We start from the raw sequence: 54,469 nt of genomic DNA, 5'->3' as shown, positions 1-54,469 counted from the left end.
GCTGACCATCTCATTACGGCCCCGGGCGATTGCACGGGGCCGTTGTTCAGGCCGCGAGGCCTGTCAGGGGAGTCGGGATCAGACCTCGATCACGTCCGCCACGTCCTTGTAGTCGGCGATCTTGTCGAAGTTCAGGTACTGGTAGATCTGGTCGCCGCTCTTATTGATAACGCCCATGTCGGCCATGTATTCGTCCTTGGTCGGGATGCGGCCAAGCTTCGAGCAGATGGCGGCCAGTTCGGCCGAACCCAGGTACACGTTCGTGTTCTTGCCCAGGCGGTTCGGGAAGTTGCGGGTGCTGGTCGACATGACCGTCGCGCCTTCGCGGACCTGCGCCTGGTTGCCCATGCACAGCGAGCAGCCCGGCATTTCGGTGCGTGCGCCGGCGGTGCCGAACACGCCGTAGTGGCCTTCCTCGGTCAGTTGCGTGGCGTCCATCTTGGTCGGGGGAGCGACCCACAGCTTGACCGGGATGTCGCGCTTGCCTTCGAGCAGCTTGGACGCAGCGCGGAAGTGGCCGATGTTGGTCATGCAGCTGCCGATGAACACTTCGTCGATCTTGGCGCCGGCGACTTCCGACAGCGTCTTGACGTCGTCGGGGTCGTTCGGGCAGGCAACGATGGGCTCATGCACGTCGGCCAGGTCGATCTCGATGACCGCGGCGTACTCGGCGTCGGCGTCCGGCTCCAGCAGCTTGGGGTCGGCCAGCCAGGCTTCCATCGCCTTGATGCGGCGGCCCAGCGTGCGCTCGTCTTCGTAGCCGTTGGCGATCATCCACTTGAGCATCACGATGTTGCTGTTGATGTACTCGATGATCGGTTCCTTGTTCAGGAACACCGAGCAACCGGCGGCCGAGCGTTCGGCCGAGGCGTCCGACAGTTCAAAGGCTTGTTCGACCTTCAGGTCGGGCAGGCCTTCGATTTCCAGGATGCGGCCAGAGAAGATGTTCTTCTTGCCTTGCTTGGCAACCGTCAGCAGGCCTTGCTTGATGGCGTACAGCGGGATGGCGTTGACCAGATCGCGGAGCGTGACGCCAGGTTGCAGCTTGCCCTTGAAACGGACCAGCACCGATTCCGGCATGTCCAGCGGCATGACGCCGGTGGCGGCGGCAAAGGCCACCAGGCCCGAGCCGGCGGGGAACGAGATGCCGATGGGGAAGCGGGTGTGCGAGTCGCCGCCGGTGCCGACGGTGTCGGGCAGCAGCATGCGGTTCAGCCACGAGTGGATCACGCCGTCGCCGGGACGCAGCGACACGCCGCCACGCGTGCTGATGAACTCAGGCAGCGTGTGGTGCGTCTTGACGTCGACGGGCTTGGGGTAGGCGGCGGTGTGGCAGAACGACTGCATCACCAGGTCGGACGAGAAGCCCAGGCAGGCCAGGTCCTTCAGTTCGTCGCGGGTCATCGGGCCGGTGGTGTCCTGGCTGCCGACCGAGGTCATCTTCGGTTCGCAGTAGGTGCCCGGGCGGATACCCTTGCCTTCCGGCAGGCCGCAGGCACGGCCGACCATCTTCTGGGCCAGCGTGTAGCCGCGGCCGGAGTCGACCGGATCCTTGGGCAGGCGGAACAGCGTCGAGGGCGCCAGACCCAGCGCTTCGCGGGCCTTGGCGGTCAGGCCGCGGCCGATGATCAGCGGAATGCGGCCGCCGGCGCGCACTTCGTCGAACAGCACGTCGGACTTGACCTCGAATTCGGCGATGACTTCACCGTTCTTGATGGCCTTGCCGTCGTAGGGGCGCAGTTCGACCACGTCGCCCATTTCCATCTTGGAAACGTCGAGTTCGATCGGCAGGGCGCCGGCGTCTTCCATCGTGTTGTAGAAGATCGGGGCGATCTTGTTGCCCAGGCACACGCCGCCAAAGCGCTTGTTCGGCACGAAGGGGATGTCTTCGCCCGTGAACCACAGCACCGAGTTGGTGGCCGACTTGCGCGACGAACCCGTGCCGACCACGTCGCCCACGTACGCGACCAGGTGGCCCTTTTCCTTCAGGGATTCGATGAACTTGACCGGGCCGCGCTTGCCGTCTTCTTCCGGTTCGAACGCAGCGCCGTCGCGCTTGTTCTTGAGCATCGCCAGGGCGTGCATCGGGATGTCGGGACGCGTGGTGGCGTCGGGGGCGGGCGACAGGTCGTCGGTGTTGGTTTCGCCAGGAACCTTGAAGACCGTGATGGTCAAGCTTTCCGGCAGTTCCGGACGGCTGGTGAACCATTCGGCGTCGGCCCAGCTTTGCAGCACGGACTTGGCGTTGGCGTTGCCCTTGTCGGCCTTTTCCTTCACGTCGTGGAAGGCGTCAAACATCAACAGGGTCTTCTTGAGCGCATCGGCGGCGATGGTGCCGATTTCCGCATCGTCCAGCAGGTCGACCAGCGGGCCAATGTTGTAGCCGCCGAGCATCGTGCCCAGCAGTTGCGTCGCCTTGGCACGGCTGATCAGCGCACAAGCTTCCTTGCCCAGCGCCACGGCGGCCAGGTAGGAGGCCTTGACCTTGGCGGCATCGTCCACGCCGGCCGGCACGCGATGCGTCAGCAGCTCGACCAGGTTCTGCTCCTCGCCAGCGGGCGGGTTCTTCAGCAGTTCGATCAGTTCAGCGGTTTGTTTGGCCGTAAGGGGCAGCGGGGGAATCCCCAGAGCCGCGCGTTCGGCGACGTGTTGGCGGTAAGTATCCAGCATGTGAGGCCTGCTCAAAGTCGGGTTGGAAGAAGGGTTGTCGGCCGGAATTGTAGAAGCAAGTGGGGGCCGGTAGCAAATGTCTTATATCTTATATAAGACTTGAGCCGATAGCTGTTGTTCGGTGGCGACGCCTTGGCGGGGCGACGGGCGACGGGCGTCCGGCGTCGGGCGTCCGGCGTTCGTCGCCGGCTGCGAGCCTCGGGCGGCAGGAGTCGGGCGGCACGCGGCAGCGGGGGCGCCTGGACGACAAGGGCCCAGGCGCCCCGCAAAGAAAAAGCGGCCCCGAGGGCCGCTTCGGTATAAAAGCCCACCGCCAGCCGGTCAGGGCGCCGTGGCGTCGTACACCACGCCGACGCGGGCGAAGTTGCCGCCGTATTGTTTGACGTCCACCTGGAACGGCGCACTGTCGCCCGGCGGCAGACGCGGCACCCGCAGTTCCTGGAACGTAGCGCCCGTGAGCTGATCCTGCGCGTCATACAGGCTGACCCACACGCGCACCTTTTCGACCTCGCTGCTGCTGTCGTTGCGCACCCGGCCGTGCACCGTCACGTACTTGTAACGGAAGCGGTAGGTAAAGTTCAGCGTGCCGGTGCCGATGGCGGCTTCGGTGTTTTCCACCGTCACGGCCAACTGGGGACGCGGGCCGGGCAGGGCAGCGCGTTTGGCGGGCAGCCAGTTGGTTTTCACTTCCGTAAAGCGTTCGACGCGCCCGGTCAGCGCCACGGGCACGCGCTCGCCAGGGTACAGATGCGTCGGCAGGCTCCAGGCCTGGCGCAGCTCGAGCGGACGCGACCCGTCGAACACCGCGATTTCCGCCCGGGGCGACAGCGCTACGAACTGGTCGCTGGTGTTGACCAGTTCGGCATACAGCACCGGGCGTTCGATTTCGTCCAGCAGCCGGCGAGGTGCGGACAGCTTTAACGCCCCGCCATCAAACAGGGCGAAATCCGGGTCCAGCAATTCCTCGGTGGTCAGACGGACATGGTCGATGACCCGCGTGTTGGCCGGGGTGACGCGCACGATGCGGCTGACGGGCGGCTTGGCCTCGGGCGCGGCGGGTTTGGCCACGGCCTGCGCCGGAGGAGGGCTGGCGGATCCCAGCGCGGTGTATTTCCACGCGGCATACCCGCCCGCGCCAAACAGGATCAGCGCCAGCCCTGCCAGGGCCGGCCGCGACAGGCGCCGGGAGGAGGAGGGGTCAGCTTTCACTTTGCACCATGTAATCGTAGGAGGCGACCTCGCCATCGCGCAGCATTTCGCAGCGCACGTCGAAGGACGTCAGCGCGTCGGGGGCCAGCGGGCTGGCGGTGGCGTAGCCGTTGCCCGTTCCGATCAGGCCGCCGTCCGCGCCGTACAGCATGACGGTGATCTGCGTGCTGCTGGCAGGGTTGGTGCCCTGGTTGCGGATCAGACCGACCAGACGGTAATTGCCGTCATTGCGCACAAGCTGAACGCGGCTGGCAGCTACGTCGTTGTTCTTGCCGCGCGCGGGCGACGGCGTGCCGACCTGCAAGTCGTAGCGGCTATACGCCTTGGACGGCAACGATATCTTCAGCGGGGTGTACTCCCCCGGTTCCAGCGAGCGCGCGGGCGCCGAGCCCGACACGGTGGACAGCGACAGATCCCCCTGGAAGAACGATGCCGTCACGCGCGGCACGTCGATCTTCCGGCCGGTCTCGTTGCGCACGATCATGACCAGCTCGTTGCGCCCGCGCGTCTTGACCTCCTGCACGTCCGTCAACTTGACCAGCGAGGCGTCGATGGGCGGTTCGACAATGCGGGCGGGCAGGGGCGACGGGCGCGAACCCAGCGATGAGACGACCAGCGGGATGATGACGGCGGCAAGGATCGCCGCCGAGATCGCCACGATGGCGGCGGGCTTGATGGGCGCAGTTTTGGGCTGCTGGATATTGCGGAGGATCTTTTCCAGCCGCTGCGCGACGTTGTCTTCGACCAGCGTCACCGCATGGCAGTGGCTGCACTGGTATTCGTTGGTGTCCAGCTTGGTGAAACTGGCGCTGCCGCACGTGGAGCAGGTCAGCGTCACGGTGTTGATAGTGGTCTGTTTGGGCGTCATTCTCGCTGGGCGTCTTTTGCGCTACGCAGGCGGTCCGGCCGCGCGCCGCGATCCGGGACGGCGCGGCGGGATCGGCGTGAAGGGCTTACCGGGCGGCAAGGATAGCGGCCGTCGGCCGCACCCGGGGTGCATGAGCGCATCAGTTTGTGACCATATGTGTGGAATCGGCGATATCGGGGCCGGAATGCGTGCCGCACCCGGTGCTATCATCCCCGGCGAAAAATCGTTGTCACATCAACTATTACGCTGCCGTTTCCCGTCGATCCGCTCTCCTGCCGCCCCAATTGGCGCGCAGCCGGGCAGAGCCGAGGTCTGGCTCTCCTGTATGAGCATCTATCAACATCTGCTTTTTCTGGCCTGCGTGGCGCTTGCCACCTATGCCCAGACGATGACGGGCTTTGCGTTCGGCCTGGTGCTGCTGGGCCTGTCGGGCGTGTTCCAGCTTGCCTCGGTGTCCGAGGTGGCCAACGTGGTCAGCGTGCTGTCCCTGGTCAATGCGGGCGTCACCTTGCTGCGCGCCAAGCCGCAGGTGAACTGGTCGCTGCTGACCCCTGCCGCGGTCAGCAGCCTGGCCGGCGTCGGGGTGGGCGTGGCCGCGCTGACGTGGATCAGCGGATCCATGGCGGTGTTGCTGCAATTGCTGCTGGGCGTCACCATCCTGGCGTGCGCCATTTTGCTCGTGACGCGGACCCAGCCGCTGGCGCAGTTGTCGTCCCGCACTTCCAGCGTATTTTTCGGTGGCGTTTCGGGCGTGCTGGGCGGCCTGTTTTCCAGCGCCGGTCCGCCCATGGTCTATCACCTGTACCGCCAGCCGCTGCCGTTGGCCACCATCCGCAACAGCCTGCTGATCCTGTTTTCGCTGAACGCCACGGTGCGCCTGGCGCTCGTGACCGGGCAGGGCGCGTTCATGGTGTCGTCGTTCTGGTTGAGCGTGCAAGCGCTGCCGGTCGTGATCGGCGTGACGTGGTTTGCGCGCCGCTACAGCACCGAGAATTCGATGAAGAAGGTCAAGCGGATGGTGTTCTTGCTGCTGCTGGCCGCCGGCCTGGGGCTCATCGTCCCGGCGACGAGGATATTGGCGGCCGGCTAGGTACGGCCGGTTAGGCGCGGCCGGCTAGGCGCGGCCGGTTAGGCGCGGTGGGCTAGGTACGGCCGGTTAGGCGCGGCCGGCTACGCGCGGCCGGCTACGCGCTGCCGACCAAGCGAGGCCCATCGGGCGCAGCCGGCGAGATACCGCCGGCCTCACTCTCCCGTCAACCACGCTCCCCCGTGATGTAGCGCTCGAGTTCATGAATGATGAATTTCTGCTCGCTCATCACGTCCTTGACCAGGTCGCCGATGGACAGCAATCCGATCAGCTTGTCGTTGTCGATGACCGGCAGGTGGCGGAAATGCCGTTCGGTCATCATGGCCATACAGTGTTCCCGCGTGTCGGTGGGGCCGACGTAATACACCGAGTCCGTCATGATGTCGCGCACCTTGGTCGTGCGCGACGACCGGTCCTGCAGCACGATCTTGCGCGCGTAGTCGCGTTCGGTCAGCATGCCCAGCACCACGTCGCCTTCCACCACCACCACCGCCCCGATGCTGCGGTCGGCCATCGTCTTGATCGCGTCGAAGACCGACGAATCCGGCGAAACCGTTACGACGGCGTGATTGGCCTTTTCCCTGAGAAGCTCAGCAACTGTCTTCACGATGTGCTCCCGAATCGGTGGTGAGGATCGAAGCACCATCCTAAGCCTGCCTGCGGCATTGCCGCAAGCAGGGCGCGTTACATCGTGTTTTTGACGCGAATCGCTGTCGCGGATCGGCGCTCATGCCGTTTCCTTGCCGTACAACGCCGTACGCAGATAGGTCAGCGCGTCGCTGCGACTGCTGAGGGCGTCAGCCCCGATGCGGTCATGCCAATACGATTCCGATCCCGCCGCGAGCCGCCATTCGCGCAGCCTGCGCGTATACAACTGCAGGTCGTACTCCTCGGTGACGCCGATGGCGCCGTGCACCGCGTGCGCGATGTCGGCCACGCGCGGCACGGCCAGGCTGGCGCGGGCCTTGCCCAGCGCGGCGAGCAGCGGACGGGGCAGCCCGTCATTGCCCTGAAAAGCCAGTTGTGCGGCCATGCGGGCGGCCCACACCTGTTCGGCCATCTCGCTGATCTGCTGCTGCACGGCTTGAAAGCGCCCGATGGGCTTGCCGAACTGCGCGCGCTGGTTCGCATAGTCCAGCGTCATCGCCAGCACGCGATCCATGGCGCCGGCTATCAACCCCGCGTAGGCGGTGGCCGCCATCGTATCCAGCGGCGCCGAACTGTCGAGGCGTTCGGCGTCGGACAGCGCGCAGGAAACGCCGCCGTCCAGGCTGCCGTGCACCCCGTTGGATTCGACGCGCACCGCCTGCATGGGCAGCAGCCAGGTCTGGCCATCGATGCCGGCCAGCACGTAGTCAGCGCTGCGCGCCCACGCTACGCTGACGCCCGCGATGCGCCCGCCGTCGATGGCAAGGCCGTGTGGTGCCAGCGCGATGGCCCCCGCCGCCTGCGGCCGCTGCACGCGGCTCAGCCACGCGCGCGCCAGCAGCGTGTGGGCAATGGGATAGGGGCACAGATGGCGCCCCGCCGCCAGCACGACGGGCAGCGCATCGGCCAGGCCCAGGCCCGCGCCGCCATGTTCTTCCCGCACCAGCGCATCCGCCAATCCCGCATCCTCGCAGGCCTGCCACGCGTCACCGGACGGCTGGCCCCGCTCCACGCGCCGGATGACATCCGGGGTGCAGGTCTGGGCAAAAAGGCGTTCGGCGGCGTCGCCAAAAATGTTGTCCATGACGGTCGTCCTTATCGAAGGCCAAGGCCGCGGGCAATGATGCCGCGCAGGATTTCGCGGGTGCCGCCGCGCAGCGAAAACGTCGGCGCGACCTGTTCCAGATAGGCCAGCGTGCGCAGCAGTGGCAGCGGCACGGGGCGGTCGGGGTGCCTGCCCAGCGTATCGCCAATCAGGCGCGGAATCGCCTGTTCAAGCTCGGTGCCCAGATCCTTGACCAGCGATGCCTCCGTGGCGGGGCTCAGGCCCGCCGCCAGCTTGCCGGCCACGGCCAGCGACATCGCGCGCAGCACCGCCATCTGCGACAGGATGCTGCCCAGCGCTGTCCGGCTGGCGGCATCGGCATCGCCACCGCCATCGCGGCAATGCGCCAGCCAGCACTCCAGCAGAGCGATGCTGGAGTACAGGCGCTCGGGGCCGCTGCGCTCGAAGGCCAGTTCCGCATTCACTTGCGCCCAGCCGCCGCCTTCCTCGCCGATCAGCGCCTCGTCGGGCAATTCGACGTTGTCGAAGAAGACTTCCGAAAAGTGCGCATCGCCCGCCAGGTCTTCGATCGGGCGCACCGACACGCCGGGCAACGACAGGTCCACGATCACCTGCGACAGCCCCTGATGCCGGTCGTCCGTGGTGCCGGACGTGCGAACCAGCGCAATCATGTAGTGCGAACGGTGCGCGTTCGTCGTCCAGATCTTGCTGCCGTTCAAGCGCCAGCCGCCAGCCACGGCTTCCGCTCGGGTGCGGATGCTGGCCAGGTCCGAGCCGGAACCCGGCTCGCTCATGCCGATGCAAAAGAATGCCTGCGCGGCGCAGATGCGCGGCAGATAAAAATCCTTTTGCGCTGGCGTGCCGTATTTCAGGATGAGCGGCGCGCTCTGGCGGTCGGCAATCCAGTGCGCCGACACCGGCGCGCCCGCGCCCAGCAATTCTTCGGACAACACGAATCGCGCAAAGTGGCCGCGCGCCGCGCCGCCGTATTCGCGCGGCAGCGTCAGGCCCAGCCAGCCGCGTTCGGCAAGCTGGCGGCTGAAGCCCGCGTCAAAACCCATCCATGAACGGGCGCGCTCATCCGGCTCCAGGCCGTCCAGCGCATCGGCCAGGAAGGCGCGCACCTCGGTGCGCAAGGCTTCATCCTCGGGAGGGATGGCAGTGAGTTCCAGCGTGTCGATCATCAGTCGCTCCGGGTAAGGCAAGGGCGCCGCGACAGGCGCCGACGGCCACTATCCGGGAATGCGCTGATAGCTGTCCAATATTATTTTGCGGGTTTGCGATATGGGTTTTGTATCGAGTGGCGGGCAGTATGATGGAACGCACTTCATGGACCGCATCGCGCGACCCACAACGCACGAACCACAACGCACCACAAGGAGGAAACACCATGAATGAAGTCATCGTCGCTTCGGCCGTCCGCACCGCCATTGGAGATTTCGGCGGCGCACTCAAGGATGTGCCCCCCTGCGATCTGGGCGCCACCGTCATCCGGGCCGCGCTGGAACGCGCAGGCGTCTCGGGCGACGAAGTCGGCCATGTCGCCGTTGGACACGTGATCAACACCGAGCCGCGCGACATGTACCTGTCGCGCGTGGCCGCCATGAATGCCGGCATCTCCAAGGAAACGCCCGCGTTCAACGTCAACCGCCTGTGCGGTTCGGGCCTGCAGGCCATCGTGTCCGCTGCGCAAACCATCATGCTGGGCGATGCCGACATTGCCGTGGGCGCCGGCGCCGAAAGCATGAGCCGCGCGCCGTACATCGCCCCGGCCCAGCGCTGGGGCGCGCGCATGGGCGACAGCGTCATGCTGGACATGATGACCGGCGCGCTGTCCGACCCCTTCGGCAAGATGCACATGGGCGTCACGGCGGAAAACGTGGCCGCCAAGTTCGGCATCAACCGGCAGGACCAGGACGCCACGGCGGCGGAATCGCACCGCCGCGCGGCCGCCGCGATCGATGCGGGCTACTTCCGCGACCAGATCGTGCCCGTGAAGATCAAGTCGCGCAAAGGCGAGATTGTGTTCGACACCGATGAGCACGTGCGCCGCGACGTCACGGCCGACAGCCTGGCGACGCTCAAGCCGGTGTTCCAGAAGGAAAACGGCACCGTCACGGCGGGCAATGCGTCCGGGCTGAACGACGGCGCGGGCGCGCTGGTGCTGATGAACGCGTCTGTCGCGGCCAAGCGCGGCGTCAAGCCGCTGGCGCGTCTGGTGGCCTACGCGCATGCGGGCGTGGACCCCGACATCATGGGCATCGGTCCGGTGCCGGCCACGCAGGCGGCGCTCAAGCGCGCGGGCCTGACGGTCGACCAGCTGGACGTCATCGAGGCCAACGAGGCGTTTGCCGCGCAGGCATGCGCGGTGTCGCGCGAACTGAAGCTGGACGCCGCCAAGGTGAACCCCAACGGCAGCGGGATCGGCCTGGGCCACCCGATCGGCGCGACCGGCGCCATCATCACCACCAAGGCCCTGCATGAACTGCAGCGCGTGGGCGGCCGCTATGCGCTCGTCACCATGTGCATCGGCGGCGGGCAGGGCATCGCCGCGATCTTCGAACGGATCTGATTCGTTCGGCTCGGCAAGCCCGCGAGGTTCCGGCTACGCCGGATCCTCGCGGGTTTTTTCATGGGGCCTCCTGGCCCAGATAATCCTTTGCCCACGCCTGGCATTCGGCATGCAGCATTGCGCCCATCTGCGCCCGCCGCGGCGCGTCGAGCCGGCTGCTGATCGCCCCAAAACTGAAGGCCACCCAGGTCAGCTCCGACACCGGAAACGCCACGCCCACACCCGACACGCCGGGCGTGATGGTGTCCACGATCTCGGAATATCCCGCATTGCGCGTCTGCCTGACCGCCTTCATCAGCGCCGTGCTGGAAACGCGGATCTGCGCGTAGCTGGCCGCATGCCTTGCGTACAGCGCGGCGATCTCGTCGTCCGGCAGCGCCGCCATCAGCGCCAGGCCGCCCGCGCCCACGCCCAAGAGCCGCCGTTCCCCCTGGTCGATAGTGAACACCTTGACCGGAAATGAGCCGGCCTCGCGCAGCAAACATAGCGCGTAGTCGCCCTGGCGGATCACCAGGAACACGGTGTCGCCAGACAGGCGTGCCAGCTTCTGCGCGAACGGGCGCAGGGCGTCCAGCAAAGGCGTGCGCCGCAACGCGGCAAACCCCAGTTGCATCGAATCCACCCCCAGCCGATAACGGCGGGTGGCGCGGTCGCGTTCGGCGAACTGTTCTTCCAGCAGGCAACTGAGGAGGCGGTGCGCCGTGGAACGCTCCAGGCCGGTGGCGGCCATGACGCCCTGCAGGTCGATGCCGTCTTCCTGGTGCTGCGCCAGCACGCGCAACAGGCCGAGCGCGCGACGCATGCTCTGCGTGCCGCCGGTGGATCCTGGGTTGTTCATATTGTGGGAAAAATGGTCCGAATATTTTGTATTTTAGGATTTGCAGTGCGTTAATTCAAGGCATGGAGATCGCGCTGCATCCGACGGCGCGGCATGACAAGGACGAGGAGACCATGGAATACGCCACCCTGGCCGTCGAACGGCACGACGCGGTATGCCGAATCAGTCTGGCCCGCGAATCCGCGCGCAATGCCCAGAGCCAGCAGATGCTGGACGAACTGGATGACGCCCTCTCGCGCGCGGAGCAGGACGATGCGGTGCGGGTGGTCATCCTGGCCGGCCGCGGCGCGCATTTCTCGGCCGGGCATGACCTGAAGGAAGCCCAGGCCAAGCGCGCCGACTTCACGGTCGAGGAACGCTGGGATTACGAGTCCCGCCGCTACTACGGGTATTGCCTGCGCATCTGGGACTTTCCCAAGCCCACCGTGGCGCAGGTGCAGGGCGCGTGCGTGGCGGGCGGATTCATGATCGCCAACATGTGCGACCTGGTGGTGTGTTCGGACACGGCGTACTTCTCGGACCCGGTCGGGCACACCCTGGCCGCGGCCGCCACCGAGGTGCTGATTCATCCCTGGGTCATGGGGCTGCGCAAGGCCAAGGAAATGCTCTACACCGGCGAGAAGGTCGATGCGCAGGAGGCATTGCGCATCGGCATGGTGAACCGGGTGGTGCCCGAAGCCGAACTGGATGCCGCCACGCTGGCGCTGGCCCAGCGCATCGCGCAGGCGCCGCCGTTCGGACTGCGCCTGATCAAGCGGTCGCTGAACCGCACGGCGGACGCGCAGGGCTTTCGCACGGCGCTGTCGGCGCACTTCGACACGCATCAGTTGTCGCACCTGAGCGAGGAATTCCAGGCGGTGCGCGAGCGCGGCCTGGCGCAGGCCATCCAGCGCAACAAGAAAGGCGAAGCCGCATGACCTCACGCCTTGAACCTCTGCTGAATCCGCGCTCGATTGCCATGATCGGCGCCAGCGCAAACCCGGGCCGCATTGGCGGCATGCCGCTGGAACTGCTGACGCGCTTTGGCTTTTCGGGCGGCATCTATCCCGTCAACCCGAAATACCAGGAGGTCTTCGGCCTGCGGTGCTGGCCCGACATCGAAGCCGTGCCCGAGCCGGTGGACCTGGCGGTGCTGGCCATCGCCGCGGCCGACGTCACGCCCATGCTGCGGCGCTGCCATGCCAGGGGCATCCCCGCGGCCATCGTGTATGCGGCGGGCTTTGCCGAGGCGGGCGGCGAGGGCGCGCGTTTGCAGGACGAACTGGAGGCCTTCGTGTCGGAAAGCGGCATGGCGGTCGCGGGCCCGAATTGCATGGGCTTCGCAAACCTGAACACGCAGGCGCATACCGCCTTCGCGTCGGTCTTCAAGACCGCGCCGGCGCAGGAGGGACCGGGCTCGGTCAGCCTGCTGACCCAAAGCGGCAACGTGTGCGCGGCGGTCTACGCGATCGCGCGCCGGCTGGGGCTGCCGTTCTCGCACTTCATCAACACCGGCAACGAGGCCTGCCTGGATTTTTCGCAGTACCTGGAATATCTGGCGGCGGACCCGCAGACGGAAATCGTGCTCGGCTACATCGAACAGTTGCGCGATGGCGGCCGCTTCGTGCGCGCGTGCCGCGAGCTGGAACGCCAGGGCAAGCTGCTGATCGCCCTGAAGGCAGGCGCCACCGACAAGGGCGCGCAGGCCGTGCAGTCGCACACGTCGGCGCTGGCCGGCGATCGCCGCGTGTATGCGGCTGCCTTTCGCCAGTTGAACGTCATCGAGGCCACGGACTTCGCGCAGATGGCGCATCTGGCCAGTCTGGCGACGCTGCGCCACCGCACGGCCGGCAAGCGCGTGGCGGTGCTGACGATGTCGGGTGCGCTGGGGGCCATCCTGGCCGACAAGTTCATCGGTGCGGGGCTGGAGCTGCCAGACCTGCCGCCGGATCTGCAGGAGGTGCTGCGAGGCGGCATTCCGGATTACGGCATGGTGGGCAATCCGGTGGACGTGACCGGCAACGTGGTCAACGATCCCGCCTTTGTGCGCACCGTGCTGCAAGCGCTGGGCACGTCGGACGCCATTGATGCCGTGGTCGTGTATGCGCCCGGCTACATGCTGGACCGCATGGCCGACGCGTTGGCCGAAGCGTCCCGGGAGCACCCGCGGTTGTTCGTCGCCATCGATACGGGCCTCGCGCAAAGCCGTGCCGCGCTGCGCGAGGTGGAAGTCGCGGTGTTCGAGGATCTGGGTCTGGCCGTCGCGGCGCTGGCGCCATATTTGCTGTGGTGTGACGCGCGCACGGCCCGGCGGCAGGCGGCGGCGCCCACATTGGATATGGCCAGCGCGCCGGCTCTGCCATGCAACGAAGCGGATGCTCGCGCCTTCGTGGCCGCGTTCGGTCTGCCCCAGGCTGCCACCGCGGTGGCGCGCAATGCGGACGAGGCCGTGCGCGATGCGCGCATTGCAGGCTATCCCGTCGCCCTGAAGATCCTGAGCCCCGACATCGCGCACAAGACCGAAACGGGTGGCGTCGCGCTGAACCTTGCGGACGACGAGGCGGTGCGCGTGGCCCATGCCACCGTGACGCAAGCGGTGACGCGCGCGCAGCCCAATGCGCGTATCGACGGCGTCATGGTCCAGAAGATGGAGCGCGGTGTGGCGGAGATCATCGTTGGCGCCACGCGCGATCCGGTCTTCGGCCCCGTGCTGACGGTGGGCCTGGGCGGGGTGCTGACCGAGATCTACCAGGACACCAGCCACCGGCTCCTGCCGGTGGACGAGGACATCGCCTTGCAGATGTTGCAGGAGCTCAAGGCGTTTGCGCTGCTGGACGGTTTCCGGGGCAAGCCCCGGGGCGATCTGGCGGCGGCGTGCAGGAGCATCGTGGCCGTGGGCAACGCCTTGCTTGCCGCTCCCGCGCATGTGGCGCAAATAGAAGTGAATCCCTTGCTGATCAAAGAGGCGGGACAGGGCGTTGCGGTGCTGGACGCGCTGATCCTGCCCGCAACCCCGTAGCGCGTCTGCGCATTCCTCAGGAGGAGACAAGCATGATCAAGACAATATTGGCCGGCGTCGCACTGGCCTGCATCGGCGCCACGAGCGTCGCGCAAGCCCAGGACAACTACCCCGCGCGCCCCGTGCGTATCGTGGTGCCGTTCTCACCCGGCGGCGCGACCGACATCATGAGCCGTCTGCTGGCCGAGAAGTTGAGCGGAAAACTAGGCCAGCCGGTGATCGTGGAAAACAAGCCGGGCGGCGGCACCATGATCGCGTCCGATTACGTGTCCCGCGCCGAGCCCGACGGCTACACGCTGCTGATGGCCGCGTCGTCGCTGGGCATCGCGCCCAGCATCTACACCAAGGTCAACTACGACCCGGTCAAGGACTTCGCCCCGATCACGCAAGTCGCGTCGGTGGTTCACGTGCTGGGTGTCCACCCGTCGGTGCCGGCCAAGAATGTCGGCGAGCTGATTGCCTACCTGAAGGCCAATCCGGGCAAGGTGAGCTACGGTTCCGTCGGCACGGGCAGTTCAACCCACCTGGAGGCCGAACTCTTCAACAGCATGGCCGGCGTGCAGATGGCGCACATTCCCTACAAGGGCAGCGCGCCCGCGCTCAACGACCTGGTTGCGGGGCGTCTGCAGGTGATGTTCGATGCGTGGGCCTCGTCGGGCCCCTTCGTCAAGGACGGCAAGCTGCGCGCGCTGGCGGTCACGACGGCCAAGCCTTCGGCGTCATTGCCCGAGTTGCCCACGGTGGATGCGTCCGGCCTGCCGGGCTATTCGGCCATGCCGTGGCTGGGGCTGGTCGCGCCCGCGCGCACGCCGCAGCCCGTGATCGACAAGCTCTACCAGAACCTGGCGCAGATCCTGCAGCAGCCCGACGTGAAGAAGCAGTTCGAGGGGCTGGGGCTGGACATCATCGGCAGTGATCCCAAAGCCTTCGGCGCGTTCATCCAGAAAGACGTGGCGACCTGGGCCAAGGTGGCGCGCGACTCGAACATCCGGCTGGAGTGAGGCATGACGATGCAGCAAACCGCCGTGCCCGACAGCGCGGCGCTGGACGACGAGGCGTTCCGGCAGACGCTTCGGGGCTGGCTCGACACGGCCTACGCAGCGTTTGCACGGTCCTGGCCCGGCGGGGCCGACCCGCGCAATCTGGACTACCGGCGCGCCTGGGAAGACACGCTGTGCGCAAACGGCTGGTCCGGGCTGGGCTGGCCGGCGACATACGGCGGCAAGGCGCTGCCGCTGTCGCGCCAGGCGGTCTTCCATGAAGAGCACGCGCGTTGCGGCGCGCCGCTGGGCGTGAACCTGATCGGCCACGGCATCCTGGCGCCCACCCTGCTGCATTTCGGGTCCGAGGCGCAAAAGCAGCGCTTCCTGCCCGGCATCCTGTCGAACCGCGAGGTGTGGTGCCAGGGGTATTCCGAACCGGGCGCCGGTTCAGACCTGGCCTCGGTGCGCACGCGGGCGGAACCGGCGCCGGGCGGCTTCCGCGTGAACGGCCACAAGATCTGGACATCGTTTGCGGACCGGGCGCAGTGGTGCTTCGTGCTGGCGCGCACCGATCCGGACGCGTCCAGGCACAAAGGCCTGAGCTTTCTGCTCGTGGATATGCGCAGTCCCGGCGTGCGGGTCGAACCCATCCGCCAGCTCACGGGCGAAGCTGAGTTCTGCGAGGTCTTTTTCGAGGACGTGTTCGTGCCGCAGGGCGCGCTGCTAGGCGGGTTGAACCAGGGCTGGCGCATCGCGATGGCGGCCGCAAGCTTCGAGCGCGGCACGTATTTCATCCCGCGACTCGTGCGTTTTTCGCAGGAGCTGCGTCAGGTGCGCGCGCTGGCGCTGCAGGCGGACAAGCAGGGCCGCGTGCCGGCGTCGTCGGCATCGGTGCGCCACCGCTGGGCGCGGCTGGCGGCCGACAGCCACGTGCTGGCGCTGAAATCGCAGCGCGCGCTGGCCGGCGCGACGCGGGGCGATCCGCCCGGACCGGAAGGATCGTCCACCAAGATCCACTGGAGCGAGGCGCACCAGCGCCTGCTCGAACTGTCCATGCAATTGCTGGGCGAGGACGCCTGCCTCGGCGTGGACGCAGCCGACACCCGCGCGGCGTCGCTGACGCACGCCTATTTATGGTCGCGGGCCGAAACCATCCTGGCCGGCACGTCCGAGATCCAGCGCAACATCATCGCCGAGCAGGTGCTCGGCCTGCCCAAGGGCTGACCGTAAATGAATCTGCATCTGAGTGAAGACCAGCGCATGCTGCGCGACGCCGCGCACCGTTTCCTGTCGCAGCGCCATCCGGTGGCCGTGGCGCGCGGCGCTTGTCATCAAGGTGCGCCGGCCCGCCTGGCGCTGTGGCGCGATCTGGCCGAACAGGGCTGGCCCGCCTTGCTGGCGCCCGAGGCACAAGGCGGACTCGGCTTGGGCATGCGCGAGGCCTGGATCGTCGCCGAGGAAGCGGGGCGCCATCTGCTGAGCCTGCCGCTCGTATCCAACATGGTGATGCTGCCGACGTTGTGCGAGGCGGGTGGGGCTATCGCGCAATGGGCCGGCGACATGATGGCCGGCGATACCTGGTACGCCGATGCGGCACTGCGCCCCGACGGGTCGGCCTTCATCGAAGGCGCCGGCGAGGGCGTGCGCGCGCTTGCCGTGCGCGAGGCTGGTCCGGCGTCCGTGCGTCTGGATCTGCTGTCGCCTGTGGCGGGTGTGGGGGGATTGGATCCGACCATGCCGGTCGGGGTCGCGGCGGATCCCGCGGTCCTGGAAAGCGCCGATGTCCAGGTCAAGCCGGGCACGTGGCATCTGCTGCGCACGCGTCTGCGCTTGCTGCGGTCGGCGGAAATGCTGGGGGCGGCCTCGGCGGCGCTGGACATGGCAGCTGGGTACGCCCGCGAGCGCCAGCAGTTCGGCCGCCCCATCGGCGCCAATCAGGCGATCAAGCATCGGCTGGCCGAGGACTGGATGGCGATGGACGATGCGCGGCTGGCGGGCTGGGCGGCGGCATCGGCGCTGGATGACCGCGCGGCGTCGGCGGCAACCGATTGCCTGTTCGCGCCGCTGCTGGCCGTCGAAGCCAGCCGCCGCGCCACCCAGAACGCGATCCAGACGCATGGTGCGCTGGGCGTGACCTGGGAGTGCGATGCGCATCTGTACCTGAAGCGCGTCCTGCGGCTGTCGGCCAGCCTGGAGGCTGAAGTGTCCGGCCCGGACCTGCTCGAGCGCATCTGGGAAGCAGCGGCGTAATCGGCGGCCGGGGACGGGGCGGCCGGCCTACAATCGCGCCCATGTACAAATCCAACTTCCCCTCCGAACTCGACCAGCCGACGCTTTCCGAAGCCGACGGCGTCCGCTATCTGCACTTCAACACCGAATGGGTGCAGGGCGCGATGAACATCAAGAGCCCCGCCGATCTGGTGCTGGAATACACCGCGCAGATGATGGCTTGGCTGCTGTTCCTGGAGCCGCCGAAGGAAGAGGCCATCGGCATGCTGGGCCTGGGCGCCGGGTCGCTGGCGCGCTTCTGCGCCAAGCACACGCGCGGCCCGCTGCTGGCCGTGGAATGGAATCCGCGCGTCACCGCCGCCTGCCACATGTTCTTCCGCCTGCCCGGGGCGAACCGCTTGCAGGTCGAGCACGCCGACGCCGGCGCGTGGGTGGCCGATCCGCTGAACGCCGGACGCTGCCCGGTGCTGATGGTGGACCTGTACGACGCCGCCGCCGAGGGCCCGGTACGCGACAGCGTGAAGTTCTACCGCGACTGCCGCCGCGTGCTGGGCGACGTCGGCATCCTGGCCGTGAACCTGTTCGGCCGGCACGAAAGCTTCGGCAAGAACATCGACAACCTGTCCAAGGCCTTCGACGACCGCATCGTGCTGCTGCCAGAAGTCGAGGCCGGCAACCAGATCGTTCTGGCCTTTTCCGGCCCCAGCCTGGCGATCACCCCGGCTGAATTGCTGGCGCGCGCCGAGATCGTGGAAGGGAAGTACGGGCTGCCTGCTCGCCGCTGGGCGCGCTCGTTGACGCGGCATGCAGTAGACGGGGTACTGCATTTTTGAAGCGATTCAGAAGCGCAGCGTCCTGAGCGGCCGGCGGGCGAGTTTGATCTTGAAGTCCTGCCGGCTATCGCAGATGAGGTGGATATATACCTTGTCTGCAACAACTTCATAAATGACCCGATTTTTGACCGCGACTATTTGCATGAAGTGGGTGGCAGGCAGCTCCGGGAGGGGGTGCCCCGCGTACGGGAATTGTTCGAGATTCAGAATGGCTTTGTTGATCCGGGCGTATGAATCGAGCCAGACCTGCTGCGAGAAGTTCGTTCTGATGTAGCGGCGTATCTCCTGGAGATCATCTGCGGCTGTCTGCAAAAAGACCACCGTTCGACTCATTCGGAATCGTCCCGATCCATCGCTTCAATCTGCGCGAATACATCCGCCGCCGGAATGACGCGTCCTTCTTCGATGTCTTTGCGGCCGCCCGCAAGCAGTTGAAGCAGGGCCATGGCTTGCTCCTGCTCCTCGAAGCTTCGTACGTCCATGACGACGAGTTTGGCCTCTCCGTTCTGGGTGATCAGCATGGGTTCGCGGGTTTCGGTCAGCGTGGTCACGATCTCGGCGGCGTGACTCTTAAGGTATGAGATCGGCTTCACTTGAGTGGAGTATTTCATGGGTAGGACTCCCAAATCATAGGCTTGATCGGACTAAGTTTAGTCGTAATTCAGTCCTGTTTCCGACCAGCTTTCGGGATCGTGGTCCGTGTCCATAACTATGCCGTCCGACGTCGCAGCCCCTTCTTATTAGGGAAGCTCCCAACCCGCCCCGGCTTTACCTTTCGCCAAACCCGGGTCTATCATCGGCTTATTCATAATTATGAATTACGGCATTTCCCCGCCGTCTGCCCATGACCCTACCCATCGTCCGGCAAGCCCTGTATCTGGAAGTCGCGGACCGCCTGCGCGGCATGATCCATGCGCGGTCGCTGCGTAACGGCGAATGGATCGATGAACTCCGCCTAGCTGGCGAAATGGGCATTTCGCGCACGCCGCTGCGCGAAGCGTTGAAAGTGCTGGCCACCGAAGGGTTGGTCCGGCTGGAACCCCGCCGCGGCTGCTTCGTCAACGAACTGTCCGCCCAGGATCTGGAAGACATCTTCCCGCTGATGGCGATGCTGGAAGGGCGCTGCGCCTTCGAGGCCGCGCGCAAGGCCACCGACGCGCAGCTGGCCGAACTGGAACCGCTGCACGCCGCGCTGGCCGGCCATGCGAAGGCGGGCCGCATCGACGCCTACTACAAGACCAATTACCTCATTCACGAAGCCGTCCAGGCGCTGGCCGGCAACCAATGGCTGTCCGACATGGTGGGCAATCTGCGCAAGGTGCTGAGCCTGTCGCGCCATCGCAGCCTGTCCCGGCCCGGCCGCATCGACCAGTCCTGCGCCGAACACCTTGCCATCTTCGAGGCCCTGAAGGCCCACGATTCCGACGCCGCGCAGGCGCTGGCGCACACCCACCTGATGCGCCAGCTTGAAGCGCTGCGCGTCCTTAGCAACGAAGACGCCGCCGACGCGGCGCCGTCCGATCCCATCGTCATCGAGGAGCCCGCCCATGTCCGCACCCGCCAATCTCGCGCCCGCGCGCGGCGCACGCACGCCTGAGCCCGAGGCCGATCTGGTCGATGCCGCCGCCGCGGCCGAAAGCGCCAGCCTGATCACGCGGCTGGGCCGCCTGTGGGAGCGCGGGCGCCTGCCCAGCGAATCCGAAGTCCGCCGCCTGTTCGAGGCGCGCCTGGCCGACGTGGCCGCCAACAAGCTGGCGCGCCGCTGGTGCGAGCAATACGCCGCGGCCGACGGCAAGGACCGCCGTCTGATGCTGGCCGCGCTGGCGCAGATCCGCGCCACGTATGCGGGCGATGGCGGCGAGGGGGTGCGCCTCTTCAAGCGGTTCAACGCCCAGCCGCAAGGCCTGCGCTTTCTGGTGGACCTGCGCGCGGACATGCTGCGCTGGCGCAAGCAGGTGTCGGGCATCCAGTCGCTGGACAAGGAATTGGAGGGCCTGTTGTCGGCGTGGTTCGACGTGGGCCTGCTGGAACTGCGTCCGCTGACCTGGGATTCGCCCGCGTCGCTGCTGGAAAAGCTGATCCTTTACGAGGCCGTCCACGAGATCAAGTCCTGGGACGACCTGCGCCACCGCGTAGCGCCCGACCGCCGCTGCTATGCGTACTTCCATCCGCAGATGCCGGGCGTGCCGCTGATCTTCGTGGAAGTGGCCTTTGCCAGCCAGATGGCCGACAACGTGCAGGTGCTGCTGGACAGCACGCTGCCGCCGCAGGATCTGGACAAGGCGCGCTGGGCGATCTTCTACTCCATCTCGAACACGCAACCGGGCCTCAAGGGCATCAGCTTCGGCAATTTCCTGCTCAAGCGCGTGGTCGAGCAGCTGCTGGAAGAACTGCCCAAGCTGAAGGCCTTTGCCACCTTGTCGCCGATTCCGGGCTTTACCGAATGGCTGGGCAAGCAGGACGCGCAGGCCGTCGAGGCGATCGTGCGCGAAGACAAGACGCGTGCCAAGGACCGCCAGCGTGAAGGCGTGCCGGACGGGCAGCGCTGGGTCGCGCGTCTGGCCAAGGCCGCGCAGGGCAAGGCGCCAGACGTGGTCAAGCGCGCCGGCTTCCGGCTGGCGGCCTGCTATCTGCAGTCGATGAAGAACGGTCTGCCGGTCGATCCCGTGGCGCGTTTCCATCTGGGCAACGGCGCGCGCATCGAACGCCTGAACTGGGCGGCCGACACCTCGCCCAAGGGGCTCAAGCAGTCGTGCGCCATGATGGTCAATTACCTGTATGACCTGGACGAACTGGACACCAACCTTCAGCGCCTGAACGAGGGCAAGCCGCAGATCAGCCGCGGCGTGGGGCGCGTGGCCTGACCGCCGGAAACACGGCGGCGGGTTCCTGACAATCACAACAAGGGCAGGGGACATGACGGAGAACGTGGCAGGCCAGAGCCAAGGCCAAGGCAGTGTGCGGCTCGATCGCGACGGGCATCTGGCCTGGGTGACGCTGTCGCACCCGGGACGCCTGAATGCGATCACGGTGGGCATGTGGCGCGAACTGCGCGATGTCTTCACGCGCATCGCGCAGGATGACGCCGTGCGCTGCGTGATCGTGCGTGGCGAGGGCGGCAACTTCGCCGCCGGCGCCGACATCCGCGAGTTCCCCGCCGAACGCGCCGATCTTGCCGGCGTGCAGCGTTATCACCGCGAAATCCTGGCGCCCGCCTTGCGCGCCGTGGCCGAATGCCCGCAACCGGTCATCGCGCAGGTCGAGGGCGTGTGCGTCGGGGGCGGGCTGGAAATCGCCTGTCAGTGCGACCTGCGCATCGCCGGCGCGTCGGCCCGCTTCGGCGTGCCCATCAATCGCCTGGGTTTTCCGATGGCCCCGGACGAAATGCGCGGCCTGCTGGCGCTGGCGGGCAGGGCCGCCACGCTGGCCATTCTGCTGGAAGGCCGGGTGTTCGGCGCCGCCGAAGCCAAAGACCTGGGTCTCTTGACCCGCATCGTCGACGACGGCGACGTGGCCACGTCCGCCCGCCGCAGCGCCGACCGCATCGCCCAGGGCGCGCCGCTGGCCGCCCGCATCAACAAACGCTTGTCCGCCAGGCTCGCCACCGGCGCCGCCTTGACCGAGGACGAGTATCGCGATTATTTCTCCTATGCCGAAAGCCGGGACCACAGAGAGGGCGTGCGCGCCTTCCTGGCCGGCGAAGACCCTTCCTTTACCGGAGACTAGACAGGTGAGCAACGCCAACCTATACGCTGTCCTGCAAGGCGGCTTTCCCAAAGACCGCAGCAAAGTCGCGCTGGAAACGCCCGACCTCGAATACACCTGGGACGACATCGACCGCGCGACCGCGTGCCTGGCGAACCTGCTGCAATCGCTGAACCTGCCCGACGGCGCGCGCGTCGCCGTGCAGGTCGAAAAGTCGCCCGAGGCGCTGCTGCTGTACCTGGCCACGCTGCGCGCCGGCCTCGTGTACCTGCCGCTGAACACCGCGTACCGCGAATCCGAAATCGAATACTTCCTGGGCAACGCCGAGCCGTCCGTCGTGGTCTGCGCCAGCAAGAACCTGGACTGGGTCAAGCGCGCCGCCGACAAGGCCAATTGCCCGCACGTCTACACGCTGGACGAAGACCGCACCGGCACGCTGCTGGACGCGGCCGGCGGCCTGTCGCAGACGTTCAAGACCGTTGAAAGCAAGCCGGACGACCTGGCCGCCATCCTGTACACGTCGGGCACCACGGGCCGCAGCAAGGGCGCGATGCTCTCGCACGGCAATCTGGCGGCCAACGCGCGCACCCTGCATGAATACTGGGGCTGGCGCGAGGACGACGTGCTGCTGCACATGCTGCCGATCTTCCACGTGCACGGCCTGTTCGTCGCGTCGCACGGCGCGCTGCTGGCGGGCGCCCGGATGATCTGGCTGCCCAAGCTGGACGCCGACCAGGCGCTGCACTATCTGCCGCAAAGCACCGTGATGATGGGCGTGCCGACTTACTACGTGCGTCTGCTGGCCGATCCGCGCTTCAATCGGGACGTCTGCGCCAACATGCGCCTGTTCATCTCGGGCTCCGCGCCGCTGCTGGCCGAAACGTTCTCCGACTTCAAGGAACGCAGCGGCCATCCCATTCTTGAGCGCTACGGCATGAGCGAAACCGTCATGCTGACCTCCAACCCGTACGACGCCGCGCTGGGCGAGCGCCTGGCGGGCACCGTCGGCCGTGCCTTGCCGGGTGTGGATGTCCGGGTGGTCGACGACGCCGGCAAGCCGCTCGCACCCGGCGAGATCGGCAACGTGCAGGTGCGCGGTCCCAACGTGTTCTCGGGCTACTGGCGCATGCCGGAAAAGACGCGCGAAGAATTCACCGACGACGGCTGGTTCAAGACCGGCGACGTGGGCCGCTGGGGCGGCGAGTCCGCCGGCCGCACGGCGCCGGACGACTATCTGTCCATCGTCGGTCGCAGCAAGGACCTGATCATCTCCGGCGGCTACAACGTGTACCCCAAGGAGATCGAGACGCTCATCGACGACATGCCGGGCGTGTCGGAGTCGGCGGTGATCGGCGTGCCGCATCCGGACTTCGGCGAGGCCGTGGTGGCCGTCGTGGTGCCCAAGGACGGCGCGACGCTGGACGCCTCCGCCATGCAAGCCGAGTTGAAGAGCCGCATCGCCAACTTCAAGGTGCCCAAGCGCGTGCATATCATCGACCAACTGCCGCGCAACACGATGGGCAAGGTTCAGAAGAACGTGCTGCGCGACACCTACAAGGCGCTGTAGTCCATACCGAAGCCGGTCCCCGCGGGGCCGGCTTTTTTATCACCGAATTCTTTCACCGCGTTCATTTACCGCAGCCAAGGAGAAGCATCCCCATCCAATGCCCCGATAAGACCTGCCCGCCGCATTCAGAAGAAAAAAATATCTCAGCGACGAGACGCCAGAAAACAGGCGCCGTCCCCCGATGCAGCAAGAGGAGACAAAATGACTTATCGCACCACCGCCGCGGCCGTGTTCGCCGTGGCAGCCCTGGGTTTCGGCGGCGTTGCCGCCGCGCAATGGCCCGAACGCCCCATCACGCTGATCGTTCCGTTTCCCGCCGGCGGCGGCACGGACACGTTCGCCCGTCCGCTGGCCGCGCAGCTCACCACGCAGCTTGGCCAGACGGTGGTCATCGACAACAAGGGCGGCGCGGGCGGCACCGTGGGCGCCGGCGTGGCGGCCAAGGCCAAGCCCGACGGCTACACGTTCTTCATGGGCGGCGCACACCATGCGCTGGCGCCTTCCCTGTACAAGAGCCTGAGCTACAACATCCAGAAGGATTTCGTGCCGGTCGCCCTGGTGGCGCAGCCGCCGCAGGTCGTCGTCATCAACGCAAGCAAGCTGCCGGTCAAGACCTTGCAGGAGTTCATCGATTACGCAAAGAAACGCCCCGGCGAAATCAACTTCGGCACGGCAGGCAAGGGCAGCACGCACCACCTGGCCGGCGAGCTGTTCGCGATGCAGACGGGGGTCAAGCTGGTGGACGTGCCGTATCAGGGCGCGGGTCCCATGCTGTCGGCGCTGATTGGCGGTCAGGTGGATCTGGCGTTTGACGGCCTGGGCTCGTCGGCTGGCCACATCCGCGCCGGCGCGATCAAGCCGCTGGCGGTGGCCGCCACGGAGCGTTCGCAATCCCTGCCCGACGTGCCCACGGCTGCCGAAGCCGGCGTGCCGAACTACGTGGTGTCGACCTGGTATGCGATCTGGGCGCCCGCGGGCACGCCGAAGGAAGCCACGGAAAGAATGGCCGCCGAGATCACGAAAGCGCTGAACACGCCCAAGCTGAAGGAGACCTGGGCGGGCAATGGCACCGGCGTGCCCACGCTGACCGGCGCCGAGTTCGGCAAGTTCGTCGACAGCGAAGTCCAGCGCTGGGCCAAGGTCGTCAAGGACTCCGGCGTGACGTTGGACTAAGCGGCTGAACTAAGCGGCTGAACTAAGCAACCTCAGCGCCAATCGCTGGCCTGGCTCAGCCGGGCCAGCTGGTCACGCGTCAGCGTCAGGCTGGCGGCCTTGACCAGTTCGTCCAGCTGGGCGAGCGACGTGGCGCTGACGATGGGCGACGTAATGCCCGGCTGCGCGATCTGCCAGGCCAACGCAGCCTGCGCGGGCGTGCAGCCGGCGTCCTCGGCCACCTCGTCCAGCGCCTTCAGGATGCGGTAGCCACGATCATTCAGATACGTATCCACGATCTTCTTGCCGCGCGCGCTCTTGCCTGCATCTTCGGGACCGCGGTACTTGCCGCTGAGAAACCCGCTTGCCAGCGCGAAGTAATTGATCGTGCCCATCTGCTGGGTCTTCACCAGGCTTTGCAGACCGGATTCGAAGGGTTCGCGGGTATACAGGTTGTACTCGGGCTGGATGCTTTCGTAGCGCGGCAGGCTGTGCCGCTCGCTGGCGATCAGGGCTTCCGACAGCCGCACCGCCGTGTAGTTGGACGCGCCGATCGCGCGCACCTTGCCGGCTTCGATGTGCTTGGCGTATTCGGCCAGCGTGTCGGTCAGCGGCGTGTCCGGGTCGTCCTGGTGCGATTGGTACAGGTCCACGTAGTCCGTCTGCAGGCGCGCCAGCGATGCGTCCAAGGAGCGCCGGATGTAGGCGGGCGACAGGCCTTTCTGGCCCGGACCCATCTCCATACCGACCTTGGTGGCGATCAGCACCTGGTCGCGCTTGCCCGATCGCTTGAGCCACTTGCCGATCAGGGTTTCGGATTCGCCACCCTGGTTGCCGGGGACCCAGCGCGAGTACATGTCGGCCGTGTCGATGAAATTCAGGCCGGCGTCCACCAGCGCATCCAGCAAAGAAAAGGTGCCGGCCTCGTCGACGGTCCAGCCGAAGACGTTGCCGCCGAAAGTGAGCGGGGGAACCTGCAGGCCGGATCGGCCCAGTGCGCGTTTGATCATGGTGGCCTCGGGATGCCGTCGGCGGGCACGCGGAACGGGATGAACGGCGTTTGCCCGGCGGTTGTCAGTATATTCACGCCGCTGCCCCGGGACGGGGCGCGCCTGTATGGATGCACCATTACAGGGATTCCCCCCAAGTCCATTTGGTGGACGGCACGTTAGACTATACGGCTTTGTGGCAGGACAAACGGATCAAAAACCCGCGCCCGCCATGAAGAAACCGGCAAATTCAACAAGCAACACCCAGGGTTCAAGGAGCAAACATATGCTGATCGGAAAAAAACATTTTCTGACGGTTGGCGCGATGGCGCTGGCGATGGCTATCGCCGCACCGGTCGCCGCGCAGCAAAAGTCCGTCGCGGTGACCGCCATCGTCGAGCATCCGGCGCTGGACGCCGTGCGTGACGGGGTGCAAGACGCCCTCAAGCAAGCCGGCTACGAGCCGGGCAAGAACCTGAAGTGGCAGTATCAAAGCGCGCAAGGCAACAACGGCACGGCCGCGCAGATCGCCCGCAAGTTCGTCGGCGACCGCCCGGACGCCATCGTCGCGATCGCCACGCCGTCGGCGCAGGCCGTCGTGGCCGCCACCAAGGACGTGCCGGTGGTGTATTCCGCCGTGACCGATCCGGTTGCCGCGCAACTCGTGTCCAGCATGGACGCCTCGGGCACCAACGTGACCGGCGTGTCTGACCTGCTGGCGCTGGACAAGCAGGTTGAACTCATCAAGAAGATCCTGCCCAACGCCAAGCGCGTCGGCATCGTCTACAACCCGGGCGAGGCCAACTCGGTCGTCGTCGTCAAGAAGCTCCAGGAAATCCTGCCCAAGTCGGGCATGAGCCTGGTCGAAGCCGCCGCCCCGCGCTCGGTGGACGTGGCGTCCGCCGCCCGCAGCCTGATCGGCAAGGTCGACGTCATCTACACCAACACCGACAACAACGTCGTGTCGGCGTATGAGTCGCTGGTCAAGGTGGGTAACGACGCCAAGATCCCGCTGATCGCGTCGGATACCGACAGCGTCAAGCGCGGCGGCATTGCCGCCCTGGGCATCAACTACCGCGATCTGGGCGTGCAGACCGGCAAGGTCGTCGTGCGCATCCTGAAGGGCGAGAAGCCCGGCGCGATTCCGTCTGAAACCAGCTCCAAGCTCGAGCTGTACGTGAATCCGGGCGCGGCCGCCAAGCAGGGCGTGACCCTGCCCGAGGCGCTGATCAAGTCCGCCGCGGTGGTCGTGAAATAATACGGCGCGAAATCGGCCCCGCCATGCCTATCCGGCGTGCGCGGGGTTTTTCTTGCGTTTTTCGTGGTGTGCTTACCCGATGTTCCACAGGGCGGCAGCGTTCACAAGATGCTCGCGGCCCGGCGTTGTTGCTTCCTTGACAGGTCTCGTGCTTTCGCTGGCTGCGCCGGCGCGTAGGCACGCGGGCGGGAAACGAGAGAAAATCCATGCCGGGAAACGTTCATTGCGAAAGCTCGGGTAAAACTGACCCGCGAACGCAAGAAATCGTACGTTTCACTTCTTTAATATGCTCGTTTCTTATCTTGATTGGATCTGACCCATGTCATTGTTCTCGTTGTTAGGCGCGCTGGAGATCGGCTTGATCTTCAGTCTGGTGGCCTTGGGCGTGTTCATCTCCTTTCGCCTGCTGCGCTTTCCGGACCTGACCGTGGACGGCAGCTTTCCGCTTGGCGGCGCAGTCTGTGCGACGCTGATCGCCTCGGGCACCGATCCGTTTTCCGCCACCATCATCGCCACCATCGCCGGCGCGGCCGCCGGGCTGGTCACGGGCTGGCTGAACGTCAAGCTCAAGATCATGGATCTGCTCGCCAGCATCCTGATGATGATCGCGCTGTATTCCATCAACCTGCGCATCATGGGCAAGCCCAACGTGCCGCTGATCACTGAACCCACCGTGTTCACGATCCTGCAGCCTGCGTGGATTTCCGACTATGTCGCCCGCCCGCTGCTGCTGATCGTCATCGTCATTCTCTGCAAGCTGGCGCTGGACTGGTTCTTTGCCACGCAAACCGGCCTGGCCGTGCGCGCCACCGGTTCCAACGGCCGCATGGCCCGCGCGCAAGGCGTGAACACCGGCCGCATGATCCTGGGCGGCATGGCGCTGTCGAACGCGCTGGTCGCGCTGGCCGGCGCGCTGTTCGCGCAGACGCAGGGCGGTTCGGACATCTCGATGGGCATCGGCACCATCGTGATCGGCCTGGCCGCGGTGATCGTCGGCGAAAGCATCCTGCCGTCGCGCAAGCTGGTGCTGGCCACGCTGGCCGTCATCATCGGCGCCATCGTCTACCGCTTCTTCATCGCCCTGGCGCTCAACAGCGATTTCATCGGCCTGAAGGCGCAGGACCTGAACCTCGTCACCGCGGTGCTCGTCACGATCGCCCTGGTCATCCCCATGCTCAAGCGCCGCCTGGTCGGCAAGAAGGGGCGCTGATATGTTGTCCGCAAAAGACCTGAAAATCACCTTCAACGCGGGTACTCCCATCGAGACCCGCGCCCTGCGCGGCCTCACGCTGGAAATCCCGTCGGGCCAGTTCGTCACCGTGATCGGTTCCAACGGCGCGGGCAAGTCCACGTTCCTGAATGCCGTGTCGGGCGACCTGCCCATCGATTCGGGACGCATCGACATCAATGGTGTGGACGTGACGCGCAAGCCCGTGTGGGCGCGCGCGGGCAGCGTGGCCCGCGTGTTCCAGGACCCGATGGCGGGCACCTGCGAAGACCTGACCATCGAGGAAAACATGGCGCTGGCGCAGATGCGCGGCGCCTCGCGCGGCTACAGCCGCGCCGTAAAGGCCTCGATGAAAGCGGGCTTTCGCGAGCGCCTTGCCACGCTGGGTCTGGGCCTGGAAAACCGCCTGACCGACCGCATCGGCCTGTTGTCCGGCGGCCAGCGCCAGGCGGTCAGCCTGTTGATGGCGGCGCTGCAACCCTCGCGCATCCTGCTGCTGGATGAGCACACCGCCGCGCTCGACCCCCGCACCGCGGACTTCGTGCTGCAACTGACGGCGCGCATCGTGGCGGAAAACCAGCTCACCACCATGATGGTCACGCACAGCATGCGCCAGGCGCTGGATGTCGGCGACCGCACCGTCATGCTGCACCAGGGCCAGGTCGTGCTGGACGTGTCCGGCGACGAGCGCCGCGGCATGGACGTGCCGGACCTGCTGGCCATGTTCGAGCGGGTGCGGGGCGAGAAGCTGTCGGACGATGCGCTTTTGCTGGGCTGAAGACGAAAAGGCGCGGTAAATAGCGGGGTCAACAACGCGGTCCTTCAAGGACCGCGTTTGCCTAGATGAACCGGCCGGGCCGGAAGGCCACGTGTCGAGATGCGGCGGCGCCTTCCAGCATCAGTTCCGCCAGCACCTTTGCCGTGCCCGGCGCGGTGCTGAAGCCGATGTGCTGGTGCCCCAGCGCCAGCCACAGGCCGGGATGGCGCGGCGCTTCGCCGATCATCGGGCGGCTGTCGGGCAGGGTGGGGCGGCGGCCCAGCCAGGCGGCGGCGTCCAGCCGGTCGCCCAGCGGTAAGGCCTCGCGGGCGCGCTGTTCCGCCAGATCCAGCTGCTCGGGACGCGCGGGCGCCTCGCAAGCGTTCAGCTCGACGCCCGTCGACAGGCGCAGCCCGCGTGCCATGGGCGACAGCACGTAGCCGCCGCCGGTGTCGTAAACCGGCCGCGTGACGCGCGCGCCGTCGCGGCCGCTGTAGTGCATGTGATACCCGCGTTCGAACGCCATGGGCAGGTCGATGCCGGTGGTCTTGAGCAACGCCTTGGACCACGGTCCCAGCGCGACGACCAGCCGGTCGGCCGACACCGATTCCGATGCGCTTGTCCCTTGCACCGTCCAGCCATTGGCGTCGCGGCGGATGGCGGCGGCGTCCATCCGTTTGAAGGTGCCGCCCTCGCGCTGGAACAGGCGGGCGTACGCGGCGACGACCTCGTGCGGATCATCCACCGAATACGAACCCTGAATCCACAATGCGCGGTGAAAGATCGGCGACAGGGCGGGTTCGACCTCGGCAAGTTCCGCAGGGTTCAGCTCGCGGGTCGGCACGTCGTACTGCGCGAAGGTGCGGCGCGCCAATGCGCCCGCGTTCCAGGCCGCCGCCGTGCGGTACAGGAAGATCCAGCCGGTGTCGCGCAGCCGGTGGCGCGCGCCGCTTTCATCCAGCAGCTTCAGGTGTTCGGGCGCGGACAGCCGGATCAGGCCGTCCAACGCGTTTGCAGTCTCCTGGAAGACGGACGGCCGCGCGCTCATGAGGAATCGCGCTGCCCAGCCCAGGTTCGAGGCCAGGTAGGGCCACCGGTATCGGAACTGGACGGTGTCGTTCTTCAAGAGACGCGGAAGTTGTCCCCAGAGGCCAGGGTGATTGAACGGCATCAGTGAACTGCGGGCCAGCACGCCCGCGTTGCCCATCGACGTTTCCATCCCGGGCGCCTGCCGATCCACCAGCGTGACCGACATGCCGCGCCGCTGCAGTTCCAGCGCGCAGCAGACGCCGACGATACCGGCGCCCAGCACGATGACGTGATTACCCATGTCTTGTCTCATCCTTGTCGATGGCCGCCCAGAATACGCGCTGCTGCCGTGACGCCCCACCATGAGGCTTCTTCAAAAACCGAATATCCCGACAGGTCGGCGTGCGCGAACAGCACCGGACCGTCCACGGCACGCAGGGCAGCCAGGCCCGTATTGGACAGGTAGCCGCGCACCGGCGTAGCCATGGCGTGGCCGCGCACCGTGATCTCCAACTGGCGCGCATTGCGCCAGAACTCCTTGCCATACGCCGCCACCAGATCCACCGCAGCCACGTCGCGCAGGTCTTGCGGGCTGGCGCGTGTCAGCCATTCGCGCGCGGCCTGCGGCGTCTGGCCGCTCAGCGCGTGATACGCGGTGAACACGCTGCGCGGCGTGCGCGCCACGCGCAGCAATTGATGGGTGGACACGACGTAGCCCAGCGCCTGGCCTTCGTAGACGACGTTGTCCCACGACAGCGGCTCGCCCGGCGCTTCCAGCGGATAGCCGTCCATGACGAAGTTCGACACCATCCAGGCCGCGTGCGGCGCGGCATGCGTGGCCGGGTCGTAGCCGTACGCGCGGATGTCCGGCAGCAGGCGCTGCGCGACAAAGAGCGGCATGGCGCAGACGGTGCGGCGGGTTTGCAGGGCATAGGCGCGGGCGGCGCCATCGGCCGACTCCTCGATGCACAGGACGCGCGGGCCGATGGCCAGTTCTTCGATACGCACCGCCGTGCCCGGCAGCAGCCAGTCTGCGTGGCCGAGCTTCTGCGTGATGGCCGCGCGCATCCGTTCGGCCAGCGTCGCCAGCCCGCCCGGCCAGGTCAGCACGGCGCCTTCGCCAGCATTGGCGGCATGGCCGTCGCGGCTGGCAAAGTAATGCAGCCCCGCCCACGCGGAGACGACCTCGATTCCCGCGCCGTAGTCGTCCCGGCAGCAGTAGTTCAGATACCAATGCAGCGCGGGCGAGGTATAGCCTTCACGCGCCAGCCAGTCCTTGAACGTCAGCGCGTCCAGCGCGCGCCACGCCGGATCGCGCGAGGACAGATCGAGCGGAATGCAGAACACCTTGCGGCCGTCGCTGCCGACCTGTGTGCGCAACTGATCGACCAGCGCCAGAAAGCGCTGGTGCTGGGCGGCGTCGGCATCCGGCACGTCCGTCATCGGCAGCAGGTGTTCTTCCCAGCGCCCGTTGCGCAGCAGTCTTTCCTGCGGAGAATGCACCAGCACGGCTTCGTCGTAGTAGGGACGCGCGTCGCCCGCGCCGCGCTCGATGATGCCGAAGTCGGCCAGCATTTCACGCACGTGGGCGGACGCGAGCGAGGGCAAGGGCAGGTAGTGCGCGCCCAGCGGATAGTCCAGCCCATCGCGCACGCCAGCCGCGGCGTTGCCCGCGAATTCGGGGCCCTGCACTACGACAAAATCGGTGAACCCTTCGCGGGCCAGTTTCCACGCGCAGGAAAGACCCGCCACGCCGGCGCCCAGGATTGCGACTTCTTGCTGCCGCGTGGCCGACGGCTGCGGCAGGGCGGCCTTGTCGCGCAGCGCGTGGCCGGCTTGCATGCCGGGATAGTGCACGTCGGGCGTCGTCTCGACGACGCGCGCGCGCCAATAGCCGACCGAGCCCGCCGCGGCGGCCGTGGCAGCGCCCAACAGGAAGCTGCGGCGCCGCATCAGCGGATGACCTTGCGCCAGTCCTCGTCGAAGTAGCGCACGAGCGATTGTTCGTTCAGGCGGTTCGGCGGCATGGCCAGCGCCGGCATGTCGGCGGGAAAGTGAAAGAGCTCGCGCACGGTGACGGCGTCCAGATAGCGCGTGGGCACGGTGATTTTTTCGGGCGGTGCGTAGTCGCGCCGCTTGCTGGCCAGGATGAAACCCCAGTCGCCGAACGACGGCACGTAGGTGTGATACGGCCAGGTGTTCAGGCCCGCTTCCTTCAGGGTGGCGTCCACGCTCCAGAACGAACGCGGCGCGAAGTAGGGCGAGGTGGACTGCACGACCATATAGCCGTTTTCCGCCAGATGCCGCGCCATCAGGTGATAGACCGGCACGGAATATAGCCGCCCCAGGCCGAAGTTGGACGGATCGGGAAAGTCCACCACGATGAAGTCGTAGACCTCGGCGTGCGTCTCCAGCCACCGCCCCGCGTCGTCATTGATGACGGTGACGCGCGGGTCTTTGAGCGCGCCCGCGTTCAGCGCGACCAGCGGGTCCGAACGCGAAAACAGATTCGTCATGGCCGGATCCAGATCCACCAGCGTGACATGCTCGACGTTCTTGTATTTCAGGATCTCGCGCACGGCCAGGCCGTCGCCGCCGCCCAGCACCAGCACGTTGCGCGCCCACGGCAGCACCTGCAGGCCGGGATGCACCAGCGATTCGTGATACCGGTGCTCGTCGCGCGACGAGAACTGCAGGTTGCCGTTGATGTACAGGCGCAGGTCGTCGTGCCAGCGCGTCACGGCCAGGCGCTGATACTGCGTGGTCTCGGCGTGGATGATGTCGTCGCCATACAGGCCTTTTTCGGCCCAGGCGGTCATGCTGCCAGAATAGACGAATCCCAGGCCCAGAATCCCCAGCACCACGCCGGCGCGCACGGCTTTTTCGCCGGGGCGGGTGACTTCGGCGCGGAACAGCCACGTGGTCCACAGCGCGACGCTGGCGTTCAGGATGCCGAACAGGAAGCTGGTGCGCAGCAGCCCCAGCTTGGGCGCCAGCAGCAATGGGAACACCAGCGACACGGCCAGCGCGCCCAGGTAGTCGAAGGTCAGCACGCGGCTGACGATTTCGCGGAATTCGGCCTTGCGCTGGTTGAAGACGCGCATCACCAGCGGGATCTCCATGCCGACCATCAGTCCGATGATGAAGACGCCGACATACAGCGCCGCGCGAAAGGGCGCGGACAGCCACGCGAACACCAGGAACAGGACTGCGGCCGACACGCCGCCCAACAACGCCACCAGCAGCTCGACGTCGATGAAGCGATTCAGAACGTCTTCGTCTCTTACATATTTTGACAACCACGAACCGATGCCCATCGCGAAGAGATAGCACCCGATCACGGAAGAGAACTGAAGGATCGAATCCCCAAGCAAATAGCTGGCGAGCGCGCTGCTGATGAGCTCGTAGCCCAACCCGCAGGACGCAACGATCAATACCGAGAGAATGAGAACGCGGTCGCGCATGGGAGTGTCCGAGCCAAAAAATGCGTTCGCAGTATATCGAACGCGACGTATATACTGCGCGCAATTGGGAGGCTGGCAATGGGAGAAGCAATGCATCCGGCGGTGACCTATCTGATCTATATCGTCTCGGCGCTTGTCATGCTGGGCGTTTTTACCGCGGTCTACACGGCCATCACGCACTACAAGGAATTCGACCTCATCCGCGAGGGCAACATTGCCGCCGCCCTGTCCTATGGCGGCGCGCTGGTCGGCTTCAGCCTGACCCTGTGTTCCAGCATCGCGGTCCACGCCAGCTTCGTCATGTTCGTGGTCTGGGGCGTGGCGGCGATGATCGTGCAGATCGTCGTCTACGCGGTGGTGTCCAAGGCCATACGCGGCATGACCGACGCCATCGCCGAAAACAACATCGCCATGGGCGGCCTGATCGGCGCGATTTCGCTGTCGGCCGGCATCGTCAACGCCGCCTGCCTGACCTGAGCGGCGCGCACTCTCCGATCTGACACAGGAGGACTTTCCATGAGTCTCGGTTCATTCATTCGCAAGCAGTTCATCGACATCCTGCAATGGAACGAGGATCGCGACGGCGTGCTTGCCTGGCGCCATCCGATGCAGGATTTCGAAATCCAGTACGGCGCCAGCCTGACCGTGCGGGAATCGCAGATGGCGGTGTTCGTCAACGAAGGCAAGGTGGCCGACGTGTTCGGCCCCGGCATGTACAAGCTGACGACGCAGACGCTGCCGATCCTGACCTACCTGAAGAACTGGGACAAGCTGTTCGAGTCGCCCTTCAAGTCGGACGTCATCTTCTTCAGCACCCGCCTGCAGTTGGGCCGGCGCTGGGGCACGGCGCAGCCGGTGACGTTGCGCGACAGCGAATTCGGCATGGTGCGTCTGCGTGCGTTTGGCGTGTATTCGTACCAGATCTCCGATCCCGGCAAGTTCTACCGCGAAATCAGCGGCACGCGCGACGTGTACACGGTGGACGACCTTGAAGCGCAACTGCGCAATATGGTCGTGGCTGCCATGACGACCGCCCTGGGCAGTTCCAAGGTGCCGTTCCTGGACATCGCCGGCAACCAGGGCCTGATGTCGCAAAGCATCGCCGAACAGCTCGCGCCCGTGTTCGACCGCTACGGCGTCAAGCTGGACAACTTCACGGTCGAGAACGTGTCGTTGCCTGAAGAGCTGCAGAAGGCGCTGGACACCCGGATCTCGATGGGCATGGCCGGCGACCTGGGCAAGTTCACACAGTATCAGACGGCGACGTCGATTCCGCTGGCCGCGCAGAACGAAGGCGGAATTGCCGGCATCGGGGCGGGCCTGGCGGCCGGGGCGGCGCTGGGCCAGACGATGGCGCAGGGGCTGGGCGTATCTCAGGGCCAGCCGCAGCAGCCGGCCCAACAGCAGCCGGCCCAACAGCAGCCGCAGCAGCAGCCGCAACAACCCGCCGCTCAGCCCGCGCAGGCCGATCCGGTGCAGCGCCTGCAGCAATTGAAAGACCTGCTGGACAAGGGCCTCATCACGGCGGCGGACTACGACTCGGCCAAGGCCGAGGTGCTGAAGAAACTCACCAGCTAAGGTCCCATGCAGCAGGTTCTGTGTCCGCAGTGCGGCGCCCCAGTCAAGTTCACGTCCGCGGCCTCCGTCATGGCGGTCTGCGGCGCCTGCCGCAGCACCTTGCTCAAGGATGCCGAGTCGGTCAGGCGCATCGGCGAGGCGGCCGACGTCCTTGAGGACTATTCGCCGCTGTGCCTGGGCGCGACGGGCACCTATGACGGCAAGCGCTTTGACGTCATCGGCCGCATCCAGATGCGCTTTGACGAGGGTTTCTGGAACGAGTGGTACGTGTGGTTCGATGACGCGTCCGACGGCTGGCTGTCGGACGCCTCGGGCCAGTATGCCGTCACGCGGCGGCGCAAGGTCAAGTCCGTGCAGGAGATGCCGGCGTTCGACAGCATCTCGCCCGGCGACGAACTGAAGCTCGACGGCCAGCGTTTCGTGGCGGCGGACGTGCGCACCAGCCAGGCCGGCGGCGCGCAGGGCGAGCTGCCCTTCGTGCCGGGCGACGGCTGGCAGGCCAAGGTGGCCGACTACCGCAGCCTGGACGCGTTCCTGACGCTGGATTTCTCGGACGGTCCGCAGCCCGAACTCTATATCGGCAAGGCGTTCGACCTGTCCGCCATGCAGGCGGGCTCGTTGCGCACCAAAGAACAGGTCGAGGAAACCGCGGGACGCTTCCGCGGCCAGATCAAGGCGCTGGACTGCCCGAACTGCGGCGCGCCGATCTCCTTCGTGGCCGCCATGGCCACGAATGTCGTTTGCCCGTCGTGCGCCGCCGCCGTCGACTGCTCGGGCCCGACGGCCGAGGTCATCGAGAAGGCGCGCAAGGTGCAGAAGATCCGCGCCACGCTGCCGCTGGGCTCGGTCGCCAAGATGGAAGGCGCCGACTTCACGCTGATCGGACTGATGAAGTGCGCCGATCCCGATCCCGAAGAACCTTCAAGCTGGATGGAATACCTGCTGTTCAGCCCGGCCAAGGGGTTCGTCTGGCTGGTGGAGTCCGACGAGGGTTGGGAACGCGTGCAGGTCTGCGACACCTGGCCCAGCCACAACAACGCCACCAGCGTGCGCTGGCGCAACCGGGTGTACCAGAAGCTGTACGACTACACCTCGCGCGTTGAAATGGCGCTGGGCGCGTTCAACTGGCGCGTCAAGGTCGGCGACAGCACGCAGATCACGGATTACCAGGTCGGCACGTTGAAGCTGACCCGCGAACTGGCCGACAAGGAACTGGGCTGGTCGGCGTCGGCGCCGGTGTCGCCGGCGCAACTGGCGCAGTGGTTCGACCGCCCGGAGCTCAATCGCCAGAAGGCGATGCGGATGGCGTCGGCCAAGGGCGGGGGCGGCTATCGCAAATGGGCCAAGGGCGCGCTGATCGCGATGGTGTTCCTGAACTTCAACAATATTTTTGCCGGCCGCTTCATTCCGGTTCTGATCGGGATGGTGTTTCTCTGGCTACCGGCCATGCTGGCGGACATGCTGACAGGCGAGGACGAATAGATGAAGGGCAAGTTGTTGTATGCCATGTACGCGATGGTGGTCGTACTGGCCACCACCAGCGCCAGTGCGCCGGGCACGCGCCTCTCCGGCGGCAGCAGTAGCAGCAGTTGGGGCAGCAGCTATTCCGGCGGCTCGGGATGGTCATCGGGCGGATCCCACAAGTGACCGTGTACGGGACACCCGGCCGGCACGTGCTGGCGGACTTCCGCGGCGTGGCGCCAGGCCTCCTGACCGACGCGCAGGCGCTGGAACGGCACATGACCGCGGCGGCGCGCGCGGCCGGGGCGCAGGTGCTGAGCACCCATTTCCATCATTTCGGGGAAGGGGCGGGGGTAACCGGCGTGATCCTGCTCAGCGAATCCCATATCAGCATCCATTCGTGGCCGGAGCACTGCTTCGCGGCCCTGGACATCTTCATGTGCGGCGCGGCCCGGCCCGAAACCGCGTTGGACTTTCTGCGCGTCGCGCTGGCGCCCGAGTCCGTGCATGTCACCACTGTCGACCGCGGCTGATTCCGCCGCCCGGCGTCTCCCTTGATATTTCATAAACCCCTGTGGCGAGCGAAATTGACGACCGTTATATACCTGGATATATTTCGATTCTGACCCGCCGCCATCCACAGGAGAAATACATGTTGCACAAACGCCCGCTCGTGGCGCTGACCGTGGCGTTCGCCGCCGCCTGGAGCGCCAATGCCAGCGCCGGAGAAATCGTGGTGTCGGCCGCCGCCAGCCTGACCAATGCCTTCAAGGAAGTGGCGCAGGGCTTTGAAAAGGAACATGCCGGCACCAAGGTGGTCCTGAACTTCGGCGCCTCCGACGTGCTCTTGCAGCAGATCGTGAAGGGTGCCCCCGCGGATGTATTCGCGTCCGCCGACCAGAAGGCGATGGACAAGGCGGTCGAGGAAAAGGCCGTCAAGCCTGCCACCCGCGTGGACTTCGCGGCCAACCAGATCGTGCTGATCGTTCCGACTGACAGCAAGGCGGGCATCAAATCGCTCAAGGACCTGGAGCGCGACGAGGTCAAGCGCATTGCTTACGGCAATCCGGCCTCGGTGCCCGTCGGCCGGTATACGCAGGCCGCGCTGCAGGCCGAGGGGCTGTGGGACGCCGTGCAGGCCAAGAGCGTGCTGGCGCAGAACGTGCGCCAAAGCCTGGACTACGTGGCGCGCGGCGAGGTCGATGCGGGCTTCGTGTTCGCGACCGACGCGGCCATCATGCCGGGCAAGGTCAATGTCGCAGTGCGTGTGCCGTCGACCACGCCCGTGACCTATCCCATTGCGTTGACCACGCGTGAGGCCGCGGCCAAGGAGGCCGAAAGCTTCGTGGCCTACGTCATGTCGCCCGCCGGGCAGGCGATACTGTCGCGTTACGGCTTTCAGAAGCCCTGAGTCTTTGTTGAATCGTAGGTATTGATGAGTGATCCGGTCTGGGTGCCGCTGCTGCTTTCCCTGAAAGTGGCAGGTTGGGCCACGCTATTGGCGACCGTGGCCGGCGCGGCTGCGGCGTACGGCCTGTCGCGCTGGCGCTGGCCCGGCCGCGACCTGCTGGACGCCATCCTCACGCTGCCGCTGGTGCTGCCGCCGACCGTGCTGGGTTACTACCTGCTGGTGCTGCTGGGCCGGCGCGGCATCATCGGCGAGACGCTGGCGCGCTGGAATATCGAGCTGGTCTTCACGTGGCAGGGCGCCGTGATCGCGGCGTCGGTGGTGGCTTTTCCGCTGGTGTTCAAGTCGGCGCGTGCCGCGTTTGAAAACGTGGATGGCCAGCTTGAAAACGCGGCGCGCGTGCTGGGCGTGGGCGAGGCGGGCGTGTTCTTTCGTGTCACCTTGCCGCTGGCTGCCCGCGGCATCGCGGCCGGTGTGCTGCTGGCGTTTGCGCGGGCGCTGGGCGAATTCGGCGCCACGCTGATGATCGCCGGCAACCTGCCGGGCCGCACGCAGACGCTGTCGGTCGCCATCTACGAAGCGGTGCAGGCGGGCGATGACGCCACCGCCAACATGCTGGTGCTGGTCACATCCATCACCTGCATCGTCGTGCTGCTGGCCGCCGGCAAGCTGGTGCCCATCGGCGCTGGCCAGCGCAACGGAGGCGGGCGATGAGTATCGACCTTGCAGTGCGCAAGCATATGGTGTCGGGCGACCGCAAATTCGAACTCGACGTGCAGTTCAAGTCGGCCGCCAAACGCATCGCGCTGTTCGGGCCCTCGGGCGCGGGCAAGAGCCTGACCTTGCGGGCCGTGGCCGGATTGCTGCGCCCCGACGCCGGGCGCATCGTCATCAATGGACGGGTGCTGTTCGACAGCGAGTCGGGCATCAACCTGCCGGCGCGATCGCGCCGCGTGGCGTACCTGTTCCAGGACTACGCGCTGTTTCCCCATCTGACCGTGGCGCAGAACATCGCATTCGGCCTGCGCGGCGGTTGGCTCAATCCGCCACGCCGCGAGGTGACGCGCGAGGCGCAGCGCTGGGTCGACGCCTTTGAACTGGGCGCCATCGTCGGCAGCTATCCCAACGAGATATCGGGCGGGCAGAAGCAGCGCGTCGCGCTGGCGCGGGCGCTGATGCTGCAGCCCGACATCCTGCTGCTGGACGAACCGTTTTCCGCGCTGGACTCGCAGTTGCGCGGCAAGATGCGGCAGGAACTGGATGCGTTGCAGCGGCAACTGGATGTGCCGATGCTGCTGATCACGCACGATCCCGCGGACGTGGAGGCCCTGGCCGACGAGGTGTTCGAGGTGCGCGAAGGCAGGGTGGGGCGCCACGACGAGAGCGTGGGGCTGTAATCAACATGGTGAAGGCCTGATTCACCTGACGGCCGGACTTGGGTGAAGGCCGCCCTGACTGCAGAAGTCAGTCCAGCACGCCGAGAATCACGCTGGACGCCTTGAAGATCGCCACCGCCTCGGCGCCGACATCCAGCTTCAGGTCTGCGGCGCTCTCGTTCGTGACGATGGCCGCCAGCGTGGCGCCGCCGTCCATGGCAATCAGGATTTCGCTGTTGACGGCGCCCGGGCGCAGATCAGTAATGCGCCCCTGCAACTGGTTGCGCGCCGACAGGCGCAGACCAGGCCCCGGCGCGCCGACGATGACCGACGACGCCTTGACCAGCGCGATGGCTTCCTTGCCGGGCGCAAGGCCCAGCTCTTTGGTGCTTTCGCGGGTGATGGTGGCCGTGACCGTGTGGCCGCCGGCGATGCGCAGCGCCACTTCATCGTTGACGGCGCCTTCGCGGATGTCGATGACGGTGCCCAGAAACTTGTTGCGTGCGCTGGTCTTGAGCATGAAACGCCTCATCAGGTCGATGTCGCCGCTGGCATCCAGCCCCGCGCGCGTCAGGTTGTCCATGAACTTGCGATGTTCGACTTCAAGCGCCCGGAAGGTCGTGATCAGGCGGCGCGCCCGGTCAGTCAGCTGCGTGCCGCCGCCGCCCTTGCCGCCCGCCGCACGCAGCACCAGCGGTTCGCCGGCCAGGTTGTTCATGGCGTCGATGGCGTCCCACGCGCCCTTGTAGCTCATGCCCACGGCGCGCGCCGCCGCCGTGATCGATCCAGTCGCGTCGATCTGCGCCAGCAGATCAATGCGGTTCTTGCCGCCCCAGGTCTGGGCGCCGGAGCGAAACCAAATGGAGCCGTCGAGTTCAAGCATGGGCGTGTCTGTAAGGATGGCCGGAAGCGACGGGAAGTGTAATGGACCCGGCGCGCGGGGCGATAGGGAAGTGATCCTGCGCCGAGTGGAAGTCGTCCTGCTCGGCGCCACGGCAGTCCGGACGCGCCGGTGAACAGGCACCCCCAATTTGGCGGCAAGCGCGGCTTCGCGTGATCTTGCCTGGAATTTTGCTGGTTGCGAATGAGATTCTGTTGAAACTTTGATGGCTTCGCGGCACTATGTGGTCGCCTTGAACTCACGGAGAGATCGACATGAAAGCGTTGAAATTGCTGACGGCGGGTTCCATGACGGCATTACTGGCGGCCTGCGCCTCAGGCCCAACGGTCAAGAGCGATTACGACCACCAGGCAAATTTTGCGCAGTACCAGACGTTCGGCTACATGTCTCCGCTGGGGACGGACAAGGCCGGCTACAACACGCTGCTGACCGAACGGCTCAAGAGCGCGGCCCGCGGCCAGATGGAAATGCGCGGCTATACCTACAGCGCCACCAATCCCGATTTGCTTCTGAATTTCGGCGCGAAGCTCCAGCAGCAGACCGAAGTCACGCCCGGCTTCGCGCCCATGGGCCCGTATTACGGGTATCGCACCGGTTTCTATGGCGGCTGGCCCGGCTACGGCTGGGGCGACGACGTCTACCAATACACCGAAGGCACGCTGAGCGTCGACCTGGTGGATGCGCGGCGGCGGCAACTGGTCTGGGAGGGCGTCGCCGTGGGCGAGGTCCAGAATCCCGACAGCGCGGGTTCGGCGGAGAACGTGGACAAGGTGGTGGCGGAGGTCTTCGCCAAATACCCGTTCCGCGCCGGCGTCGGCACGCCGCAGGTGCCCGACAAGACCAAGCGATAGAGGACGCCGCATGACCGCTCGCCGCAAGGCCCTGGCCGAAGACACCGGCGATACGCCGCCCTACGATACCGTCGCGCTCGTGCTGCAGGGCGGCGGCGCGCTCGGTTCCTACCAGGCGGGGGTGTACCAGGGCCTGCACGAAGCCGGCATCCGGCCCAACTGGATTTCCGGCATTTCCATCGGGTCGATCAACGCCGCCATCATCGCAGGATCCCCGGAAGACGAGCGGGTCGACCGGCTGCGCGGCTTCTGGGAAAGCATCTGCCGGCCCACCGGTTTTGCCTCGTTGCCCTGGGGTGATGCCTTCACCCGCATGTTCGAGGGCCAGCCGTTTGGCTTTGGCTCGCCCGCGATGAACGGGCAGGTCTCGGCAATGCAGGCCCTGTTGACCGGCCAGCCCGGTTTCTTCAAGCCGCGCTTTCCGCCGCCCTATCTGGTGCGGGGCCGCGGCGCCGCTTCCACCAGCTTCTACGACACCACGCCGCTGGCCGACACGCTGCGCCAGTTCGTGGATTTCAAGCTGCTCAACAGCGGCGCGGTGCGGGCCAGCTTCGGCGCCGTGAACGTGCGCTCGGGCAACTTCGCGTATTTCGACACCCTGCATCACACGCTCGGTCCCGAGCACGTCATGGCCTCGGGCGCCTTGCCGCCGGGGTTCCCGTCGGTGGAGATCGGCGGCGAGCACTATTGGGACGGCGGCGTCGTCTCCAACACGCCGCTGGCGCAGGTGCTGACCACCGAAAACATGCGTGACACGCTCGCGTTCCAGGTCGATCTCTGGCCGGCGCGCGGCGAACTGCCCACGTCGCTCGAAGAGGTGGCCGAACGGCAAAAGGATATCCAGTATTCCAGCCGCACCCGTCTGGTCACCGATCAGCTGCGGCGCGTGCTGAAGCTGCGGCACGGGCTGCAGCGGCTGCTTGAGCGCCTGCCCGAAAGCGAACGCGACGCGCCCGACCTGGCCGACATCCGCAAGCTTTCGCACACGCCGGCCACCAACATCATCAACCTCATCTACGAGGCCAAGCACCGCGAGCGGTACTCCAAGGACTACGAGTTCGGCACCGAAGCCATGCGCGAGCACTGGGAGTCGGGATTGACGGACATCCGCCGCACGCTTGAAAAGCCGGGCATCCTGGCCCGTCCGACGCAGGACAGCTGCTTCGTCACGCACGACATCCATCGCAACGGCACGCATCATTCTTAGCGGGCGGCGGGATCATCCGGCGGCGTAAAAGTCGGATTGGTCTGATAGATGAGCGGCGACGGGCGCAAAACCCCGCCGTGAGGGTAGCCTTCCGGGACAAACCGCAACCTTGTTCCGGGACGGGCCGCCCCAAAGCGTGCCACCGGCCGTCCTGGTGGAGATCCGCCTTGAACGCTCCCTTTCCTGATCCCGGTATTGCTTCCGTTCACGCTGGCGTTTCTGCCGGCGTTGCGCCTTGCATGACGGCTGGCGTTGCTGCCGGTGTTAATGCTTGCGGCCCGTGGTCTTCCAGCCAGGCTCACGAACCCGTCGACGGCTGGTGGAGCCTGCTCTATTGGGGCTGGACGCTGCAACTGCCCAACGGTGTGCGGCTGGATCTCACCGAGGTCGAGCGCGCCTGCTTTGCGTGCCTGTTGCAGAACCCGCGCCGCGAACTGGCTCGCAGCGAAGTGAAATCCTTGCGGGGCGGCATGAACATGCGGTCGCTCAACGTCGCTATCTGCCGGCTTCGCACCAAGGTCCGCCTTGCGGGCGCACGGCTGCCGCTGCATACGGTGCATGGCGTGGGCTACGCATTCCTGGGCAATCTGCGGGAGCTCGCCACCGGCTAAAAATTGTTGCGGAATTACTCCCGAAAGTTCCCCCGAACCGCCCGAAAGTACGTGATTTCCCCAATATCTGAGTTACATTACTGGGCTATTCACGTGTCGTTGGTGACGCTTGGTCATGATTTGATCGCTGCCTCCTGGCACGTTCGGATTGCTGCGGTTCCTGACGCGATTTCACGACGCGATTCATTACGCTACGCGGGGGTTTCAATGCGGTTTTCGCCTAAACGATTTTCGGGTCTGGCTGTTTCCGGTGGCGTCCTCGCGCTGATATTGGCGGGTTGTGGTGAAAAGCCCCAGATGAATCCTGGCATGCCCCAGGTCAGCGTCGTCACCGTGCAGCCGCAGCGCGCACCCATCGTCTCTGAACTGCCCGGCCGCGTGGACGCCGTGCGCGACGCGCAGATCCGCGCCCGTGTCACCGGCATCGTGCAGCGCATCACGTTCGAGCAGGGCGGCGATGTGAAAGAAAACCAGCTGCTGTTCAAGATCGATCCGGCGCCCTACAAGGCCGCCTACGATCAGGCAACGGCGCAGTTGAAGCAGGCGCAGGCCAACCTGTTCAGCGCCAAGCTGCTGGCCGACCGCTATGCCCCGCTGGTCAAGGCCAACGCCGTCAGCAAGCAGGAATATGACAACGCCGTGGCATCCTTCCGCCAGGCCGACGCCACCGTCGCCGCCGCCAAGGCCGCGCAGGACAACGCCGCGATCAACCTGAGCTACACGGACGTCACCTCGCCGATCACCGGCCGCATCGGCAAGCCGCTGGTCACCGAAGGCGCGCTGGTCGAATCCACCTCCGCCACGCAGATGGCCACGGTGCAGCAGCTGGACCCCATCTACGTCGACTTCACGCAGTCCACCGCCGACCTGGCCGCGCTGCGCCGCGCCTTTGCCAGCGGCCGGCTGCAGCAGGTGGGCAAGGACGCGGCCCGCGCCACCGTCGTGCTCGAAGACGGCTCCGAATACGATCACCCCGGCAAGCTGCTGTTCACGGGCATCACCGTGGATCCCAGCACGGGCCAGGTGAACCTGCGGGCCGAAGTCCCCAATCCCGACGGCATCCTGCTGCCCGGCATGTATGTGCGCGTCCGGCTGGAGCAGGGCTTTGACGACGTTGCCCTGATGGTTCCCCAGCAGGCGCTGCAACGCACGGCCGATGGCAAGCAGAGCCTGATGCTGGTGCGCGACAACAAGATCGCGCAGTCGCCGGTCACCACCGGTGGCGCCTTCCAGAACAACTGGCTGATCACCAGCGGCCTGAAGGCCGGCGACGTGGTGGTGGTCGAGGGCTTCCAGAAGATCCGTCCCGGCGCGCCGGTGCAGGTCAGCCAATGGAAACAGGGCGGGGCGCCCGCACAGGGCGGCGCGCCAGCCGCGCAGCCTGGCGCCAAGCCCGCTGAGGGGGCCGCAGCCCCCGGTGCAGCCCCGGCCGCAAAGCCCGCCGAATCCGCCCCGCAGCCCGGCGCCAAGCCGGCCGAGCCTGCCCAGCAGGACAAGGCCGCAGGCCAGAAATCGTAAGCGGCACGCGGCGCAGCAAGCGCCGCGTTCCTCTTTGGTGAGCATCGCTTTCAGAGTCAGCCCACATGCCGCAATTTTTTATCGATCGACCAATCTTCGCCTGGGTAGTCGCCCTTTTCATTCTGCTGGCAGGGGTGTTGGCCATCCCGAACATGCCGGTCGCGCAGTACCCCGATGTGGCGCCGCCCGCCATCACGATCACGGCCACCTACCCGGGCGCGTCGGCCCCGGAAGTGGCCGAGTCGGTCACCAGCATCATCGAAGACCAGCTCAACGGCGCCAAAGGCCTGATCTATTACGAGTCGGTCAGCGATTCCTACGGCACCTCGACCATCACCGCCACGTTTGCGCCCGGCACCAATCCCGACCTGGCACAGGTGGACGTGCAGAACCGCGTGTCCAACGTGATCGCCCAGTTGCCCGCCGCCGTGCAGCAGCAGGGCCTGCAGTATGAGCAGACCAGCACCGGCTTTCTGATGATCGTGACGCTGTCGTCCACGGACGGCACGCTGGACCAGACGGCCCTGGCCGACTACATCACCCGCAACGTGAAGAACCCGGTGTCCCGGGTGCCGGGCGTGGGCCAGTTCCAGCTCTTTGCCGCGCCGCGCGCGATGCGCATCTGGGTGGACCCGGCCAAGCTCGTGGGCTTCAACCTCAGCATGTCAGAGGTCAACAACGCCATCGCCGGCCAGAACGTGCTGATTTCCGGCGGCAGCATCGGCGCGCCGCCCAATCCCGATTCCCAGCGCATCACCGCCACGGTCACGGCCAACGGCCAGCTCAGCACGGTCGACGGCTTCGGCCGGATCGTCCTGCGCGCCAATACCGACGGCTCCAAGGTGCTGCTGCGCGACGTCGCCCGCATCGAGGTCGGCGCCGACAACTACCAGTTCGGCGCCCGCCTGAACGGCAAGCCGACAGCCGCCTTCGCCATTGTGCTGTCGCCCAACGCCAACGCGCTGGCCACGGCGCAAGGCGTGCGCAACCAGATGCAGGAGCTGTCCAAGTACTTCCCGGACAACATCCAGTACTCGGTGCCGTACGACACCGCGCCCTACGTCAAGGTGTCCATCGAACAGGTGCTGCACACCCTGGCTGAAGCCATGGTGCTGGTGTTCCTGGTCATGTATCTGTTCCTGCAGAACGTGCGCTACACGCTGATCCCGGCGCTGGTCGTTCCGGTGGCCATGCTGGGAGCGTTCGCGGTGATGCTGGCGCTTGGGTTCTCGATCAACGTGCTGACCATGTTCGCGATGGTGCTTGCCATCGGGATTCTGGTGGACGATGCCATCGTGGTCGTCGAGAACGTTGAACGGATCATGGCGACCGAGGGTTTGCCGCCCAAAGAGGCCACCAAGAAGGCCATGCCGCAGATCAGCGGCGCCATCATCGGGATCACGCTGGTGCTGGTGACTGTGTTCCTGCCGCTGGCCTTCATGAGCGGGTCGGTGGGCGTGATCTACCGTCAGTTCTCGGTGGCCATGGCCGTGTCCATCTTCTTCTCGGCACTGCTGGCGCTGACCTTCACGCCGGCGCTGTGCGCCACCATCCTCAAGCCGGTGGCCAAGGGCCACCACGAGGACAAGAAGGGTTTCTTCGGCTGGTTCAACCGCAAGTTCGACGCCACCACCCACGGCTACCAGAACTGGGTGTCGCGCATCCTGCACAAGGGCGGCCGGATGATGCTGGTGTTCCTGGTGCTGGTTCTCTTGCTGGGCTGGCTGTACCTGCGCCTGCCCTCGTCGTTCCTGCCCGAGGAAGACCAGGGCTATGTGGTCAGCAACATCGAGCTGCCCACCGGCGCCAGCGCCAATCGCACGGTCGAGGTCATCGAGCAGGTCGAAAAATACTTCCAGAGCATTCCCGCCGTCGAGAACATCATCGCCGTGCAGGGCTACAGCTTCAATGGCAACGGCCTGAACGCCGCCATTGCGTTCACCACGCTCAAGGACTTCAAGGACCGCAAGGAACGCCAGGACTCCGCCGGCGCCATTGCTTTCACCGCCTTCGAAAAGCAGCTCATGGGCATCCATGACGCCCAGGTCTTCACGCTGGTGCCGCCGGCCATTTCGTCGCTGGGCAACGCCACGGGCTTCGACCTGCGCCTGCAGGACCGCGGCGCGGCCGGCACCGAGGCGCTGGCCGCGGCCACCGCCCAGCTGATGGGCGAGGCCATGAAGAGCCCGATCCTGTCGCAGGTCCGCATCACGGGCCTGTCGGCGGGCACGCAGCTCACGCTGAACATCGACCGCGACAAGGCCGCCGCGTTGGGCGTGGACTTCAATGAAGCCGCCTCGCTCATTTCCACCGCCGTCGGCTCGGCGTATCTCAGCAAGTTCCCCAACATGGGCCGGATGCAGAACATCTGGGTCCAGGCCGATGCGCCGTACCGCATGCAGTTGTCCGACGTGCTCAAGCTGAACGCGCGCAACGGGCAGGGCGGGATGGTGCCGCTGTCGACGTTCGTGTCGGCGGAATGGGTTCAGGGGCCGGTGCAGGTGGTGCGCTACAACAGCTACGAGTCCATGCGTATCGGCGGCGCCTCGGCGCCGGGCTACTCCACCGGCCAGGCCATGGAAGAAATGCAGCGTCTGGTCGCCCAGTTGCCGCAAGGCTTCGGCTACGAGTGGACCGGGCTGTCCTACCAGGAATTGCAGGCCGGCAACCAGGCCCCGATCCTGATGGGCCTGTCGCTGCTGGTCGTGTTCCTGGTGCTGGCCGCGCTGTACGAAAGCTGGGCCATCCCCATTTCCGTCATGCTGGTGGTGCCGCTGGGCATGCTGGGCGCGGTGGCGCTGGTCAGCGCGCTGGGCATGTCCAACGACGTGTACTTCCAGGTCGGGATGGTGACCGTGATCGGCTTGGCGGCCAAGAACGCCATTCTTATCGTGGAGTTCGCCAAGGACCAGTACGCCCGCGGCATGGGTCTTTATGAATCCGCGGTCGAGGCTGCGCGATTGCGTTTCCGTCCGATTCTGATGACGTCGCTGGCGTTCATCCTGGGCGTGATCCCGCTGGCGATGGCCACCGGCGCCGGTGCGGCCAGCCAGCGCGCAGTGGGCCTGGGCGTGCTGGGCGGCATGCTGGCCGCCACGCCGTTCGCCGTGATTTTCGTGCCGACGTTCTTCGTGGTGGTGCTGGGTCTCTTCAAGACCCGCCCGCGCCTGTTGGGCGCCGAAAAGCGTCTCTTCGAGGAAGAACAGGCTGCCAAGAAGGCGGAGGCCGAAAAGGCGTCCTTGCCGGCAACGCCGCAGCCCGCACAACCCACTGGTGGCCAGGAGGGCAAGGAATGAAAGCCCTGATGTTCAGACAGACCGCCTTGTCCGCCTTTGTGGCGGTGGCGCTGGCCGGCTGCTCGCTGGCTCCCGATTACAAGCGTCCCGACGCGCCGGTCAGCCCGGCGTGGCCCGACCAACCCAAGGTGCAGTACGGCGCGTACACGCGCGCCACCACGCTGGGCTCGCAGCCCGCCGCCGACGTAATGCCGCAAGCCGGCACGCCAGCGGCGGACCTGGGCTGGCGCGAATTTTTCCGCGACCCGCGCCTGCAGGCGTTGATCGAACTGTCGCTGGTCAACAACCGCGACCTGCGCGTTGCGGTCCAGCGCGTCGAAGAAGCCAGGGCGCAGTACGGCATCCAGCGCGGCGCGCAGTGGCCCAGCATCGGCGCCGGCATCCAGGGCCAGCGTCAGCATCTGCCGGCCAACATGCGACCCGGCGGTCCCGATTCCAGTTCCATCAGCAGTTCGTACCAGGCCGGGATTGGTCTGACGACCTTCGAAATCGACCTGTTCGGCCGCCTGCGCAACCTGTCCGAAGCCGCGTACCAGCAGTACCTGTCGACGGAACAGGCACAAAAAAGCGTGCACATCACGCTGGTCGGATCCGTCGCGCAGTCGTATTTCAATCTGCGCGCGGCCGAGGTCCAACTGGAACTGACGCAGCGCACGCTGGCCTCGCGCCAGGAATCGTATGACCTGGTCAAGCGCCGTTTCGATGGCGGCGTCGCGTCCGAACTGGACCTGAACCAATCCAAATCGCTGCTGGACACGGCTTCCGCCGACCTGGCGCAACTGGCCCGCGCCCGGTCGCAAGCCATGAACGCGCTGGTGCTGGTAGTGGGCACGCCGCTGCCTGACACGCTGCCCCCGCCGGCCACGTTCGGCCGCGACCAGTTGCTGGCCACGGTGCCGTCCGGCCTGCCGTCCGACCTGCTGGAACGCCGTCCCGACATCGCGGCCGCCGAGAACCAGCTGTTGTCCGCCAATGCCAACATCGGCGCGGCGCGCGCGGCGTTTTTCCCGACCATCTCGCTGACCGGCCTGTTGGGCGTGGCCAGTCCGTCGCTGGGCGACCTCTTCAAGGGCGGGCAGGGCTACTGGAGCTTCTCGCCGTCGATCACGACGCCGCTATTTGCCGGCGGCAGCATCCGCGAGGGACTGAGCCTGGCCAAGGCGCGCGACAATATCGCCGTCGCGCAGTACGAACAGACCATCCAGCAGGCGTTCCGCGAAGTGTCGGACGCGCTGGCGGGCGAGGCCACCTACGGGGCGCAGCTTGATGCCCAGCGCGCGCTGCAGGATTCGTCGGCGCGGACGCTGGAGTTGTCGAATTTGCGTTATACCAACGGTATCGACAGCTACCTGCAGGTGCAGACCGCGCAGGTGGACTTTTTCAACGCCCAGCTGTCGCTCGTGCAAACCGGCCTGGCCGCGCTGATCAACCGCGTGGAGCTGTACAAGGCGCTGGGCGGCGGCTGGGAAGAAACAACGAAAGTGCAATGATAGAACTCGGTGTAAATATTGATCACGTCGCCACGCTGCGGCAGCAGCGCCATACGGCTTATCCCGACCCGATCGCCGCGGCGCTGCGCGCCGAAGATGCTGGCGCCGACCTGATCACGCTGCATCTGCGCGAAGACCGGCGCCACATCCAGGACGCCGACGTTTACGCGATCCGTCCGCAACTGCGCACCCGCATGAACCTGGAATGCGCGGTCACGCCGGAAATGCTGGAGATCGCCTGCGCGGTCAAGCCCAGCGACGTCTGCCTGGTGCCCGAAAAGCGCACCGAGCTCACGACCGAGGGCGGGCTTGAAGTGGCCGGCGCCTTTGGCCCCGTATCCGACGCCGTGGCGCTGCTGGCCGAAGCCGGCATCCGCGTGTCGCTGTTCATCGATCCGGACCCAGTCCAGATTGCCGCTGCCGCCAGGGCCGGCGCACCCGTCATCGAACTGCACACCGGCGCCTACGCCGAAGCCGAGGGCGAAGCCGCCGAAGCGGAACTGCAACGCATCCGCCTGGCCGTGGCCGAAGGGCTGCGTCACGGACTGCGCGTGAACGCCGGCCATGGCCTGCACTATGGCAACGTCAAGCCGGTGGCCGCGCTGGACGGCATTTCCGAACTCAACATCGGCCACGCCATCGTCGCGCAGGCCATCTTCGACGGCTGGGAAAAGGCCGTGCGCGACATGAAGGCGCTGATGGTGCAGGCGCGCCTGCACGCGCTGCGCGGGCTTTGAACGCGGGCCGATGACGCGTTTTGACCGCTAGCCAGGCGATGCCGATGTCCGACTCTTCTTCCGCCACGCCCGCCGGCGCCATTGCCGGCATCGGCATGGACCTCCTGCGCATCGACCGCATCGAGCGCGCGCTTGCCCGCCACGGCGACCGGTTTGCCGAAAAGATCCTCGGCCCCGAGGAACTCCTGAAATTCCACGCCCGCCGCGCCCGCGACCCGGTGCGCGGGCTGCGCTTTCTGGCCACGCGCTTTGCCGCCAAGGAAGCGTTTTCCAAGGCGATCGGGCTGGGCATGCGCATGCCGATGACGTGGCGGCGCGTGCAGACACTGAACGCGCCGGGCGGCCGCCCCGTGCTGGTGATCGCACCCGAACTGCTGAGCTGGTACGCTGACCGGTTTGGCGCGGCCCACGTTTCCATTACCGATGAATCCGACATGGCCGCCGCGTATGTGGTGGTCGAGCGCAAGCCCTAAGCCCTGCACTCGGCGCCATCCCCGCCGGCTTGCCGCACCCAGTTACAAGGACAGCCTCCATGGCCAAGAAAAAATCCAAGGCGGTCTTGCCCCCCGGCCCCGTGATGGTCGATGTGGCGGGATATTCGCTCACCAAGGCGGAAAAGAAGCGCCTGCGCCACCCGCTGGTGGGCGGCGTCATTCTTTTTGCCCGCAATTTCGAGAACCGCGCCCAGCTCACCGCGTTGACGCGCCAGATCCACAAGGCCCGCAAGGAGCCGCTGCTGATCCTGGTGGATCACGAAGGCGGCCGCGTGCAGCGCTTCCGCGAGGACGGCTTCACGCCCTTGCCCCCGATGCGCGCGCTGGGCGAATTGTGGGACACCGATCCCCTGCAGGCCATGCGCCTGGCGACCGAGGCCGGTTACGTCCTGGCCGCCGAGCTGCGCGCCTGCGGCGTGGACATGAGCTTCACCCCGGTGCTGGACCTGGACTACGGCGTCAGCAAGGTGATCGGCAACCGCGCCTTCCACCATGATCCCCGCGTGGTGACGATGCTGTCGCGCGCCCTGGTTCAGGGCCTGTCCCTGGCCGGCATGTCGTCCTGCGGCAAGCACTTCCCCGGCCACGGTTACGTGGGCGCCGACTCGCACCACGAGATCCCGGTCGATCCGCGCACGCTCGACGAGATCCTGAAGGACGACGCCGCGCCCTATGCATGGCTGGGCGATGCCGTGCTGCCGTCCGTCATGCCCGCGCACGTCATCTACCCCAAGGTGGACAAGCATCCCGCCGGTTTTTCCAAGCGCTGGGTGCAGGACATCCTGCGCAAGCGCCTGGGCTACGATGGCGTCGTGTTCTCCGACGACCTCACCATGGAAGGCGCCTCGGTCGCGGGCGACATCCTGGACCGCGCCAACGCCGCGCTGCGCGCCGGCTGCGACATGGTGCTGGTGTGCAACCGCCCGGACCTGGCCGACGACCTGCTGGCGCGCCTGGAATTCGACCATGCGCCCGAGTCCGTGGCGCGCATCCGGCGCCTGATGCCGCGTTTCGACGCGCCCGATTGGGACACCCTGCAAGCCGAAAGCCGTTACCAGAATGCCCGACGACTTCAATCTCAAATCGTTCCTGTCTGACCTGCCGCATCTGCCGGGTGTCTACCGGCACCTGGATGCGGCCGGCGAGGTCATGTATGTCGGCAAGGCGCGCGACCTGAAGAAGCGCGTCTCGTCGTATTTCCAGAAGACGCTGTCCAGCCCGCGCATCGCCCAGATGGTGGCGAAGGTGGCGCGGCTTGAGGTCACGGTGACGCGCTCCGAAGCCGAAGCGCTGATCCTGGAAAACAACCTCATCAAGAGCTTGAAGCCGCGCTACAACATCCTGTTTCGCGACGACAAGTCCTATCCGTACCTGCACATCACCGGGCATGACTGGCCGCGCATCGCGTATTACCGCGGCGCCACCAACAAGCGCGGACAGTTCTTCGGCCCGTTCCCCAACGCCTGGGCGGTGCGCGAAACCATCCAGATCCTGCAGAAGGTCTTCCGCCTGCGCACGTGCGAGGACAGCGTCTTTGCCAACCGCTCGCGCCCCTGTCTGCTGCATCAGATCGGGCGCTGCTCCGCGCCGTGCGTCGGCGCGATCGAAGCGGCCGAATACGAGCGCGACGTGCACCGGGCCGTGCGATTCCTGAACGGCGAGGCCAAGGACGTCATGGGCGAGATCGAGGCCCGCATGCTGCAGGCCTCCATGGAACTGCGCTTCGAGGAAGCCGCGGCGCTGCGCGACCAGATGGGATCGCTGGCGCGCGTGCTACACCAGCAGACCATGGAAAACGTCAGCGGCGAGGACACCGACATCATTGCGGTGGCCATCGCCGGCGGCAAGGTCTGCGTGAACCTGGCCATGGTCCGCGGCGGCCGCCATCTGGGCGACAAACCGTTCTTTCCGTCGCACGCCGAGGGCGAGGCTGCGCCGCAGGTGCTGGAAGCGTTCGTGGCCCAGCATTACACCGACAACGCGATGCCCCCCATCCTGGTCTGTTCGCATACCTTGCCCGATCCCGAGCTGATCACGCTGCTGGTCGAGCAATCCGGCGGCCGGCCGTCCCGCGTGCTGACGCGTCCGCAAGGCACTCGCCGGTCCTGGCTGGAACAGGCCTCCAAGAACGCCGAGATGGCGCTCGCCCGCGCGCTGACCGAATCCGGCGCCCGCGCCGCCCGAACACTGGCGCTGGCCGAAGCCCTGGATCTGGACACGGACGAAGCCGCGCTGGACGCCCTGCGCATCGAATGCTTCGACATCAGCCACACTGCCGGCGAAGCCACCCAGGCGTCCTGTGTGGTGTTTGAACACCACGACATGCAGCCCTCGCTGTACCGCCGCTACAACATCGCCGGCATCACGCCCGGCGACGACTACGCCGCGATGCGCCAGGTGCTGACCCGCCGCTTTGCCAAGGTCGCCGACGGCGACGCGCAGATGCCGGGCCTCGTCCTCATCGACGGCGGCAAGGGCCAGGTCGAGGTCGCACGCAAGGTCTTCGCGGAACTGGGCCTGGACATCCAGACGCTGGTCGGCGTGGCAAAGGGAGAAGGGCGCAAGGTCGGCCTGGAAACCCTGGTCTTCGCCGACGGCCGCCCGCCCGTCGCGCTAGGTGGCGAATCCGCCGCCCTGATGCTGATCGCCCAGGTGCGCGACGAAGCCCACCGCTTCGCGATCACCGGCATGCGCGCCCGCCGTGCCAAGACGCGCAACGTCTCGCGCCTGGAAGAAATAGAAGGCGTAGGCGCCCGCCGCCGCCAACGCCTCCTGGCCCGCTTCGGCGGCTTCTCCGGCGTCGCCCGCGCCAGCATCGAGGACCTGGCATCGGTGGACGGCATCTCGCAGGACCTGGCGATCCGCATCTACGAGGCGCTGCGCTGACGCCCCGGAATCGCCCAGATGTCACGAACTTGTGTCACCCTCGCCGCCGGCCAACAAGACGCCAGAGCGTTCAGCCTCGCCGATAGGCTCGACGACGTGCCAGGGCGAACGCTCCAATCCAAACCTCCCTCATCAACCCGCCCCCAAATTTCAACCACCCGCCCCGACGAGCAATCCGGGCCGCGCGGATCCGGCTCCGCCGGTCCGCTGCGGCGCCCCTGGGGGGGGCGCCAAAGGCGCTTCGGGGGGGACCGCCCTCTGTTAGGATACGGACACTATGCCAATTAACGTTCCCATTATTCTGACGTGGCTGCGTATCGCCATGATTCCGCTGGTGGTCGGGCTGTTCTATCTGCCCGAAAGCTGGATGTCTGTTCCCATGCGCGACACGCTGGCGGCATGGGCATTCATCATTGCCGCGCTGACCGACTGGTTTGACGGCTGGCTCGCCCGGCGCTGGAACCAGACATCGGCATTTGGCGCCTTCCTGGATCCCGTCGCAGACAAGCTGATGGTCTGCGCCGCCCTCATCGTGCTGCTTGACCTGAGCCGCGTCGATGCCTTCATCTCCCTCATCATCATCGGCCGCGAAATCACCATTTCCGCGCTGCGCGAATGGATGGCCAAGATCGGCGCCAGCGCCAGCGTGGCCGTGCACCGCTTGGGCAAGTTCAAGACCGCCGCGCAGATGATCGCGATTCCGTGCCTGCTGTATAACCAGTCCATCTACGGCATCAACACCAAGCTGCTGGGTGACATCCTGATCATCGTGGCCGCGGTGCTGACGGTCTGGTCGATGCTGTATTACCTGCAGCGCGCCTGGCCCGCGATCCGCGAAAAGGCCATGTGACCGATTTGCCGGGCCGGCTGCGCAACAGCCGGCCCGGTGCAGTTGCAACACCGCACGGCGGCCCGGCTCGCGCAAGACGGCCGCCGTGTCACTTCAAGAGCGATACGCCGGCTCGATCCGGCACGGCACGCGCGCCGCAATCGCCATGAATACGTCGCCCGGACACAAGTCTGCGCGACGCCGGAGACAACCCGCGATCCGCCCAAGGCGGCCCGCCACCTGCCGCCCATGCGCGGCCTTGTGCAATGAACACCGCTACCGCCGCCACCCCCTTGCTCTCGGACGCCGATGTACGCCGTCGCGACTGGAAAATCATCCTGCTCATCGGCGTGGCGCATGCCTCGTCCCACTTCTTCCAGTTGGTCCTGCCGTCGCTGTACGTCGCGCTGGGCCAGGAATTCGGACTGGACTTCGCGCGGCTAGGCCTCCTGGTGTCCACGTTCTACGTGGTGTCCGGCATCGGCCAGGCATCGTCGGGTTTCGTGGTCGACCGCATCGGCGCGCGGCCCGTGCTGTGGTTCGGGCTGGCCTGCTTCGTGCTGTCGGGCGTGCTGATCGGCTCAGCCACGGGCTACGTCATGCTGATGGCCGCGGCCGTCGTGGGCGGCATCGGCAATTCGGTGTTCCACCCGGCGGACTACTCCCTCATCAACCA

At 66.3% G+C, this 54,469-nt stretch carries 50 protein-coding genes (1 of these 50 running past the window's edge); 36 read left to right on the top strand and 14 right to left on the bottom strand.

What is annotated here, in order from left to right; all coding sequences use genetic code 11:
• Positions 1–78 precede the first annotated feature (78 nt).
• From acnB to B3098_RS27165, 3 genes are all read right to left on the bottom strand, one after another.
• The gene (gene acnB / locus B3098_RS27175; RefSeq protein ID WP_175123661.1) at positions 79–2,670 is read right to left on the bottom strand and encodes a bifunctional aconitate hydratase 2/2-methylisocitrate dehydratase; all 2,592 of its coding nucleotides are present in this window, start codon (positions 2,668–2,670) and stop codon (positions 79–81) included.
• A gap of 321 nt (positions 2,671–2,991) precedes the next feature.
• Complete coding sequence (locus B3098_RS27170) at positions 2,992–3,879, bottom strand: FxLYD domain-containing protein (RefSeq protein WP_286900252.1); 888 nt, start codon at positions 3,877–3,879, stop codon at positions 2,992–2,994.
• Positions 3,869–4,747 (bottom strand): FxLYD domain-containing protein, encoded by an 879-nt coding sequence (locus tag B3098_RS27165; RefSeq protein WP_279974352.1) that lies wholly within the window; start codon positions 4,745–4,747, stop codon positions 3,869–3,871. Before B3098_RS27165 ends, B3098_RS27170 begins: the two co-directional genes overlap by 11 nt.
• A 325-nt stretch (positions 4,748–5,072) precedes the next feature.
• Here B3098_RS27165 and B3098_RS27160 point away from each other — a divergent pair, with 325 nt between their 5' ends.
• Positions 5,073–5,837 carry a TSUP family transporter gene (locus B3098_RS27160; protein ID WP_286900249.1) on the top strand — a complete coding sequence of 255 codons (765 nt, stop codon included), beginning with the start codon at positions 5,073–5,075 and terminating at the stop codon, positions 5,835–5,837.
• A gap of 163 nt (positions 5,838–6,000) precedes the next feature.
• On the opposite strand, the gene B3098_RS27155 is transcribed toward B3098_RS27160, so the two are convergent.
• From B3098_RS27155 to B3098_RS27145, 3 genes are all read right to left on the bottom strand, one after another.
• Entirely contained in the window at positions 6,001–6,441 is a 441-nt protein-coding gene (locus B3098_RS27155; protein ID WP_286900247.1) for a CBS domain-containing protein, read from the bottom strand.
• 120 nt (positions 6,442–6,561) lie between these two features.
• Positions 6,562–7,566 carry an acyl-CoA dehydrogenase gene (locus tag B3098_RS27150; protein WP_286900244.1) on the bottom strand — a complete coding sequence of 335 codons (1,005 nt, stop codon included), beginning with the start codon at positions 7,564–7,566 and terminating at the stop codon, positions 6,562–6,564.
• 11 nt (positions 7,567–7,577) lie between these two features.
• Entirely contained in the window at positions 7,578–8,732 is a 1,155-nt protein-coding gene (locus B3098_RS27145) for an acyl-CoA dehydrogenase family protein (RefSeq protein ID WP_286900243.1), read from the bottom strand.
• A 206-nt stretch (positions 8,733–8,938) separates the two neighbouring features.
• On the opposite strand from B3098_RS27145, the gene bktB reads away from it, so the two are divergent.
• Complete coding sequence (bktB, locus tag B3098_RS27140) at positions 8,939–10,120, top strand: beta-ketothiolase BktB (RefSeq protein ID WP_175138076.1); 1,182 nt, start codon at positions 8,939–8,941, stop codon at positions 10,118–10,120.
• A 58-nt stretch (positions 10,121–10,178) separates the two neighbouring features.
• On the opposite strand, the gene B3098_RS27135 is transcribed toward bktB, so the two are convergent.
• Entirely contained in the window at positions 10,179–10,958 is a 780-nt protein-coding gene (locus tag B3098_RS27135) for an IclR family transcriptional regulator (protein ID WP_286900242.1), read from the bottom strand.
• Positions 10,959–11,071: 113 nt separating this feature from the next.
• Between B3098_RS27135 and B3098_RS27130 the strand changes: the two genes are divergently transcribed.
• From B3098_RS27130 to B3098_RS27105, 6 genes are read left to right on the top strand one after another with little or no spacing between them, the layout of a single operon-like run.
• The gene (locus tag B3098_RS27130) at positions 11,072–11,875 is read left to right on the top strand and encodes an enoyl-CoA hydratase (RefSeq protein ID WP_175138156.1); all 804 of its coding nucleotides are present in this window, start codon (positions 11,072–11,074) and stop codon (positions 11,873–11,875) included.
• Positions 11,872–13,956 (top strand): acetate--CoA ligase family protein, encoded by a 2,085-nt coding sequence (locus B3098_RS27125; protein WP_286900240.1) that lies wholly within the window; start codon positions 11,872–11,874, stop codon positions 13,954–13,956. The genes B3098_RS27130 and B3098_RS27125 overlap by 4 nt, the downstream gene beginning before the upstream one ends.
• 32 nt (positions 13,957–13,988) lie before the next feature.
• Positions 13,989–14,957 (top strand): Bug family tripartite tricarboxylate transporter substrate binding protein, encoded by a 969-nt coding sequence (locus B3098_RS27120; RefSeq protein ID WP_175123652.1) that lies wholly within the window; start codon positions 13,989–13,991, stop codon positions 14,955–14,957.
• Between the two features lie 3 nt (positions 14,958–14,960).
• Positions 14,961–16,163 carry an acyl-CoA dehydrogenase family protein gene (locus tag B3098_RS27115; RefSeq protein WP_286900238.1) on the top strand — a complete coding sequence of 401 codons (1,203 nt, stop codon included), beginning with the start codon at positions 14,961–14,963 and terminating at the stop codon, positions 16,161–16,163.
• 6 nt (positions 16,164–16,169) lie between these two features.
• Positions 16,170–17,189 (top strand): acyl-CoA dehydrogenase family protein, encoded by a 1,020-nt coding sequence (locus B3098_RS27110; protein WP_279974343.1) that lies wholly within the window; start codon positions 16,170–16,172, stop codon positions 17,187–17,189.
• A gap of 41 nt (positions 17,190–17,230) precedes the next feature.
• Complete coding sequence (locus tag B3098_RS27105) at positions 17,231–18,001, top strand: spermidine synthase (protein ID WP_175123650.1); 771 nt, start codon at positions 17,231–17,233, stop codon at positions 17,999–18,001.
• Between the two features lie 6 nt (positions 18,002–18,007).
• On the opposite strand, the gene B3098_RS27100 is transcribed toward B3098_RS27105, so the two are convergent.
• Together B3098_RS27100 and B3098_RS27095 are read right to left on the bottom strand one after the other, a co-directional pair.
• Entirely contained in the window at positions 18,008–18,334 is a 327-nt protein-coding gene (locus tag B3098_RS27100; protein WP_286900235.1) for a type II toxin-antitoxin system RelE/ParE family toxin, read from the bottom strand.
• A complete protein-coding gene (locus B3098_RS27095; protein WP_191575764.1) occupies positions 18,331–18,612 on the bottom strand; it encodes a type II toxin-antitoxin system Phd/YefM family antitoxin in 282 nt (93 codons plus the stop codon). Before B3098_RS27095 ends, B3098_RS27100 begins: the two co-directional genes overlap by 4 nt.
• A gap of 233 nt (positions 18,613–18,845) precedes the next feature.
• Here B3098_RS27095 and B3098_RS27090 point away from each other — a divergent pair, with 233 nt between their 5' ends.
• The 5 genes from B3098_RS27090 to B3098_RS27070 all read left to right on the top strand — a co-directional run bounded on the left by B3098_RS27090 (position 18,846) and on the right by B3098_RS27070 (position 24,446).
• Entirely contained in the window at positions 18,846–19,598 is a 753-nt protein-coding gene (locus B3098_RS27090) for a GntR family transcriptional regulator (protein ID WP_191575763.1), read from the top strand.
• Positions 19,549–20,865: a malonyl-CoA decarboxylase domain-containing protein gene (locus B3098_RS27085; RefSeq protein ID WP_286900231.1), complete on the top strand. Its 1,317-nt coding sequence runs from the start codon at positions 19,549–19,551 to the stop codon at positions 20,863–20,865. The genes B3098_RS27090 and B3098_RS27085 overlap by 50 nt, the downstream gene beginning before the upstream one ends.
• Before the next feature lie 52 nt (positions 20,866–20,917).
• The gene (locus tag B3098_RS27080) at positions 20,918–21,727 is read left to right on the top strand and encodes an enoyl-CoA hydratase/isomerase family protein (RefSeq protein ID WP_286900229.1); all 810 of its coding nucleotides are present in this window, start codon (positions 20,918–20,920) and stop codon (positions 21,725–21,727) included.
• Between the two features lie 4 nt (positions 21,728–21,731).
• Complete coding sequence (locus tag B3098_RS27075) at positions 21,732–23,273, top strand: malonate--CoA ligase (RefSeq protein WP_286900227.1); 1,542 nt, start codon at positions 21,732–21,734, stop codon at positions 23,271–23,273.
• 201 nt (positions 23,274–23,474) lie between these two features.
• Positions 23,475–24,446 carry a Bug family tripartite tricarboxylate transporter substrate binding protein gene (locus B3098_RS27070; protein WP_175123645.1) on the top strand — a complete coding sequence of 324 codons (972 nt, stop codon included), beginning with the start codon at positions 23,475–23,477 and terminating at the stop codon, positions 24,444–24,446.
• A gap of 32 nt (positions 24,447–24,478) precedes the next feature.
• Here B3098_RS27070 and B3098_RS27065 read toward each other — a convergent pair whose 3' ends face one another.
• The gene (locus tag B3098_RS27065; RefSeq protein ID WP_175138087.1) at positions 24,479–25,435 is read right to left on the bottom strand and encodes an aldo/keto reductase; all 957 of its coding nucleotides are present in this window, start codon (positions 25,433–25,435) and stop codon (positions 24,479–24,481) included.
• 265 nt (positions 25,436–25,700) lie between these two features.
• Here B3098_RS27065 and B3098_RS27060 point away from each other — a divergent pair, with 265 nt between their 5' ends.
• From B3098_RS27060 to B3098_RS27050, 3 genes are all read left to right on the top strand, one after another.
• Complete coding sequence (locus B3098_RS27060; protein ID WP_056563116.1) at positions 25,701–26,672, top strand: ABC transporter substrate-binding protein; 972 nt, start codon at positions 25,701–25,703, stop codon at positions 26,670–26,672.
• 319 nt (positions 26,673–26,991) lie between these two features.
• Positions 26,992–27,882: an ABC transporter permease gene (locus B3098_RS27055; protein ID WP_056563113.1), complete on the top strand. Its 891-nt coding sequence runs from the start codon at positions 26,992–26,994 to the stop codon at positions 27,880–27,882.
• A gap of 1 nt (position 27,883) precedes the next feature.
• Positions 27,884–28,678: an ABC transporter ATP-binding protein gene (locus B3098_RS27050; RefSeq protein ID WP_175123643.1), complete on the top strand. Its 795-nt coding sequence runs from the start codon at positions 27,884–27,886 to the stop codon at positions 28,676–28,678.
• A gap of 61 nt (positions 28,679–28,739) precedes the next feature.
• On the opposite strand, the gene B3098_RS27045 is transcribed toward B3098_RS27050, so the two are convergent.
• From B3098_RS27045 to B3098_RS27035, 3 genes are read right to left on the bottom strand one after another with little or no spacing between them, the layout of a single operon-like run.
• Positions 28,740–29,987: an NAD(P)/FAD-dependent oxidoreductase gene (locus B3098_RS27045; RefSeq protein WP_286900225.1), complete on the bottom strand. Its 1,248-nt coding sequence runs from the start codon at positions 29,985–29,987 to the stop codon at positions 28,740–28,742.
• Positions 29,988–29,995: 8 nt separating this feature from the next.
• Positions 29,996–31,639, bottom strand: coding sequence for an NAD(P)/FAD-dependent oxidoreductase (locus B3098_RS27040; RefSeq protein ID WP_286900224.1), 1,644 nt, complete (start codon positions 31,637–31,639; stop codon positions 29,996–29,998).
• The gene (locus tag B3098_RS27035; RefSeq protein WP_175123640.1) at positions 31,639–33,150 is read right to left on the bottom strand and encodes a polyamine aminopropyltransferase; all 1,512 of its coding nucleotides are present in this window, start codon (positions 33,148–33,150) and stop codon (positions 31,639–31,641) included. Before B3098_RS27035 ends, B3098_RS27040 begins: the two co-directional genes overlap by 1 nt.
• Before the next feature lie 90 nt (positions 33,151–33,240).
• Here B3098_RS27035 and B3098_RS27030 point away from each other — a divergent pair, with 90 nt between their 5' ends.
• From B3098_RS27030 to B3098_RS26995, 8 genes are all read left to right on the top strand, one after another.
• Positions 33,241–33,627, top strand: coding sequence for a DUF350 domain-containing protein (locus B3098_RS27030; protein ID WP_175123704.1), 387 nt, complete (start codon positions 33,241–33,243; stop codon positions 33,625–33,627).
• Between the two features lie 39 nt (positions 33,628–33,666).
• Positions 33,667–34,728 carry an SPFH domain-containing protein gene (locus B3098_RS27025; RefSeq protein WP_286900223.1) on the top strand — a complete coding sequence of 354 codons (1,062 nt, stop codon included), beginning with the start codon at positions 33,667–33,669 and terminating at the stop codon, positions 34,726–34,728.
• 6 nt (positions 34,729–34,734) lie between these two features.
• Complete coding sequence (locus tag B3098_RS27020) at positions 34,735–36,210, top strand: DUF4178 domain-containing protein (RefSeq protein WP_286900221.1); 1,476 nt, start codon at positions 34,735–34,737, stop codon at positions 36,208–36,210.
• Entirely contained in the window at positions 36,211–36,375 is a 165-nt protein-coding gene (locus B3098_RS27015; protein WP_286900220.1) for a hypothetical protein, read from the top strand.
• Positions 36,372–36,722: an adenosylmethionine decarboxylase gene (gene speD, locus B3098_RS27010; RefSeq protein WP_286900218.1), complete on the top strand. Its 351-nt coding sequence runs from the start codon at positions 36,372–36,374 to the stop codon at positions 36,720–36,722. Before B3098_RS27015 ends, speD begins: the two co-directional genes overlap by 4 nt.
• A gap of 119 nt (positions 36,723–36,841) precedes the next feature.
• Positions 36,842–37,600, top strand: coding sequence for a molybdate ABC transporter substrate-binding protein (modA, locus tag B3098_RS27005; RefSeq protein WP_279974317.1), 759 nt, complete (start codon positions 36,842–36,844; stop codon positions 37,598–37,600).
• A gap of 24 nt (positions 37,601–37,624) precedes the next feature.
• Entirely contained in the window at positions 37,625–38,311 is a 687-nt protein-coding gene (gene modB / locus B3098_RS27000; RefSeq protein ID WP_286900216.1) for a molybdate ABC transporter permease subunit, read from the top strand.
• The gene (locus B3098_RS26995; protein WP_279974314.1) at positions 38,308–38,994 is read left to right on the top strand and encodes a sulfate/molybdate ABC transporter ATP-binding protein; all 687 of its coding nucleotides are present in this window, start codon (positions 38,308–38,310) and stop codon (positions 38,992–38,994) included. The genes modB and B3098_RS26995 overlap by 4 nt, the downstream gene beginning before the upstream one ends.
• Before the next feature lie 67 nt (positions 38,995–39,061).
• Here B3098_RS26995 and B3098_RS26990 read toward each other — a convergent pair whose 3' ends face one another.
• Positions 39,062–39,856, bottom strand: coding sequence for a TOBE domain-containing protein (locus B3098_RS26990; RefSeq protein WP_286900214.1), 795 nt, complete (start codon positions 39,854–39,856; stop codon positions 39,062–39,064).
• Positions 39,857–40,128: 272 nt separating this feature from the next.
• On the opposite strand from B3098_RS26990, the gene B3098_RS26985 reads away from it, so the two are divergent.
• From B3098_RS26985 to B3098_RS26930, 12 genes are all read left to right on the top strand, one after another.
• A complete protein-coding gene (locus B3098_RS26985; protein ID WP_191575751.1) occupies positions 40,129–40,725 on the top strand; it encodes a DUF4136 domain-containing protein in 597 nt (198 codons plus the stop codon).
• Between the two features lie 10 nt (positions 40,726–40,735).
• A complete protein-coding gene (locus B3098_RS26980; protein WP_279974309.1) occupies positions 40,736–41,932 on the top strand; it encodes a patatin-like phospholipase family protein in 1,197 nt (398 codons plus the stop codon).
• Positions 41,933–42,171: 239 nt separating this feature from the next.
• Positions 42,172–42,543, top strand: coding sequence for a helix-turn-helix domain-containing protein (locus B3098_RS26975; RefSeq protein WP_286900211.1), 372 nt, complete (start codon positions 42,172–42,174; stop codon positions 42,541–42,543).
• Positions 42,544–42,750: 207 nt separating this feature from the next.
• Positions 42,751–44,061 carry an efflux RND transporter periplasmic adaptor subunit gene (locus tag B3098_RS26970; RefSeq protein WP_175123628.1) on the top strand — a complete coding sequence of 437 codons (1,311 nt, stop codon included), beginning with the start codon at positions 42,751–42,753 and terminating at the stop codon, positions 44,059–44,061.
• A gap of 65 nt (positions 44,062–44,126) precedes the next feature.
• Positions 44,127–47,357: a multidrug efflux RND transporter permease subunit gene (locus tag B3098_RS26965; RefSeq protein WP_279974306.1), complete on the top strand. Its 3,231-nt coding sequence runs from the start codon at positions 44,127–44,129 to the stop codon at positions 47,355–47,357.
• A complete protein-coding gene (locus tag B3098_RS26960; RefSeq protein ID WP_175183948.1) occupies positions 47,354–48,847 on the top strand; it encodes an efflux transporter outer membrane subunit in 1,494 nt (497 codons plus the stop codon). Before B3098_RS26965 ends, B3098_RS26960 begins: the two co-directional genes overlap by 4 nt.
• Positions 48,844–49,584, top strand: a complete 741-nt coding sequence (gene pdxJ / locus B3098_RS26955; protein WP_286900207.1) for a pyridoxine 5'-phosphate synthase — start codon at positions 48,844–48,846, stop codon at positions 49,582–49,584. The genes B3098_RS26960 and pdxJ overlap by 4 nt, the downstream gene beginning before the upstream one ends.
• A gap of 38 nt (positions 49,585–49,622) precedes the next feature.
• Positions 49,623–50,057 carry a holo-ACP synthase gene (gene acpS, locus B3098_RS26950; RefSeq protein WP_370633063.1) on the top strand — a complete coding sequence of 145 codons (435 nt, stop codon included), beginning with the start codon at positions 49,623–49,625 and terminating at the stop codon, positions 50,055–50,057.
• A 59-nt stretch (positions 50,058–50,116) separates the two neighbouring features.
• A complete protein-coding gene (nagZ, locus tag B3098_RS26945) occupies positions 50,117–51,175 on the top strand; it encodes a beta-N-acetylhexosaminidase (RefSeq protein WP_279974301.1) in 1,059 nt (352 codons plus the stop codon).
• Entirely contained in the window at positions 51,138–52,964 is a 1,827-nt protein-coding gene (uvrC, locus tag B3098_RS26940) for an excinuclease ABC subunit UvrC (protein ID WP_286900204.1), read from the top strand. The genes nagZ and uvrC overlap by 38 nt, the downstream gene beginning before the upstream one ends.
• A gap of 277 nt (positions 52,965–53,241) precedes the next feature.
• Positions 53,242–53,814: a CDP-diacylglycerol--glycerol-3-phosphate 3-phosphatidyltransferase gene (gene pgsA / locus B3098_RS26935; protein WP_175123621.1), complete on the top strand. Its 573-nt coding sequence runs from the start codon at positions 53,242–53,244 to the stop codon at positions 53,812–53,814.
• 245 nt (positions 53,815–54,059) lie between these two features.
• A protein-coding gene (locus B3098_RS26930) for an MFS transporter (RefSeq protein WP_286900200.1) crosses the window boundary here: on the top strand, positions 54,060–54,469 show its 5' portion. It continues 898 nt past the right edge of the window; 410 of the gene's 1,308 nt are visible here — the first part of the coding sequence; its start codon is at positions 54,060–54,062; its stop codon lies off the right edge, out of view.

Source organism: Achromobacter sp. UBA2119 (assembly GCF_002331005.1).
Lineage (GTDB): Bacteria > Pseudomonadota > Gammaproteobacteria > Burkholderiales > Burkholderiaceae_B > Achromobacter > Achromobacter animicus.
This window is presented reverse-complemented; position numbering and strand designations above follow the sequence as displayed.

Coding starts and splice junctions, on each gene's coding strand:
- acnB (WP_175123661.1), bottom strand. CDS start 2,670: ATGCTGGATACTTACCGCCAACACGTCGCCGAACGCGCGGCTCTGGGG.
- B3098_RS27165 (WP_279974352.1), bottom strand. CDS start 4,747: ATGACGCCCAAACAGACCACTATCAACACCGTGACGCTGACCTGCTCC.
- B3098_RS27160 (WP_286900249.1), top strand. CDS start 5,073: ATGAGCATCTATCAACATCTGCTTTTTCTGGCCTGCGTGGCGCTTGCC.
- B3098_RS27150 (WP_286900244.1), bottom strand. CDS start 7,566: ATGGACAACATTTTTGGCGACGCCGCCGAACGCCTTTTTGCCCAGACC.
- B3098_RS27145 (WP_286900243.1), bottom strand. CDS start 8,732: ATGATCGACACGCTGGAACTCACTGCCATCCCTCCCGAGGATGAAGCC.
- bktB (WP_175138076.1), top strand. CDS start 8,939: ATGAATGAAGTCATCGTCGCTTCGGCCGTCCGCACCGCCATTGGAGAT.
- B3098_RS27135 (WP_286900242.1), bottom strand. CDS start 10,958: ATGAACAACCCAGGATCCACCGGCGGCACGCAGAGCATGCGTCGCGCG.
- B3098_RS27130 (WP_175138156.1), top strand. CDS start 11,072: ATGGAATACGCCACCCTGGCCGTCGAACGGCACGACGCGGTATGCCGA.
- B3098_RS27125 (WP_286900240.1), top strand. CDS start 11,872: ATGACCTCACGCCTTGAACCTCTGCTGAATCCGCGCTCGATTGCCATG.
- B3098_RS27120 (WP_175123652.1), top strand. CDS start 13,989: ATGATCAAGACAATATTGGCCGGCGTCGCACTGGCCTGCATCGGCGCC.
- B3098_RS27115 (WP_286900238.1), top strand. CDS start 14,961: ATGACGATGCAGCAAACCGCCGTGCCCGACAGCGCGGCGCTGGACGAC.
- B3098_RS27110 (WP_279974343.1), top strand. CDS start 16,170: ATGAATCTGCATCTGAGTGAAGACCAGCGCATGCTGCGCGACGCCGCG.
- B3098_RS27105 (WP_175123650.1), top strand. CDS start 17,231: ATGTACAAATCCAACTTCCCCTCCGAACTCGACCAGCCGACGCTTTCC.
- B3098_RS27100 (WP_286900235.1), bottom strand. CDS start 18,334: ATGAGTCGAACGGTGGTCTTTTTGCAGACAGCCGCAGATGATCTCCAG.
- B3098_RS27095 (WP_191575764.1), bottom strand. CDS start 18,612: ATGAAATACTCCACTCAAGTGAAGCCGATCTCATACCTTAAGAGTCAC.
- B3098_RS27090 (WP_191575763.1), top strand. CDS start 18,846: ATGACCCTACCCATCGTCCGGCAAGCCCTGTATCTGGAAGTCGCGGAC.
- B3098_RS27085 (WP_286900231.1), top strand. CDS start 19,549: ATGTCCGCACCCGCCAATCTCGCGCCCGCGCGCGGCGCACGCACGCCT.
- B3098_RS27080 (WP_286900229.1), top strand. CDS start 20,918: ATGACGGAGAACGTGGCAGGCCAGAGCCAAGGCCAAGGCAGTGTGCGG.
- B3098_RS27070 (WP_175123645.1), top strand. CDS start 23,475: ATGACTTATCGCACCACCGCCGCGGCCGTGTTCGCCGTGGCAGCCCTG.
- B3098_RS27065 (WP_175138087.1), bottom strand. CDS start 25,435: ATGATCAAACGCGCACTGGGCCGATCCGGCCTGCAGGTTCCCCCGCTC.
- B3098_RS27060 (WP_056563116.1), top strand. CDS start 25,701: ATGCTGATCGGAAAAAAACATTTTCTGACGGTTGGCGCGATGGCGCTG.
- B3098_RS27055 (WP_056563113.1), top strand. CDS start 26,992: ATGTCATTGTTCTCGTTGTTAGGCGCGCTGGAGATCGGCTTGATCTTC.
- B3098_RS27050 (WP_175123643.1), top strand. CDS start 27,884: ATGTTGTCCGCAAAAGACCTGAAAATCACCTTCAACGCGGGTACTCCC.
- B3098_RS27045 (WP_286900225.1), bottom strand. CDS start 29,987: ATGGGTAATCACGTCATCGTGCTGGGCGCCGGTATCGTCGGCGTCTGC.
- B3098_RS27040 (WP_286900224.1), bottom strand. CDS start 31,639: ATGCGGCGCCGCAGCTTCCTGTTGGGCGCTGCCACGGCCGCCGCGGCG.
- B3098_RS27035 (WP_175123640.1), bottom strand. CDS start 33,150: ATGCGCGACCGCGTTCTCATTCTCTCGGTATTGATCGTTGCGTCCTGC.
- B3098_RS27030 (WP_175123704.1), top strand. CDS start 33,241: ATGCATCCGGCGGTGACCTATCTGATCTATATCGTCTCGGCGCTTGTC.
- B3098_RS27025 (WP_286900223.1), top strand. CDS start 33,667: ATGAGTCTCGGTTCATTCATTCGCAAGCAGTTCATCGACATCCTGCAA.
- B3098_RS27020 (WP_286900221.1), top strand. CDS start 34,735: ATGCAGCAGGTTCTGTGTCCGCAGTGCGGCGCCCCAGTCAAGTTCACG.
- B3098_RS27015 (WP_286900220.1), top strand. CDS start 36,211: ATGAAGGGCAAGTTGTTGTATGCCATGTACGCGATGGTGGTCGTACTG.
- modA (WP_279974317.1), top strand. CDS start 36,842: ATGTTGCACAAACGCCCGCTCGTGGCGCTGACCGTGGCGTTCGCCGCC.
- modB (WP_286900216.1), top strand. CDS start 37,625: ATGAGTGATCCGGTCTGGGTGCCGCTGCTGCTTTCCCTGAAAGTGGCA.
- B3098_RS26995 (WP_279974314.1), top strand. CDS start 38,308: ATGAGTATCGACCTTGCAGTGCGCAAGCATATGGTGTCGGGCGACCGC.
- B3098_RS26990 (WP_286900214.1), bottom strand. CDS start 39,856: ATGCTTGAACTCGACGGCTCCATTTGGTTTCGCTCCGGCGCCCAGACC.
- B3098_RS26985 (WP_191575751.1), top strand. CDS start 40,129: ATGAAAGCGTTGAAATTGCTGACGGCGGGTTCCATGACGGCATTACTG.
- B3098_RS26980 (WP_279974309.1), top strand. CDS start 40,736: ATGACCGCTCGCCGCAAGGCCCTGGCCGAAGACACCGGCGATACGCCG.
- B3098_RS26975 (WP_286900211.1), top strand. CDS start 42,172: ATGACGGCTGGCGTTGCTGCCGGTGTTAATGCTTGCGGCCCGTGGTCT.
- B3098_RS26970 (WP_175123628.1), top strand. CDS start 42,751: ATGCGGTTTTCGCCTAAACGATTTTCGGGTCTGGCTGTTTCCGGTGGC.
- B3098_RS26965 (WP_279974306.1), top strand. CDS start 44,127: ATGCCGCAATTTTTTATCGATCGACCAATCTTCGCCTGGGTAGTCGCC.
- B3098_RS26960 (WP_175183948.1), top strand. CDS start 47,354: ATGAAAGCCCTGATGTTCAGACAGACCGCCTTGTCCGCCTTTGTGGCG.
- pdxJ (WP_286900207.1), top strand. CDS start 48,844: ATGATAGAACTCGGTGTAAATATTGATCACGTCGCCACGCTGCGGCAG.
- acpS (WP_370633063.1), top strand. CDS start 49,623: ATGCCGATGTCCGACTCTTCTTCCGCCACGCCCGCCGGCGCCATTGCC.
- nagZ (WP_279974301.1), top strand. CDS start 50,117: ATGGCCAAGAAAAAATCCAAGGCGGTCTTGCCCCCCGGCCCCGTGATG.
- uvrC (WP_286900204.1), top strand. CDS start 51,138: ATGCCCGACGACTTCAATCTCAAATCGTTCCTGTCTGACCTGCCGCAT.
- pgsA (WP_175123621.1), top strand. CDS start 53,242: ATGCCAATTAACGTTCCCATTATTCTGACGTGGCTGCGTATCGCCATG.